53 protein-coding genes, 1 tRNA gene and 1 pseudogene (1 of these 55 running past the window's edge) are annotated in these 54,941 nt (G+C 49.7%); 28 read left to right on the top strand and 27 right to left on the bottom strand.

Annotation, left to right across the window (positions count from 1 at the left end; genetic code table 11):
• From QFX30_RS06375 to hacA, 3 genes are all read right to left on the bottom strand, one after another.
• The coding region (locus tag QFX30_RS06375; protein ID WP_300489756.1) for an isocitrate/isopropylmalate family dehydrogenase at positions 1-374 on the bottom strand (374 nt) is incomplete at its 3' end.
• Between the two features lie 5 nt (positions 375-379).
• Positions 380-868 (bottom strand): 3-isopropylmalate dehydratase small subunit, encoded by a 489-nt coding sequence (locus QFX30_RS06370; protein WP_300489753.1) that lies wholly within the window; start codon positions 866-868, stop codon positions 380-382.
• Between the two features lie 15 nt (positions 869-883).
• Entirely contained in the window at positions 884-2,140 is a 1,257-nt protein-coding gene (gene hacA, locus QFX30_RS06365) for a homoaconitase large subunit (RefSeq protein ID WP_300489752.1), read from the bottom strand.
• A gap of 328 nt (positions 2,141-2,468) precedes the next feature.
• On the opposite strand from hacA, the gene QFX30_RS06360 reads away from it, so the two are divergent.
• From QFX30_RS06360 to QFX30_RS06330, 7 genes are all read left to right on the top strand, one after another.
• Entirely contained in the window at positions 2,469-4,847 is a 2,379-nt protein-coding gene (locus QFX30_RS06360) for an OB-fold nucleic acid binding domain-containing protein (protein WP_300489749.1), read from the top strand.
• A gap of 23 nt (positions 4,848-4,870) precedes the next feature.
• Positions 4,871-5,806: a DNA repair and recombination protein RadA gene (gene radA, locus QFX30_RS06355; protein ID WP_300489746.1), complete on the top strand. Its 936-nt coding sequence runs from the start codon at positions 4,871-4,873 to the stop codon at positions 5,804-5,806.
• Between the two features lie 23 nt (positions 5,807-5,829).
• Positions 5,830-6,729 carry an AEC family transporter gene (locus QFX30_RS06350; RefSeq protein ID WP_300489743.1) on the top strand — a complete coding sequence of 300 codons (900 nt, stop codon included), beginning with the start codon at positions 5,830-5,832 and terminating at the stop codon, positions 6,727-6,729.
• Between the two features lie 183 nt (positions 6,730-6,912).
• Positions 6,913-8,892: a H(2):CoB-CoM heterodisulfide ferredoxin reductase subunit HdrA gene (gene hdrA, locus QFX30_RS06345; protein WP_300489741.1), complete on the top strand. Its 1,980-nt coding sequence runs from the start codon at positions 6,913-6,915 to the stop codon at positions 8,890-8,892.
• Positions 8,893-9,072: 180 nt separating this feature from the next.
• The gene (gene glyA, locus QFX30_RS06340; RefSeq protein ID WP_300489738.1) at positions 9,073-10,344 is read left to right on the top strand and encodes a serine hydroxymethyltransferase; all 1,272 of its coding nucleotides are present in this window, start codon (positions 9,073-9,075) and stop codon (positions 10,342-10,344) included.
• The gene (locus tag QFX30_RS06335; RefSeq protein WP_300489735.1) at positions 10,345-11,040 is read left to right on the top strand and encodes a dihydromethanopterin reductase (acceptor); all 696 of its coding nucleotides are present in this window, start codon (positions 10,345-10,347) and stop codon (positions 11,038-11,040) included. It abuts the gene before it with no gap.
• Positions 11,041-11,142: 102 nt separating this feature from the next.
• A complete protein-coding gene (locus QFX30_RS06330) occupies positions 11,143-11,535 on the top strand; it encodes a HEAT repeat domain-containing protein (RefSeq protein WP_300489732.1) in 393 nt (130 codons plus the stop codon).
• 43 nt (positions 11,536-11,578) lie between these two features.
• On the opposite strand, the gene QFX30_RS06325 is transcribed toward QFX30_RS06330, so the two are convergent.
• Positions 11,579-11,944 carry a DUF192 domain-containing protein gene (locus QFX30_RS06325; RefSeq protein WP_300489729.1) on the bottom strand — a complete coding sequence of 122 codons (366 nt, stop codon included), beginning with the start codon at positions 11,942-11,944 and terminating at the stop codon, positions 11,579-11,581.
• 93 nt (positions 11,945-12,037) lie between these two features.
• On the opposite strand from QFX30_RS06325, the gene QFX30_RS06320 reads away from it, so the two are divergent.
• From QFX30_RS06320 to QFX30_RS06305, 4 genes are read left to right on the top strand one after another with little or no spacing between them, the layout of a single operon-like run.
• The gene (locus tag QFX30_RS06320) at positions 12,038-13,243 is read left to right on the top strand and encodes a methionine adenosyltransferase (RefSeq protein ID WP_300489726.1); all 1,206 of its coding nucleotides are present in this window, start codon (positions 12,038-12,040) and stop codon (positions 13,241-13,243) included.
• Positions 13,244-13,265: 22 nt separating this feature from the next.
• Positions 13,266-16,403: an isoleucine--tRNA ligase gene (ileS, locus tag QFX30_RS06315; RefSeq protein WP_300489721.1), complete on the top strand. Its 3,138-nt coding sequence runs from the start codon at positions 13,266-13,268 to the stop codon at positions 16,401-16,403.
• 2 nt (positions 16,404-16,405) lie between these two features.
• Positions 16,406-18,550 (top strand): phosphoribosylformylglycinamidine synthase subunit PurL, encoded by a 2,145-nt coding sequence (purL, locus tag QFX30_RS06310; protein ID WP_300489718.1) that lies wholly within the window; start codon positions 16,406-16,408, stop codon positions 18,548-18,550.
• A gap of 8 nt (positions 18,551-18,558) precedes the next feature.
• Positions 18,559-19,119, top strand: coding sequence for a diacylglycerol/polyprenol kinase family protein (locus tag QFX30_RS06305; protein WP_300489716.1), 561 nt, complete (start codon positions 18,559-18,561; stop codon positions 19,117-19,119).
• 132 nt (positions 19,120-19,251) lie between these two features.
• Here QFX30_RS06305 and QFX30_RS06300 read toward each other — a convergent pair whose 3' ends face one another.
• The 3 genes from QFX30_RS06300 to QFX30_RS06290 are packed head-to-tail and all read right to left on the bottom strand — an operon-like array spanning position 19,252 to position 22,361.
• Positions 19,252-20,376 carry an ABC transporter permease gene (locus QFX30_RS06300; protein WP_300489714.1) on the bottom strand — a complete coding sequence of 375 codons (1,125 nt, stop codon included), beginning with the start codon at positions 20,374-20,376 and terminating at the stop codon, positions 19,252-19,254.
• The gene (locus QFX30_RS06295) at positions 20,373-21,455 is read right to left on the bottom strand and encodes an ABC transporter permease (RefSeq protein WP_300489711.1); all 1,083 of its coding nucleotides are present in this window, start codon (positions 21,453-21,455) and stop codon (positions 20,373-20,375) included. The genes QFX30_RS06300 and QFX30_RS06295 overlap by 4 nt, the downstream gene beginning before the upstream one ends.
• Entirely contained in the window at positions 21,456-22,361 is a 906-nt protein-coding gene (locus QFX30_RS06290; protein WP_300477612.1) for an ABC transporter ATP-binding protein, read from the bottom strand.
• Positions 22,362-22,454: 93 nt separating this feature from the next.
• Here QFX30_RS06290 and glp point away from each other — a divergent pair, with 93 nt between their 5' ends.
• On the top strand, positions 22,455-23,669 hold the full coding sequence (glp, locus tag QFX30_RS06285; RefSeq protein ID WP_300489708.1) for a gephyrin-like molybdotransferase Glp: 1,215 nt from the start codon (positions 22,455-22,457) through the stop codon (positions 23,667-23,669).
• Between the two features lie 74 nt (positions 23,670-23,743).
• Positions 23,744-24,901, top strand: coding sequence for a site-2 protease family protein (locus QFX30_RS06280; RefSeq protein ID WP_300489705.1), 1,158 nt, complete (start codon positions 23,744-23,746; stop codon positions 24,899-24,901).
• 34 nt (positions 24,902-24,935) lie between these two features.
• On the opposite strand, the gene QFX30_RS06275 is transcribed toward QFX30_RS06280, so the two are convergent.
• Entirely contained in the window at positions 24,936-25,085 is a 150-nt protein-coding gene (locus QFX30_RS06275; RefSeq protein WP_300477616.1) for a hypothetical protein, read from the bottom strand.
• A 132-nt stretch (positions 25,086-25,217) separates the two neighbouring features.
• A complete protein-coding gene (locus QFX30_RS06270; protein WP_300489702.1) occupies positions 25,218-25,529 on the bottom strand; it encodes a ferredoxin family protein in 312 nt (103 codons plus the stop codon).
• Between the two features lie 237 nt (positions 25,530-25,766).
• Between QFX30_RS06270 and QFX30_RS06265 the strand changes: the two genes are divergently transcribed.
• From QFX30_RS06265 to feoB, 3 genes are all read left to right on the top strand, one after another.
• Complete coding sequence (locus QFX30_RS06265; protein ID WP_300489699.1) at positions 25,767-29,774, top strand: cobaltochelatase subunit CobN; 4,008 nt, start codon at positions 25,767-25,769, stop codon at positions 29,772-29,774.
• 131 nt (positions 29,775-29,905) lie between these two features.
• Positions 29,906-30,136 carry a ferrous iron transport protein A gene (locus tag QFX30_RS06260; RefSeq protein ID WP_300489696.1) on the top strand — a complete coding sequence of 77 codons (231 nt, stop codon included), beginning with the start codon at positions 29,906-29,908 and terminating at the stop codon, positions 30,134-30,136.
• A gap of 1 nt (position 30,137) precedes the next feature.
• The gene (gene feoB, locus QFX30_RS06255) at positions 30,138-32,093 is read left to right on the top strand and encodes a ferrous iron transport protein B (protein ID WP_300489693.1); all 1,956 of its coding nucleotides are present in this window, start codon (positions 30,138-30,140) and stop codon (positions 32,091-32,093) included.
• Positions 32,094-32,167: 74 nt separating this feature from the next.
• Here the strand turns inward: feoB and tusB are convergent, their stop codons facing one another.
• From tusB to QFX30_RS06225, 6 genes are read right to left on the bottom strand one after another with little or no spacing between them, the layout of a single operon-like run.
• On the bottom strand, positions 32,168-32,491 hold the full coding sequence (gene tusB / locus QFX30_RS06250) for a sulfurtransferase complex subunit TusB (RefSeq protein ID WP_013296528.1): 324 nt from the start codon (positions 32,489-32,491) through the stop codon (positions 32,168-32,170).
• Positions 32,491-33,090: a (Fe-S)-binding protein gene (locus QFX30_RS06245; RefSeq protein WP_300489688.1), complete on the bottom strand. Its 600-nt coding sequence runs from the start codon at positions 33,088-33,090 to the stop codon at positions 32,491-32,493. Before QFX30_RS06245 ends, tusB begins: the two co-directional genes overlap by 1 nt.
• A 9-nt stretch (positions 33,091-33,099) precedes the next feature.
• Positions 33,100-33,456, bottom strand: coding sequence for a DsrE family protein (locus tag QFX30_RS06240; RefSeq protein WP_300489686.1), 357 nt, complete (start codon positions 33,454-33,456; stop codon positions 33,100-33,102).
• A gap of 1 nt (position 33,457) precedes the next feature.
• A complete protein-coding gene (locus QFX30_RS06235; RefSeq protein WP_300477627.1) occupies positions 33,458-33,823 on the bottom strand; it encodes a DsrE/DsrF/TusD sulfur relay family protein in 366 nt (121 codons plus the stop codon).
• Positions 33,824-33,880: 57 nt separating this feature from the next.
• Complete coding sequence (locus tag QFX30_RS06230) at positions 33,881-34,528, bottom strand: DUF166 domain-containing protein (protein WP_300477628.1); 648 nt, start codon at positions 34,526-34,528, stop codon at positions 33,881-33,883.
• Positions 34,529-34,921 carry an arsenate reductase ArsC gene (locus QFX30_RS06225; RefSeq protein ID WP_300477629.1) on the bottom strand — a complete coding sequence of 131 codons (393 nt, stop codon included), beginning with the start codon at positions 34,919-34,921 and terminating at the stop codon, positions 34,529-34,531.
• Positions 34,922-35,115: 194 nt separating this feature from the next.
• Here QFX30_RS06225 and QFX30_RS06220 point away from each other — a divergent pair, with 194 nt between their 5' ends.
• Both QFX30_RS06220 and QFX30_RS06215 read left to right on the top strand, forming a co-directional pair.
• Positions 35,116-36,468, top strand: a complete 1,353-nt coding sequence (locus tag QFX30_RS06220; RefSeq protein WP_300489683.1) for an FAD-dependent oxidoreductase — start codon at positions 35,116-35,118, stop codon at positions 36,466-36,468.
• A gap of 1 nt (position 36,469) precedes the next feature.
• Positions 36,470-37,240: a hypothetical protein gene (locus tag QFX30_RS06215; RefSeq protein ID WP_300489680.1), complete on the top strand. Its 771-nt coding sequence runs from the start codon at positions 36,470-36,472 to the stop codon at positions 37,238-37,240.
• Positions 37,241-37,345: 105 nt separating this feature from the next.
• Here the strand turns inward: QFX30_RS06215 and QFX30_RS06210 are convergent, their stop codons facing one another.
• Genes QFX30_RS06210 through QFX30_RS06200 form a run of 3 tightly spaced genes read right to left on the bottom strand, consistent with a single transcriptional unit; the run spans position 37,346 to position 39,515 of the window.
• The gene (locus QFX30_RS06210; protein WP_300489677.1) at positions 37,346-37,879 is read right to left on the bottom strand and encodes a rubredoxin; all 534 of its coding nucleotides are present in this window, start codon (positions 37,877-37,879) and stop codon (positions 37,346-37,348) included.
• Between the two features lie 2 nt (positions 37,880-37,881).
• The gene (locus tag QFX30_RS06205) at positions 37,882-38,295 is read right to left on the bottom strand and encodes a ferritin family protein (protein ID WP_300489674.1); all 414 of its coding nucleotides are present in this window, start codon (positions 38,293-38,295) and stop codon (positions 37,882-37,884) included.
• Positions 38,296-38,300: 5 nt separating this feature from the next.
• Positions 38,301-39,515 carry an FprA family A-type flavoprotein gene (locus tag QFX30_RS06200; protein ID WP_300489671.1) on the bottom strand — a complete coding sequence of 405 codons (1,215 nt, stop codon included), beginning with the start codon at positions 39,513-39,515 and terminating at the stop codon, positions 38,301-38,303.
• Between the two features lie 123 nt (positions 39,516-39,638).
• Between QFX30_RS06200 and QFX30_RS06195 the strand changes: the two genes are divergently transcribed.
• Positions 39,639-40,388, top strand: a complete 750-nt coding sequence (locus tag QFX30_RS06195) for a V4R domain-containing protein (protein ID WP_300489667.1) — start codon at positions 39,639-39,641, stop codon at positions 40,386-40,388.
• 51 nt (positions 40,389-40,439) lie between these two features.
• Here the strand turns inward: QFX30_RS06195 and cobI are convergent, their stop codons facing one another.
• Entirely contained in the window at positions 40,440-41,138 is a 699-nt protein-coding gene (gene cobI, locus QFX30_RS06190) for a precorrin-2 C(20)-methyltransferase (RefSeq protein WP_300489664.1), read from the bottom strand.
• A gap of 92 nt (positions 41,139-41,230) precedes the next feature.
• On the opposite strand from cobI, the gene QFX30_RS06185 reads away from it, so the two are divergent.
• Together QFX30_RS06185 and QFX30_RS06180 are read left to right on the top strand one after the other, a co-directional pair.
• Positions 41,231-42,985 carry an ATP-dependent DNA helicase gene (locus QFX30_RS06185; RefSeq protein WP_300489661.1) on the top strand — a complete coding sequence of 585 codons (1,755 nt, stop codon included), beginning with the start codon at positions 41,231-41,233 and terminating at the stop codon, positions 42,983-42,985.
• 30 nt (positions 42,986-43,015) lie between these two features.
• Positions 43,016-43,531, top strand: coding sequence for an FmdE family protein (locus tag QFX30_RS06180; RefSeq protein ID WP_300489659.1), 516 nt, complete (start codon positions 43,016-43,018; stop codon positions 43,529-43,531).
• Between the two features lie 1,205 nt (positions 43,532-44,736).
• On the opposite strand, the gene QFX30_RS06175 is transcribed toward QFX30_RS06180, so the two are convergent.
• From QFX30_RS06175 to QFX30_RS06160, 4 genes are all read right to left on the bottom strand, one after another.
• Entirely contained in the window at positions 44,737-45,168 is a 432-nt protein-coding gene (locus QFX30_RS06175) for a hypothetical protein (protein ID WP_300489656.1), read from the bottom strand.
• 38 nt (positions 45,169-45,206) lie between these two features.
• Entirely contained in the window at positions 45,207-46,088 is an 882-nt protein-coding gene (locus tag QFX30_RS06170; protein ID WP_300489652.1) for a cysteine peptidase family C39 domain-containing protein, read from the bottom strand.
• A gap of 233 nt (positions 46,089-46,321) precedes the next feature.
• Positions 46,322-46,711 (bottom strand): hypothetical protein, encoded by a 390-nt coding sequence (locus QFX30_RS06165; protein ID WP_300477652.1) that lies wholly within the window; start codon positions 46,709-46,711, stop codon positions 46,322-46,324.
• Between the two features lie 128 nt (positions 46,712-46,839).
• Positions 46,840-46,915 (bottom strand) — tRNA-Arg (locus tag QFX30_RS06160).
• Between the two features lie 132 nt (positions 46,916-47,047).
• On the opposite strand from QFX30_RS06160, the gene hisF reads away from it, so the two are divergent.
• From hisF to QFX30_RS06140, 4 genes are read left to right on the top strand one after another with little or no spacing between them, the layout of a single operon-like run.
• On the top strand, positions 47,048-47,887 hold the full coding sequence (gene hisF, locus QFX30_RS06155) for an imidazole glycerol phosphate synthase subunit HisF (RefSeq protein WP_300489789.1): 840 nt from the start codon (positions 47,048-47,050) through the stop codon (positions 47,885-47,887).
• 7 nt (positions 47,888-47,894) lie between these two features.
• Positions 47,895-48,824: a DNA glycosylase gene (locus QFX30_RS06150; protein ID WP_300489649.1), complete on the top strand. Its 930-nt coding sequence runs from the start codon at positions 47,895-47,897 to the stop codon at positions 48,822-48,824.
• Between the two features lie 34 nt (positions 48,825-48,858).
• The gene (locus QFX30_RS06145) at positions 48,859-49,362 is read left to right on the top strand and encodes a hypothetical protein (protein ID WP_300489646.1); all 504 of its coding nucleotides are present in this window, start codon (positions 48,859-48,861) and stop codon (positions 49,360-49,362) included.
• Positions 49,355-49,864: a GAF domain-containing protein gene (locus tag QFX30_RS06140; RefSeq protein WP_300489643.1), complete on the top strand. Its 510-nt coding sequence runs from the start codon at positions 49,355-49,357 to the stop codon at positions 49,862-49,864. Before QFX30_RS06145 ends, QFX30_RS06140 begins: the two co-directional genes overlap by 8 nt.
• Before the next feature lie 90 nt (positions 49,865-49,954).
• Here the strand turns inward: QFX30_RS06140 and QFX30_RS06135 are convergent.
• Positions 49,955-50,379 (bottom strand): annotated as a pseudogene (locus QFX30_RS06135) (peptidylprolyl isomerase).
• Positions 50,380-50,455: 76 nt separating this feature from the next.
• Here QFX30_RS06135 and QFX30_RS06130 point away from each other — a divergent pair.
• A complete protein-coding gene (locus QFX30_RS06130) occupies positions 50,456-51,631 on the top strand; it encodes an acetylornithine transaminase (protein ID WP_300489640.1) in 1,176 nt (391 codons plus the stop codon).
• Positions 51,632-51,652: 21 nt separating this feature from the next.
• Here QFX30_RS06130 and QFX30_RS06125 read toward each other — a convergent pair whose 3' ends face one another.
• Positions 51,653-52,060, bottom strand: coding sequence for an NUDIX domain-containing protein (locus QFX30_RS06125; protein WP_300489638.1), 408 nt, complete (start codon positions 52,058-52,060; stop codon positions 51,653-51,655).
• Between the two features lie 83 nt (positions 52,061-52,143).
• Here QFX30_RS06125 and lysA point away from each other — a divergent pair, with 83 nt between their 5' ends.
• Together lysA and dapF are read left to right on the top strand one after the other, a co-directional pair.
• On the top strand, positions 52,144-53,430 hold the full coding sequence (gene lysA / locus QFX30_RS06120; protein ID WP_300489636.1) for a diaminopimelate decarboxylase: 1,287 nt from the start codon (positions 52,144-52,146) through the stop codon (positions 53,428-53,430).
• A 5-nt stretch (positions 53,431-53,435) separates the two neighbouring features.
• Positions 53,436-54,308, top strand: a complete 873-nt coding sequence (gene dapF / locus QFX30_RS06115) for a diaminopimelate epimerase (protein WP_300489633.1) — start codon at positions 53,436-53,438, stop codon at positions 54,306-54,308.
• On the opposite strand, the gene QFX30_RS06110 is transcribed toward dapF, so the two are convergent.
• Both QFX30_RS06110 and QFX30_RS06105 read right to left on the bottom strand, forming a co-directional pair.
• Entirely contained in the window at positions 54,292-54,903 is a 612-nt protein-coding gene (locus tag QFX30_RS06110; protein WP_367186136.1) for a HemK2/MTQ2 family protein methyltransferase, read from the bottom strand. The two genes, dapF and QFX30_RS06110, sit on opposite strands and share 17 nt — an antisense overlap.
• Positions 54,896-54,941, bottom strand: the end of a protein-coding gene (locus tag QFX30_RS06105; RefSeq protein ID WP_300489630.1) for a helix-turn-helix transcriptional regulator. Its footprint extends 158 nt past the window's final position; 46 of the gene's 204 nt are visible here — the last part of the coding sequence; the start codon falls outside the window, past its right edge — the gene reads right to left on this strand; it ends in the stop codon at positions 54,896-54,898. Before QFX30_RS06105 ends, QFX30_RS06110 begins: the two co-directional genes overlap by 8 nt.

Raw genomic sequence — 54,941 nt, 5'->3', positions numbered from 1 at the left:
GTGAATTCTTCATCACCCACATAGAGGTCCTCTGTGTTCTCCCTCACTATGACAAAGTCAAGGTCAGGGTAGAGGCACGGGACACCCGGTAGGGACTTCACAGGCCTCAAATTCGCAAAAAGATCAAATTCACGCCTTAATTTAACTATAACATCTGCTGCACTTTCACCTGCGGCACCAAAGAGGGTGGCGTCTGCCTCACCGATGATTTCAATTGTTTCATCTGGAAGGGCCGTTCCTGTCCTCTCAAGGCACTCATCCCCTGCATCTGCATACACAAATTCCAATTCAAGTTCCAGTCCTTTGAGAACGTGGAGGGCGGCCTCCATGACCTCCTTACCGATACCATCCCCTGGTATAACGGCTATCTTCATGGTATTCACCCGTCAAATTTTCCCTTTTTCCTGAGGTAAGGTATGAGACCCCCGCTTTCAAGTATTTCCACCATGAAATCAGGGAGTCTATTGAAGGGGAATTCCTCATCTCCCCGTATTATAACGCCCCTTTCCAGGTCCACCTCTATCTCATCACCCTCATTGAGTTTATCTGTTATTCCTGGCGCCTCAAGGAGTGGTATACCCACATTTATGGCGTTCCTGTAGAATATCCTGGCAAAGGACTCTGCAATAACAGCGGCTATTCCAGCACCCTTGAGGGCGAGGGGGGCGTGTTCCCTTGATGATCCACATCCAAAGTTCTTCCCGGCAACTATGAAGTCCCCTGGTCTGACCTTTGAGGGGAATTCAGGGTCGAGGCCCTCCATGACGTGTTCCCTGAGTTTTTCAGGGTCCCGCATCACAAGGTACCTGCCGGGTATGATTATGTCGGTGTCCACGTTGTCAGGAAATTTCCAGACTCTTCCTTTCATATATAAGCACCTCCACTATTCAAGTTCAGCAGGGTGGGTGATTCTGCCTGTTACTGCAGAGGCAGCTGCAACCGCCGCGGATGATAGGTATACCTGTGCCTCAGGGCTTCCCTGCCGGCCCCTGAAGTTCCTGTTTGATGTTGAAAGGCTGACCTCTCCTGGACCCACAAGACCCACATGGCCACCGAGACATGGCCCGCAGCAGGGGTTGCACACCAGGGCGCCTGCGTCCACGAATATCTCAATGAGACCCTCTGAAAGGGCCCTGCGGTAGACCTCCCTCGAGGCGGGTATCACGAGCATCCTGACTCTGTCTGCAACCTCCCTGTTTTTCAGTATTGCAGCGGCATCCCGGAGGTCACTGAGGCGGCCGTTTGTACATGAGCCAAGGAAAACCTGGTCTATCTCAACATCCACCTCACTGACGGGCTTCACATTGTCAACGTTGTGGGGACATGCCACCTGGGGTTCAAGGTCGGAAACATCAACCTCCATGACACTGAGGGAGGGGGCATCGGGGTCCGTCCTGAAAACCCTGTAGGGTTTATCTGATCTCCTTTCCACGTACCTTATGGTTTTTTCATCCGGCTCCACTATCCCGGTTTTACCACCCATCTCTATTGCCATGTTGGAGAGCACCATACGGTCTGATACACTCATATCTGCGACGGTTTCACCTGCAAATTCACAGGCCATGTAGGTGGCACCGTCTGCCCCCACCTTTCCTATGATGTTCAGTATGACGTCCTTTGCATACACATGTTTTCTGAGTGAGCCGCTTATTTCGAAGCGTATCGTTTCAGGTACCCTGAACCACAGTTTTCCGGTGGCAAAGACCATTGCCATGTCAGTTGACCCTATACCTGTGGCGAAGGCCCCAAGGGCGCCGTGGGTGCAGGTGTGGGAGTCTGTCCCCACGATAACCTCTCCAGGCACCACGTGTCCCTTTTCAGGTAGCACCTGGTGGCATACACCCTCCCTGACATCATAGAAGTTCTTTATGCCCTGTTCCCTTACGAATTCCCTCATTATCATGTGGTTCTGGGCCGCATCCAGGGAATCTGCAGGTACCTGGTGGTCGAATATCACAACGATTTTTTCAGGGTCCCAGACCCTGTCTTTTCCTATCCTCTCAAAGGATTCAACCGACAGGGGCCCTGTGAGGTCATGGGTCATGGCTACATCTATACTGGCCATAACTATTTCACCGGCCTCCACACGATCTTTACCTGAAGCCCTGGCAAGTATTTTCTCAGAAACAGTCATAGACATCTTCTATCCTCCTTTAGCAGAATATGATGAAGGCATCATAAAATTTCCAGCAATGGATCCATGGGGCTGGCTGTGAAAATTAGAGCATCCTTAAAGTTCAAATGTCCCCATCTGTTCACTGGATATCTGCATTCCACCTTCATACTGAAAAACTCGACTGAATTTTACAGTTATATTTTCACCCACTATTAATAAATACTTTGATAATAAAATTTAAATATTATGTAATACCAACCAGTAGTAACAGTTCCAGGAATATTAGTTCCCAGGACCTCACCAAGTCTTTTATAGACGGTGCATAATATTATTAATCAAGTGAGGGACCCAAATGAAGGAAGAACTTAAGAGGGAATATGAGAGAATTAAGGACAGAATGTCCCTTGAGGAATTTCAGGAGCTAATAGAGAAAAGGAAAGAGGAATATGGGGACGTAGGATTCATGGATGATGTTGCAATTGCAACGACGGTGGTTGATGAGATCCTCAGAGATGAAAATACGATGCTATCGGAGAAGGAAGAGCACAGGATGGACACCATATCCAAACTTGAGGAGGGTGCAGAGGCCCCGGTGACAGGAAGGGTCATGAAGATATCAAGTCCCAGGACGTTCACAACAAGGAAGGGGAGAGAGGGAAAACTCGCCAATGTTATCATCGCAGATAATACAGGTGAACTTCGAACAGTTTTCTGGACAGAGAACATGAAACTCCTCAAGAAATTCAATGAAGGCGATGTAATCAGGATAAGGGATGTTAGAATAAGGGGCGGATTTGGGGGTAGAAAGGAAGCCCATTTGATGCCAAGGTCAAGGGTTGAGGTCCTTGACCCTGCGGATTTCCCGGACTTTCCAGAATACAGGGAGGAGATAACCCCCATCTCTGACCTTGCCGAGGATCAGCAGGTCAATGTCATCGCAAGAATAACAGGCATATCCCGGGTGAGGACCTTTGAGAGGGATGGTCGTGAGGGAAGGTTCATTTCCCTTAACATAATGGACGAAACCGGTTCAACCACATACACAATATGGAACAACGATGTCAGCCTTGTGGAGGAGCTTGGTCTTAAGGAGGGAGACGCGGTTAAAATACTGGGGGCCCAGACAAGGAGAAGGGATGATAGTGTAACACTCACACACACCAGCCTCACTAGGATTGTGCCAGGGGAATATGATGTCCCGGAGTACAGTGAGAAGGTGGTTAAGATAGGGGACCTCCATGAGATGGAGAGCGCAACTGTGATGGGCCTTGTAACAAGGGTTCATGACCCTGTGGAATTTGAAAGGAACGATGGAACAACGGGCTCTGTAAGATCCATTGAGATTACAGATGATACAGGCTCTGCAAGGGTGACACTCTGGGATGATGACACCCGCATGAGGATCAACAAGGGGGACATTGTAAGGATATCCGGTGCAAGGGTTGAATTTGATGAGTTCAACCAGTCATACCGCATAAACACAAACTTCAACACCCGCATCACCGTCAACCCTGAATCTGATGGTTCGCTCCTTAAGGTCCTTGAGGAGTACAGGGAGCATCTGAGACCCCTCAAGATAGCCGAGATACTTGAAATGGAGGATGAGGGTGAAGAGGTGGATGTTGTAGGTAGGATATTCAGCCTCAGCGACCCGAGGGAATTTGAGAGGCAGGACGGAACCGGGATTGTGAGGTCAATGGAACTTGCAGATGAGACAGGCAAGATAAGGGTCAGCCTCTGGGACGAGAAGGCAGAAAAACCCCTTAATGTTGGGGATGCAGTGAGAATAGAGAATGCACGCATAAGGCTAGGTCTTTACAGTGTGGAACTCAATACAGGAAGGACAACACGAATAGTGGAGCCCCTACCAGAGGATATTGAAAACCTGCCCTCCTTTGAGGAGCTTGAGGAGATGCTCTACACCACAAAGAAGATCGATGAACTTGAGGAGGATGACAGGAACATAAGGATAATTGCAAGGGTGGTTGATCTCTTTGATCCCAGGGAGTTCCAGAGGGAAGACGGGACACCTGGCCTTGTGAGAACTGTTGAATTTGCTGATGACACAGGATACATAAGGGCAAGCCTCTGGGATGATGCTGCCGAGAAACCACTGAGCATTGGAGATGCGGTGAGAATAGAAAACCCCCGTGTAATCTACAGGGATGATATGGGTGGAGAGAGACTTGAACTCAGCATAGGAAGAAATTCAAGGATTGAACCGGCAACTGAGAGGGATATAAGGGGTTTACCCTCATTCGAGGAGCTCCAGGAGATCCTCTACCCACATGTGAATATTGAGGACCTTCAGGAGGATTCAAGAAATGTCATGATAAAGGGTGAACTCACAGAAATGTCAGGGAGGAGAATTCTATCCATAAAGTGCCCATCATGCAATGAGAGGCTTGAACTCTCTGACGAGAACATCTGTAACTTCTGCGGCGCCCTTGTGGATGAGCCCCGATACCTCCTTATGATCCCAGGGAGGATCATGGATGATACCGGTGAGGTACTCATAACATTCTTTGGAAGGGAGGCCGAGAAACTCCTGGGGATGTCCACAAGGGAGGTTGTTGATATAATAAACCAGTCTGCAGATGAATCAGCCCTTGAGGAGAGGGTTGAGGACCTTAACGGCGTTACTGTGGAGGTTATTGGAAACGCGGATTTTGATGAATACAATGAGGAACCGAGATTTATACCCAGAAAGGTTGTGAATATTGAATTTTAGAATGAAATTTAAGGGAGATTAAAATGGTTGAACTGGAAGATCTACCAAACGTGGGGGCCAAAACGGCACAGAAATTAAGGGACGCAGGATTCGGGGACATGATGCGTCTTGCCACAGCCACCGCCAAGGAACTCTCTGTGAAGGCGGAAATTGGTGAGGGCGTGGCTGAGAAGGTGATAGAGGCTGCCAGAAGGGCTGAAAAAATAGACTTTGAAACCGCTTTTGATGTGATGGAACGCCGAAAGGAAGTGGGCCGAATAACAACAGGGAGCAAGGCTCTGGATGAACTCATAGGTGGCGGGATTGAAACACAGGCAATAACAGAGGTTTTCGGAGAGTTCGGGTCAGGTAAGAGCCAGCTATCCCATGAGCTAGCGGTGACTGTGCAACTACCAGAGGAAAGGGGCGGCCTGGATGCAGAGGCAGTTTTCATAGATACAGAGAACACCTTCCGCCCGGAAAGGATAGAGCAGATAGCCAACGCCTTTGAACTGGACCTTGAGGAGGTTCTCAACAGGATACACATTGCAAGGGCATTCAACTCAAGTCACCAGATACTCATGGCAGAGAAGGTGAATGAGCTCATACAGGAGGGCAAGAACATACGCCTCGTCATCGTAGATTCCCTCACAGCCCACTTCAGGGCGGAGTATGTTGGAAGGGAGGCCCTGGCAACAAGGCAGCAGAAGCTCAACCAGCACCTTCACACCCTCCAGAACATAGCAAACACCTACAATGCAGCTGTCTTCGTAACAAACCAGGTTCAGGCAAGACCCGACGCCTTCTTCGGAAGCCCCACAAAGGCGATAGGCGGACACGTCCTGGGCCATGCAGCGACCTACCGCCTGTGGCTCAAGAAGGGACTTGCAGGTAAGAGGATAGCGAGGCTTGTTGACAGCCCCCACCTCCCGGAGGGTGAGTGTGTCTTCAAGATAACAGAAGCAGGTATAGTCGATTAACCCCCATTAATTTATTGATTTTTATGGGCTCGTTTGAAACGGTTCTATCCATACTGATACTTGTACTCACAGGCCATGTATTTAAAGTGAAGGGCATACTGCGGGAGGAGGATGCATCACCCCTCAACAGGATTGTCATAAACCTTGCAATACCCTCACTGATATTCACGTCACTCTACAGGGCCGACTTGAGTGGAATAGCGGACCTCTTTCTGATACCACTGGTCTGTATAACCACCGGGGCATTATCTGGAGCCATAGCGTCCCTGTGGGCAGAAAGGAGGGGTCTGGATTCCAGGAAAACCTGGGGGATAATTGTTGCCGCGGCGATGATGAATTCAGGTTTCCTGGGTTACCCTGTAACTGAGGGAATATTCGGATCTCAGGGTCTTTTGAGGGCAATATTCTATGATACAGGTACAACAGTTATGTTCACATCCCTTGGACTCATACTGTCAGTTATTTCAGGGGCTGAGGGGACTGCAGTCGTTAAAAGGGCAGCCACCTTCCCACCCCTCTGGGCATTCATACTGGGGGTTACCTTCAACATGATGGGATTACCTGTGGGAATTGCAGGTACGGTTCTTGGCTATCTAGCCGGTGCAGCGGTTCCCCTCATAATGATTTCACTTGGTCTTTCACTGAACTTCAGGTTCCTGAAGGATTCGCTGGCTGAGGCTACATTTGTGAGTGCCCTGAGGCTCATAGTATCCCCTCTTATTGCCGCATTTATCGTTTACCTCTTATCATTTAAGGGTCTGGACTTCTCTGTAACGGTCCTTGAGGCATCAATGCCCTCGGCCATGCTTGCAGCGGTACTTGCAATTGAGAATGACCTTGACGTAGACCTTGTATCATCGTGCATATTCATGAGCACAATACTGTGTCTCGTGTCACTGCCATTATGGTCCATCATACTCTAAAAAAATTTATTTTGGATTCGGAATATAATGAAAATTTTTTTTAAATTTTAGCCCTTTTATAAAATAAATATAATACTATATAAATCTTACTTAAAGTTTTTGATAGAAATATTTATTTAGTACTGTGCTATACCTTACATCAAATAAATTTCATTGCTAGATATCTCTATGCAAGGTGATCTAATGGCAGAAGAAAAAAAAGAAACAATGGAAGAACCAAGAATCGGTGTTTACGTCTGCCACTGTGGTGTGAACATCGGCGGTGTGGTCGACGTTGAGGCTGTGAGGGACTACGCTGCGAAACTACCCAACGTTGTGGTTGCAAGGGACTACAAGTACTACTGCTCTGACCCAGGTCAGCTCGAGATACAGAAGGACATCAAGGAACTCGGTATAAACAGGGTAGTTGTGGCTGCATGTTCCCCAAGGCTCCACGAACCAACCTTCAGGAGATGTGTTGAGGAGGCAGGACTAAACCAGTTCCTCTTCGAATTCGCAAACATAAGGGAGCATGACTCATGGGTCCACATGGACAACCCTGAGGGCGCAACAGAAAAGGCCAAGGACCTTGTGAGGATGGCGGTTGCCAAGGCAAGGCTCCTGGAGCCACTCGAGGCATCAAAGGTTAGTGTGGGTGATAAAGCCCTGGTCATTGGTGGAGGGGTTGCAGGTATACAGGCTGCCCTTGACCTGGCCGACATGGGATTCAAGACCTACATGGTTGAAAAGAGGCCAAGCATCTCAGGAAGAATGGGTCAGCTGGACAAAACCTTCCCGACCCTCGACTGTTCGATGTGTATCCTTGCACCAAAAATGGTGGATGTGGGTAAACACGACAACATTGAACTCATAACCTACGCCGAGGTTAAGGAAGTTGATGGTTACATAGGTAACTTCAAGGTCAAAATCGAGAAGAAACCAAGGTACATAGACGAGGACCTCTGTACCGGATGCGGTTCCTGCGTAGAGGTATGCCCAATTGAAATGCCAAACTACTTCGACGAGGGAATCGGTATGACCAAGGCTGTCTACATACCATTCCCACAGGCTGTCCCCCTCTGCGCAACAATCGACAAGGACTACTGTATAGAGTGCATGCTATGTGATGAGGTCTGTGAAAGGGGAGCCGTTAAACACGACCAGGAACCAGAGGAAATCGAAATCGAAGTTGGTACAATAATCGTAGCAACAGGATACGACCCCTACGACCCCACAGAGAAACTCGAATATGGTTACGGCCGACACACCAACGTCATAACAGGTCTTGAACTCGAAAGGATGATCAACGCATCAGGTCCAACCGACGGTAAGGTCCTCAAACCATCAGACGGTGAAAAACCAAAGAGAGTTGCATTCATCCACTGCGTCGGTTCAAGGGACGAACAGATTGGAAAACCCTACTGTTCCCGTGTCTGCTGTATGTACATCATGAAGAACGCGCAGCTCATCAAGGACAAAATGCCTGACACAGAGGTCACACTATACTACATGGACATAAGGGCATTCGGTAAAGGATTCGAGGAATTCTACAAACGCTCACAGGAGAAATACGGAATCAAATTCATAAGGGGACGACCTGCTGAAATCATCGAAAACCCTGACCTCACACTCACAGTGAGATCTGAGGACACACTCCTCGGCAAGGTCACAGAGTACGACTACGACATGGTTGTCCTTGGTGTTGGTCTCGTGCCACCAGAGGGTGCAGAGACACTGAGGCAGACGATCGGTCTATCCAAATCTGCAGACGGCTTCCTCATGGAAGCACACCCAAAACTCAGGCCTGTTGACACACTGACAGACGGTGTGTACCTTGCAGGTGTGGCTCAGGGTCCAAAGGACATCCCTGATGCTGTTGCACAGGCTTCAGGTGCAGCTGCACGTGCAGCAATACCAATGGTTAAGGGTGAAGTGGAAATTGAGCCAATAATCGCAGTTGCAGATTCCGACGTCTGCGGTGCTTGTGAGGTCTGCATTGAGCTATGTCCATTCGGTGCCATAAGCATAGAGGAAGGGCACGCCAACGTCAACGTGGCCCTCTGTAAGGGTTGCGGTACCTGTGTGGCAGCCTGTCCATCAGGTGCAATGGACCAGCAGCACTTCAAAACAGAGCAGATCATGGCTCAGATCGAAGCTGCACTCAACGAACCCGCTTCAAAATAGATGGGCTAAACCCATCAAAACCTTTTCTTTTATCTCTCTGATTTGATTCTGTTTCAATGCTATTTCTGTAGCCGTCTGTTTCGCATCTTGCAGGATTCATTGGTCTCATGTGGCTGCAAGTATTAGCGGCACCAATTTTATATTGTAATTTTAACTATTTTCCTAATGGAGATGATTTTCATGGTCAGCAATCAGGATTATACCGAGAGGATAAGAGATCTCATGAAGGATCATAATAGCTGGATGGAGTCAAGCATCAACCTCATAGCAAGTGAAAATATAACCAGCTCAAGGGTCAAGGAGGCCCTCATCTCCGACCTTTCACACCGCTATGCAGAGGGCCTTCCAGGTGAGAGGCTATATGAGGGATGCAGGTACATAGATGAGATTGAAGAGATCACAATTGAACTCTCAAAGAAACTCTTCAGGGCAGAGCATGCCAATGTCCAGCCAACATCGGGGGTCGTGGCTAATCTCGCCTGCTTCTTTGCAACTGCAGATGTTGGCGACCCCATAATGGCCATGGAGGTCCCATACGGCGGCCACATATCACATGCCAAGGTCAGTGCAGCCGGTGTCAGGGGATTCAAAATATACACCCACCCCTTTGACTTTGAAAACATGAACATAGACGCCGATGCAATGAAGAAGAAGATCCTTGAGGTCAAACCAAGGATAATACTCTTTGGCGGAAGCCTCTTTCTCTTCCCCCACCCTGTGGAGGAGGCTGTTGAGGCCGCAGAGGAGGTGGGTGCGAGGATAATGTACGACGGCGCCCATGTTCTTGGCCTCATCGCGGGCGGTTACTTCCAGGATCCCCTCAGAGAGGGCGCCGATATGCTGGTGGGAAGCACACACAAGACTTTTCCCGGACCCCAGGGTGGCATAATCCTCTGCAGGGAGGAACTTGCAGATGACATAGACGAGGCTGTCTTCCCGGGACTTGTGAGTAACCATCACCTCCACCACGTTGCTGGACTTGGAATAGCAACCGCAGAGATGCTTGAGTTTGGAAGTCAATACGCGGCACAGACAATCAGAAACGCAAAGAAACTCGCAGAGAACCTCAATGAGCTTGGATTCAACGTACTCTGTGAGCATCTCGACTTCACAGAATCCCATCAGGTGGTGATGGATGTATCAGACATTGGCAGGGCCGCCGAAATATCCAAGAAACTCGAGGCTAACAACATAATACTCAACAAGAATCTTCTCCCATGGGACGATGTTAACAGCTCAGACGACCCATCAGGAATAAGGATAGGTACACAGGAGATAACAAGGCGTGGCATGAAGGAGCCAGAGATGTCAGAGGTTGCAGAATACATAAAGAAGGTTGTTATTGATGGTAGGGACGTTAAGGAAGAGGTCTCAGAGTTCATGTCCTCCTATACAAAGGTTCACTACGCCTTTGAGGAGTCAGAGGCCTACAAGTACATGGAGATCCTTTAGATGAGAATTGCCTGGGCATTCACAGGGGCCGGGCACCTCCTCCTTGAGAGTGTGGAGGCACTGGAGGAGATTGTTTCAGGGGGCCACGAGGTAACCATACTCCTATCAGGTGCCGCAGAGGAGGTTCTGAGGATGTACGGCCTCTTTGAGAGGGTCAGGAAACTTTCTGGCGGATACTACAGGGAACTTGTCCTTGAAAGTGACGAGGGCTACAGCTTCCCAATAACAGGCAGACTTTCCATGGGTAGATATGATCTTCTTGTGGTATCCCCTGTAACATCCAATACCGTGGCCAAGATAGTTCATGGTATAGCAGACACACTTGTGACAAACGCCGTGGCCCAGGCAGGTAAGGGGGGAGTGCCGGTATACTGCGTCCCGGTGGACCTTGAGGAGGGGGACGTTGAAACGGTCCTCCCATCAAAACTTGAACTTGAAATCTGCAGGAGATGCGAGCAGTGCCTTGCCGCAGCGGCATGTCCCGGGGACGCCATAGTGCCAGGGTTTGAGATAAGGCTCCTCAAGTGCAGGGGCTGCGGTCTGTGTCAGAGCTCATGTCCATATGGCGCCGTCTCAGGCGGGAGGATAATAACCATACACATGAGAGAGGTGGACATCAGAAACACAGAGAGGCTCTCCTCAATGGAGGGTATAACCGTGTTTGATGGGCCCGGAGAGATTCTAAAGACCCTCTGACCATTCCAAGCCCCCTAAAAGCACATTTTAAGTACAGTACCTTCTCCTTCATAAAATTTAATTATCATCTGCAACAGAAATAAAGGGGTAGGGGGTGTTTTAATGGAGGGTAAGAGAATAGATTTTCTCCTTGAGGAACTCAAGAACCCTGACTGGGTTGTGCGTGAGGACGCTGTTGAACTCCTTGCAGAGGTTGCAGATCCCCGGGCTGTGGAACCACTCATAGAGGCACTGGATGACGAGGACTACCATGTCCGGGAGGCGGCCGCACTCGCCCTTGCAACCTTTGATGATAAGAGGGCTGTCGGACCCCTCAGGGAACATCTTTCAGATGAGAAACCCGGTGTGAGGTACGCGTGTGCACTGGCCCTTGGAATACTCGGTGATGAGGATTCAGTCGAGGACCTTGAGGGCCTCCTTGAGGATGAGAGCCCAATGGTTCGGAGGGTTGCGGAGGTTGCAATCTCCGAGATAAAAAATAGGGGGGGATCCTAGCTCTTCCAGGATTTCACATTTTAGTGTTCCCTGAGGCAGAATCTCAGATATCCTTAAATTCCAGTACATCACCGATTTGGGTCCCGGTTTCCTCAATTTTTCCCTTTTTAAGTTCTATAACATACCTTGCAGGTTGCACTGGATTGTAGACCTGCCATGGTTTGAGTTCAGCCATATCCACCACCTTCATATTCTCATCAACGAATAGAACGTCAAGCGGGACCAGCATGAAAAACATGTGTATCCCTGAACCGTATCTTCCACGTCCCCCGGGTATTTCAAGTACAAGTCCCGTATCAACGTTCCTCCTGAGCATCAAACCCCTGAAACGTGAAAAGAATGTATCTGCAAACCTCACAGCACCAAGAGTAACGCCCCTTGTCTTATTGAACACCTCTTTCTCCATCATGGATTCTCCTGAAAACACTGTGTTATATTTATTTATATCATCAGCTCAAAACCATAAACCATTACTGTGCATATTCATCAGGAGGTTATCAGTGTGAGAAATATTATCGTTGAACCCCTTAACCAGACACCAATCGAGGACCAGAAGGTGGAGATAGTTGAAAGGAAGGGCATAGGACACCCTGACAGTATAAGTGACGGGATCGCTGAATCAGTTAGCAGGGCCCTCTGCAACGCCTACCTTGACAGATTCGGTGCCATAATGCACCATAACACCGACGAGGTACAGATAACAGCCGGAGAATCCGCACCACAGTTTGGAGGCGGTGAAGTCATAAAACCCATAGAGATACTCCTCACAGGAAGGGGCATCGCCGAGGTTGATGGGGAGAAGATAGGCCTTGACAGGATAGCCATATCAGCAGCCAAGGAGTACCTAAGGGACAGCATAATAAACCTTGATGTTGAAACCTGCACCGTGGTGGAGTGCAAGATCGGGCACGGTTCAGGGGACCTCCGGGACGTCTTTGCAAGGAAGGGAAGAGCACCCCTATCAAATGACACATCATTCGGGGTTGGATTCGCACCATTCTCAGAGACCGAGAGAATAGTGATGGAGACAGAGAACCTCCTCAACTCCCCTGAATTCAAGAAGAAATACCCCGCAGTGGGTGAGGACATAAAGGTCATGGGTCTCAGGGAAAACGACAATATAACCCTTACAGTTGCCTGTGCAATGGTGGACAGATACGTATCAGACCTCGAGGAATACCTTGAGATCAAGAATGTGGTGAAGGATGAGGTATTCAAGCTGGCCTCAGGGATCACAGAGAGAAACCTTGAGGTCTTTGTAAATACAGCCGACCGCTGCGAGGACGATGAGCCATCCGTTTACATAACAGTTACAGGGACCTCCGCTGAGATGGGTGATGACGGCTCCGTGGGAAGGGGTAACAGGGCCAACGGCCTCATAACACCCAACAGGCCAATGTCCATGGAGGCAACATCAGGTAAGAACCCCATAAACCATGTGGGTAAGATCTACAATCTGCTCTCAAACCAGATGGCCGCAGACATAGTTGAAAGCATCGAGGGCGTTAAACAGGTCCATATAATGATACTCAGCCAGATAGGAAAGCCAATTGACCACCCCAAGGCCGCCACAGCCCAGGTGATCCTTGAGGACGGCTACACCATGGATGATATCACAGGAAAGGTTTCGGAAGTAATGGACGCATGGCTCGAGGACATACCAAGCATAACCGAGATGCTGGTCAAGGGCCAGCTCAGGACATTTTAATATCCATCTGAGGGAGAAATTCATGCCAATCCAGGAAGCCGAAAAATCCTACAAGCCCCATGTGATAGAGGAAAAGGTTCAGAGTTTCTGGGAAGAAAGGGATATCTATGAACGCGTGAAGGAACTGAGGGAGAATGGTCCAAGGTATTCATTCCTGGACGGCCCACCCTACTGCAGCGGAAGAATCCACCTTGGAACAGCATGGAACAAGATAATGAAGGACTCGTACCTCCGCTTCAAATCAATGAAGGGTTTCAATGTCAGGAGGCAGCCTGGATGGGACACCCATGGTCTCCCAATAGAACACAAGGTTGAGGGGATCCTGGGTGTCAGGAGCAAAAAGGACATTGAGGATAAGATCGGTATAGAGGAATTTGTCAGGAAGTGCAGGGAATTTGCTTTGGAAAACAAGGCTGTTATGACATCCCAGTTCCAGCGCCTCGGGGTCTGGATGGACTGGGATGATCCCTACGTGACCTTTGACCCCGCCTACATGGAATCATGCTGGTGGACCCTGAAGAGGGCCCATGAGAAGGACCTCCTTTTAAGGGATCTCAGGGTGATAACGTGGTGTCCCCGCTGTGAAACAGCCCTGGCACTTGCAGAGATAGACTACCATGAGAAGGAGGACCCCTCCATCTACGTGAAGTTCCCAGTCTCAGGGGACACATATATACTGGTATGGACAACAACCCCCTGGACCCTCCCTGCGAACATGGCCGTCGCCGTCCACCCTGAGTTTGACTATGCCTACGCCCGTCTCCATGGGGAAACCTACATAATGGCAGAGGCACTCGTTGAGAAGGTCCTCGGGGAGGAGGCGGAGATTATAAAGACCGTCAGGGGATCTGAACTTGAGGGCCTCACCTACAGGCACCCCCTGGATGAGGAGGTGCCATGCCACAGGGACATGGAGCACAGGGTCATCCTGGGGGACCACGTGACACTCACAGAGGGTACAGGGTGCGTGCACACAGCCCCCGGTCACGGTCCAGAGGACTTCGAGATAGGTAAAGAATATGGCCTCCCCGTATTCTGCCCTGTGGACGAGGCAGGACTCTTCACTGAGGAAGCAGGGAAATATAATGGTAAATTTGTTAAGGACGCTGATTCTGACATAATAGATGACCTCAGATCAAAGAACCTCCTCCTGAGGGCAGAGACCATCAGTCACAGGTACGGGTTCTGCTGGAGATGCAAGACACCCATAATCTACCTTGCCACAGAGCAGTGGTTCCTCAAGATAACAGAGATAAAGGATAAAATGCTCAGTGAACTTGACAGGGTACAGTGGATCCCGTCATGGGCAGGGGAGAGCAGGTTCAGGAACTGGATAGAGAATGCGAGGGACTGGACCATCTCAAGGCAGCGTTACTGGGGGATACCCATCCCCATATGGATCTGCGAGGACTGTGAAAGCATACACGTTGTTGGATCAATAGAGGAGCTCAGGGAGCTGGCTGTTGAGGGTCAGCTTGAGGGGGACTTCATCCACAGGCCCCACGTGGACAGGATAATACTCGAGTGCGGCAGATGCGGGGGCAGGATGAGGAGAACACCCGACGTCCTGGACGTCTGGATAGACTCAGGGGTTGCAGGGTGGGCAGCCCTGCACTACCCCAGAGAGAAGGAACTCTTCAGTGAATGGTTCCCCTACGACTTCATAACCGAGGGACATGACCAGACAAGAGGCTGGTTCTACTCACAGCTTGGCTGTGGTGTGATAGCACTCGATGAGACGCCCTACCGGCGGGTGCTCATGCACGGTTTCACCCTTGATGAAGAGGGCAGGAAGATGAGCAAGTCCCTGGGGAACGTGGTTGAACCTGAGGATGTCATAGAGAAGTACGGGGCAGACGTCCTGAGGTTCTACCTTCTATGGGCCAACAAGCCATGGGAGGACCTTAAATTCGTATGGGACGAACTTAAGAATGTTAACAAGATGTTCAACATACTCTGGAATGTCTACGTCTTTGCAACAACCTACATGTCCCTTGACAGATTCCAGCCAGGTGACCATGAACTGGAGGACCTCCACTTCAGGGATGAGGATCGATGGATAATCTCAAGGGTTAACTCTGTGGCCCTGAAGGTGACAGAGGCCCTAGATAACCTCCACTTCCACAGGGCAACCCGTGAAATTCACGACTTCATAGTGGAGGACCTCAGCCGCTGGTACATAAGGCTCATAAGGAGCCGCACATGGATAGAGAGGGACGACCCAGACAAGCTGGCAGCCTACCACAGCCTCTACACAGCCCTCAAGACACTGATAGTGACACTCTCACCCATAGCACCCCACATATGCGAGGACATCTACCAGAACCTTGTGAGGGGGGCTGAACCCGACTCACCTGAGAGCATACACATGCTGGACTGGATGGTGAGTGAGGATGCGGTGGACGGCAAACTCGAGGCGGAGATGGACATCGTCCGCGAGATAATAGAGGCCTGTGCAAGGGCAAGGGACACTGCAAGGTACAAGCTGAGATGGCCTGTAAGGGAGATAGTTGTGGTATCAGAGGATGAGAAGGTTCTGGAGGCCGCTGAATCCCTCAAAGGGGTTATAGCGGAACAGGCCAACGCCAAGTCCATCAGGACTTCAACCGAATTCCCTGATATGAAGATAATAGCTAGACCAAACCCCGCAACCCTGGGTCCAAAGCTCAGGCAGGACATGCCACCTGTCATGAGAAAACTTGAGGAGGCGGATGGCGCTGAGGTTAAAGCCGCACTGGAATCAGAGGGAAGCTTCAGGGTTGAACTGGACGGTAGAATAATCGTCCTGGAACCCGATGATATAATATTTGAGACAGAGCTCCCTGAGAACATCGTGAATGCACAGTTCGAGGGCGGAAGTGTATTCGTTGACACGGAACTCACACCTGAGATAATGAGTGAGGCAATGGCCCGCGAACTTGTAAGGAGGATCCAGGATATGAGGAAGGACCTTGACCTGGACGTTGAGGCCAGGATAGAGGTTTCAGTGAAATGCAGCCCAGAATTCAGGGAACTGACCGAGCCCCAGAGGGAATTCGTTGAGAATGAGGTCAGGGCCAGCCATCTCTCCTTTGATTACACCGAACTCGAATACACCAAGGAATGGAAGATATCAGATGAAAACCTTATAATATCCATAAAACCTTCAGATAAGGTGTGAAAATGGTTTTAACAGATTCAGAGATTGAATTCATAAGAAAAGAACTTGGGAGGGATCCTAATCCCCTCGAATACGGGATGCTGGATGTGATGTTCTCTGAGCACTGCTCATACAAGAGCAGCCGCCCGGTCCTCGGCCTCTTCCCAACCGAGGGTGAGGGGGTAATCATAGGCCCCGGTGATGACGCCGGTGTGGTTGAGGTCACCGATGAGCTGGCCATGGCCATTGGAATTGAGAGCCACAACCACCCATCTGCGATAGAACCATATGGGGGTGCAGGTACCGGTATAGGCGGGATTCTGAGGGATATAATCTCAATGGGCGCCATGCCCATAGCCCTCCTTGACTCACTTCGATTCGGATACCTTGAGGACCAGAAATCAAGGTACCTCTTTGAACATGTGGTTAAGGGTATATCCGACTACGGGAACCGTGTGGGGGTTCCAACCGTCGCAGGCGAGGTTGAATTTGATGATAACTTCCAGCTGAACCCCCTGGTGAATGTTATGTGCGCAGGCCTTGTGCGCAAGGATGAGATAAAACGGGGGATAGCCCCGCGGCCAGGCGATGTATTTCTCCTCATGGGGGGTAGAACAGGCAGGGATGGAATTCATGGCGTAACCTTCGCATCTGAGGAACTCACAAGTTCATCTGAACTGGAGGACCGACCAGCGGTTCAGGTCGGCGACCCCTTCACCAAGAAGATGGTGATGGAGGCAAGCTTTGAGATAATGGAGAAAATAGAGGTTTCAGGCGTGAAGGACCTCGGGGGCGGAGGTTTAACGTGCTGCATCTCTGAACTCGTGGCCAAGTGTGATAACGGTGCAAGGGTCAACCTGGAGGCGATACCTCTCAGAGAGGAGGGAATGACACCCTATGAGATAATGCTCTCAGAGTCGCAGGAGCGCATGATCTTTGTTCTCAGCCCTGACAGGGTTGATGAGGCAATGGAGATCTGCAGGAAATATGAGCTCCCAGCCGCGGTCATAGGGGAGGTTACAGATACCGGGAGGATGATCGTTGAAAGCGAAGGGAAAGTTATAGCGGACCTGCCAGCAAAGCTCCTCGCGGATCCACCTGTAATTGAAAGGGAGGCAAAAAAACCAGATCTACCTGAGGGGCAAGTGGAGGTCAAGCACCCCCCTCTCAATGAAGCGCTCCTTAAACTCCTTTCATCACCTAACATTGCAAGCAAGAGGTGGGTTTACCGCCAGTACGACCATGAGGTTCAGATAAGGACCGTTGTGAAACCTGGTGATGATGCAGCGGTCCTCAGGATCGACGATGAGACTGGAGTTGCACTCACCGTTGACTGCAACAGCATCCACACAAAGCTGGACCCATACGGTGGCGGCGCAGCCTCTGTTGGGGAGGCAATAAGGAACGTTGTTTCAATGGGCGCCTGGCCACTCTGCATAGTGGACTGCCTCAACTTCGGAAACCCGGAGAAACCGGAGGTTTTCTGGCAGTTCAGGGAATGTGTGAGGGGAATGGCTGACATGGCAGAGACCTTCAGCACGCCGGTAATAAGCGGTAACGTGAGCTTCTACAATGAAACCGAGGGGGTCACAGTGAACCCATCCCCCGTGGTTGGAGTCGCAGGGAGGCTACCACTTGATAGCATAAAGACAATGGACTTCAAGGCCGAGGGCGAGAAGATACTCGTCATCGGGGATACAAAACCTGAACTGGGCGCCTCAGAGTACCTCAGGACAGTTCATGGCATTGTTGATGGTAAGCCACCCGAAACAGATCTCAGGGCAGAATTTGACGCTGCAAACTCAGTCAGGAAGATGATTGAAAGATTCGGGGATCAGGTAACGGCAGTCCATGACTGTTCAGCAGGTGGTATAGGGGTTGCAGTCGCTGAGATGACCATAAAGTCTGGTATCGGGGCAACCATAGACACAGGGAAGATCCCTGGAAGCTTCAGTAACATCCATGAGGCCCTATTCGCTGAATCAAATGGAAGGTACATCCTAACCCTGACGGGATCCGTGGAGGAGATAATCCAGGAAATTGAAGTGCCCTGTGCTGTCATAGGAACCACTGGTGGTAGCACCCTGAAATTTGATGATGTGGCACTGGATGTATCTGAAATTTATGATGCCTACCATGGGGTTATTGAGGCATACATGTCCACATAGGTGTTTTTTTGAGGTACCGAAGGGAGTTCTTCAGGCAGATCATACATGCAGCAGGCATAGTGTTCGTGATCCTTGCAGGCTACCTTGGCTCCCTCCCCATGGTGGCCCTCTCCCTTGTAGCAGCACTCATGGGTGAGTTGATATTTCAGCTTGACAGGAGGTTCACCCTCCCCTTCTTCTCCTATGTTCTCAGGAGCTGCCGGAGGGATGATACCGAGAGGGGCTTCATCTACTACTTTCTGGGAATGGCCCTCACATATACCCTCTTTGGTTTTAACATTTCAGTGGCCAGTGCCTCAGTTATAATACTCACCCTGGGTGACTCACTCTCCACAATCATCGGCAGGGAGTATGGTTCACATCCCCTCCCCTTTAACCCTGATAAGAGCATTGAGGGTTCAGCAGCCTTCCTTTTAGCAGGGTTCCTGGGGGCCCTCTTTTTCCTTGACCCCATAACCGCACTCACAGGGGCTATTGCAGGCATGCTGGTGGAGGCCTACACCCCGGTTGAGGATAACATAACCATTCCCATCGGTGCCGGGGCTATGATGCTGCTCCTCGTCCACTGAACAGATTTTTTGTGAGGATTCAGAGTCTTATCACTTGATGAAACAACTCAGTAAGGGCTTTGTGGCAGGTTGATGGTGACAGTCAGAGTTTTATCCACCTGATGAGACAAGAGAATATGGTTTTTGTGAAGCTCAGAGTCTTATGACTCCCTCCCTCCGGAATGAGACAACTGAAGCCACAAAGAGGATTACAGATAAAAATGCCGCCGGTAACATGTCATATATGAGACCTGGATTTAGATATGGGCTCGATGATAGTTTGACCATTATGATGCTGGGTATGAAGCGTATTATGGGGTTGAGGATCCCCATATCCATGAAGAGGGGCACGAAGAGCAGGAATGTCGCAAAGAAGAGCACCACAGTGATGGCAGAGTTGGCCTCCTTTGTGCTGTCTGCAAGGATGGATATGAAGAGGCCAGTCCCTGTGAACCCCAGTCCCGTGAGGAACATTATGATGGACATTAGGGGGATATTGTAAACCGGCACCCCAAGGAGTATCACTATCCCGAGCCACAGGAGGCTCTGAATGAATGAAAAAATGAGTGCAGGGGTTATCTTACCTAGAATGATGCTGGTCTCGGATAGAGGGACCATCAGGAGGACCTCGAAGGTTTTTCTTTCCTTCTCGCCAACCACGCTGTCGGTTACAATGTTACTACCAAGGAAGAATGGGAGGAAAACCACGAAGGGTATTATGAACCCGTACATTATCTCCACAAAGTAGGAGCTTTCAACTGCAAGGGGAGCATACCTTTCCCTGTTAATGGGGATAATTTTAAGTTTAACGGGATTCTCAAGGGCTTTGACTGTGGATGCTGGAATACCTGCCTCCCTGAACTGTTTCTGCTCTGCGTACCAGGAGGCGGCACGCTGAAGCCTTTCGCTCATGATGGTGTAGAATGCACTGCCGGTGTCTGCTTCGATACGGACATCCCCACCGCTGGTGTAGACAATGGCTACCACCCCTGAACCCAGACTTTTCCTGGCATCAGTGAGGTCCTGGAATCTCGTAACACCCAGACCCTCCCTTTCAAGGCCCTCAATGAGCAGACGTTCATCCCCCACAACACCCACCTTGAGGAACCTGGAACCACCCCACTTTCCAATGAGCTCTGGATCCGCTGCAACTGAACTTACAACTGCAAGTCCATAGGCACCCAGTATTATTATGACCTGCACGAGGACAAGCAGCATGTAGATCCTGTTTGAGAATATGTCCCGTGCTTCCTTAACTGTAAGGGCCTTCAGTTTCATGGTCTCACCATCAACCTTAAAATACCGGGTCTTGGACCAAAAACCACATCATCCCTGCTGAATAATCTGACTGCAAGGCCATAGAAGAGGATGTTGAGTATGAGGATTGAGAAGAGGGGCGGTATGAGGTCAGCTGCATTCAGGTTAACTCCTGATATCAACTTTATTGTGAGGGTCATGGGTGAGAGGGATCCTGAGGAACCCGCCATGTAGGCGAGGGCCGGCACAATCAGGTATGCTGCTGCGATTATGTAGGCAAAGGTTATACCTATCCCTGCCTCACGGTAGTTCTTTGCATAGACCGATATGAGTGCCGTGAGCCCTATGATGGGTGTTGATGAGAGCACAACGGTTAGATAGGCACCTGCCGGGTTGCTTATCTGGAAACCGGCCGCCATTATGAGGATCAACCATACACCCACCTGCAAAGCCACCGTCGCGGCAACAGAGAGGCACTTCCCGATGATTATCTCAGAACGCCTTATGGGCATTGCAATAAGGGCTTCACCTGTTTTCCTCTCCTTTTCACCCACGATACTGTCCACCACGAGGTTTCCGAACAGGAAAACCGGGAGAAAGAGGAGAATGGAAACCATGACCCGTCTCACAAGCTGAAGTGGAAGGGCCTCACCCCTTGTCTCCTCACGGACCTCAGGTCTCGGCTTCGGGGTTTCAATGAGTTCCCTGGTTATAATGGTGGAGGCCCTTTCAACCGCGGCTTCCACCTCGTCCCTCACAACGGTCCTTCTTGGATCAGAATAGTCAAGGTAGAGTGTTGCATTCAGGGGGATGCCGGTGAAGTTATCGACCACGAGCCTGGATTCTGCACCCCCATGTATATAGAGGACGTCGGGGTTCAGCTGCCCGGAGATGATACCTGCGGGGTCGGTGACACTGAGCTCTGCAAAACCCCTGAGGGAGGGGGTGAATGTGCTTCCCTCGCCAATCATCTCAATGAAGCCACTGAACATGAATATGGTGAGTGAAAGTACCAATATCTGGAATATGAATATGAAGAGGAATTTACGGCTTCTGAATGTTCCCCTGAGTTCCCATTTTGTAACTGTTAGGAGATTCATCTAGGACCCCTTCAGGCTCTGTATGAACACGTCGTTCAGTGTTGCCTCCCGGGTGTTCACACTGAAGACAGTTCCAGGAATATTCTCTATAACCTCTGTTATGGATTCACGGCTACCAAGGGATAACCTGATGATTTTACCATCGATTTCAATGGATTTAACACCACTTACCTTCATAAGAGATTCTCTGCTGACCAGTGAGGGCTCTGAGACCTTAACTTCAAGTATCAGGTCCCCCCGGACCCTGGATTTGAGTTCATCAGGTGTTCCAATGTCGAGTATATGACCCCTGTTTATTATGGCAACCCTGTCACAGAGGTAGTCGGCCTCCTCCATGTAGTGGGTGCAGAGTATCATGGTCCTTGAGCCCTTCAGCTCCCTTATGAATTCCCTTATTGAGAATGCTGTCGCCGGGTCAAGGCCCATGGTGGGCTCATCGAATATTATGATTGGAGGGTCATGTATGAGGGCCCTTGCTATCCCGATCCTCTGCCGCATGCCCTTGGAGAATGTGTTTATGGGGTCCTCTGCACGTTCACTCATACCCACAAGTTCAAGTAACTCGTATATCCTATCATCCAGCACATCGCCGGGGACACCATAGAGTTCACCGAAGTACCTCAGGAGATCCGCAGCCCTGAAACGCTCATAGAGGTTGGGTTCCTCTGGAAGATAACCTATCATTGCTTTAACCCTGAGGGGGTCCCTGGTAACATCATAGCCACCCACATGGACCGTTCCAGAGTCAGGGTGCAGTATCCCTGCTATTATCCGTATTGCGGTGGTCTTACCGGCACCGTTGTGGCCGATTATGCCCATGAGTTCCCCTTCCCTCACACTGAAGCTGAGGTTATCAAGGGCCCTTATTCTTCCAAAGCTTTTAGAGACAGAGTCCACCTCTATCATGAAACCTCCACGAATCAAAGATTCTTTTCCAGCGGGAATTTATATCCCTTTTATATATTATAGTATAAACAGTACTTAAGCGGTGATGGTCACATGTTTCTATCAGAACTCATACCAGTGAGGGATGCATTCAGGATTCTTGATGAGAATCAGAGATCAACTGATACTGAAACCCTGGATCTGCTATATGCCCATAAAAGGGTTCTTGCGGAGGATTTAAAAGCCAGATTTGACTCCCCACCCTTTGACAGGTCAGCGATGGATGGATACGCGGTTAGGGCCGAGGACACATTCGGTTCCTCCCCTGAGAATCCATCAAGATTCACTGTCATCGACTCCATAGGGGCGGGGGATGTATCTGATGTGGATGTGGGTAGGGGGGAGGCTGTTAAAATCGCAACAGGAGCCCCCATACCCAGCGGAGCGGACGCTGTTGTCATGGAGGAATACACTGTCAGTTCAGGACCTGAGATCAGTGTTGTAAGACCGGTATTTCCTGGAGAGAACGTGGCACCGGCAGGCGAGGATTTCAGGGCAGGGGATACAGTTCTGAGTAAAGGAACCCTCCTAAGACCTGCAGAAATTGCCATGGCGGCATCGGCCGGTTACAGCCAGCTGAGGGTGTATAAAAGGCCCTCGGTAAAGGTGATAATAACAGGTAATGAACTCATGGAACCTTCAGCGGACCTTGAACCAGGCAAGATACCCAACTCAAACCTCTACACCCTCAAGGCCCTTGTAGAGAGTGCAGGTGGAGAGGCAGAGGTTATCCACGCCCCCGACGACATGGATATCATAGTGGATGAAATCAGAGGGGCAGTGAAGGAACATGATATGATCATAACAACCGGCGGAACAGCGGTGAGCCGTGGGGATGTGGTTGTGGATGCTGTGGACAGCCTTGGCGACGTACTATTCCATGGGGTGGCAATTAGACCAGGAAAACCTGTGGCGTTTGGAATTGTTGAAGGTAAACCTGTTTTCATGCTTTCAGGGTATCCTGTCGCTGCCATGGTGCAGTTCGATGTCCTTGCAAGGTATTATCTTCTCAGGATGCAGCACCTGGATTACAGTCACAGGACAGTGAAGGGGCGGTGTCTTGGCAAGGTTGCATCTGGACCCGGCAGGACGGAATACGTACGGGCAAGTGCAGACAACGGAATAGTTAAACCTGTCCAGAGCAGAGGTTCGGGTATAATAAGGTCAATGGTGGAGTCAAATGCCTACATAGTAATAGATGAGAACCTTGAGGGTATAGCTGAAGGTGAGGAGTGTGAGGTCCTCCTCTTTGATTCAATGACACTCTGAAACCATCCCAGCACATATGAATGGTAGCTTTTATATGAGCGCTTCAACAACCATTAAAACAGGTGTTATGTAATATGAATGCACTGTGGTTTTACGTCATCGCATTTATCCTGATATGGACACTCGCTGTTCTTTTCAGGGACAGGTTCAAGATTGAGATACAGGGACCCCTCCTCCTGCGGAGAACAAAGAGGATGAGGGGATTCATCGACAGCATCGCGTCAGGCCACCCAGGACTCTGGAGGTGGATACTGAATGCAGGCATCCCTGTGGCGTTCTTCTTCATGTTTTACATGCTCTACCTTATGGTGATGTCCCTTCAGAACATATTTGTGACTCCACAGGCATCACTCATCGTGCCGGGTGTTGACATACCAGGGTCACCGGTTTATGTGCCTCTGGGTTACGGTATAGTGGGCCTTGCCACGGTAATAGTGGTGCATGAATTCGCCCATGGGATACTTGCAAGGGTTGAGGGGGTCCGCATAAAATCCATTGGCCTCCTTCTTCTGGCAATACTTCCGGGTGCTTTCGTTGAACCTGATGAGGATGACATCAAGAAGGTGAGCCCTATTTCAAAGTTGAGGATATATGCCGCCGGGTCAGTGGCCAATCTCATACTTGCGGGTATATGCTTTGCACTCTTCTTTGGTATTTCAGCATATGCCATGCCCGCGGCCTTTCAGGCCGATGGTGTTCAGATAGATAGTGTGGTCCCTGGAAGTCCTGCAAGTGAGGTCCTCAAACCGGGCCTCGTTATTGAGAGCATAAATGGAATGCCAACCACAAACCTCACCACATATGGAATGGCCCTTAAGAGGATACGGGTGGGCGAGGTTATCACAATAGACACTGATCAGGGGACATTCAGGCTTAAGACAGGCAGAAACCCCAACAACTCAAGCAGGGCCTACATGGGTATCCGGACCAGCAACCACCTGCAGGTGAGGGAGTCTGTGGCATCTGTCTTTGGAGGCACCCTGCCATTTGCACTCACATACCTGGAGGAGCTCTTCTTCTGGATATTCTTCCTGAACTTCGCAGTGGGTACTGTGAACCTTCTGCCTGCCAAGCCCCTTGATGGAGGCCTCATGTTTGAGGAGCTCCTGCGCTACAGGTTACCGGAGAGGATTGTTAAACCGGCGGTCAGCTATGTCTCCATATTTGTTATACTCATCATAGCGGTGAGTATAATCTGGGGTACAGGGCGTGGTATCCTGATGATGTTCTGATAGCTGAGCTATACGCTGCCGACCGATGTTCTGATCAGCGCCTCTGGCAGCTGAAGCAGACATCGTCTTCCTTATCGGTCCTGTAGACCTTACCACAGCGGGGACACATAACCGTCCTCATGCCGCTCTCCCTGGCAGGGGGCTCATGGCACTGGCACCTTACCCCGACCATCTTTTTTGTCATGGATAAGGATATGTTGGTTCATCAGTGTATTTTTTTGGGTCAATGACCTGAGAAGGGTTTATGCACAATCTCACTGCCTTAAGACAGTAAGCCCATTAGATTTTTCAGTGACCCAGCTTTAAAAGAAATCCATCACTCTTCAGGGTTTAGTTTACCTTCTTTGAGCAGTTCTTTTTTAACCTTGGCCCAGATACCTTCTTTTCTGTAGAGATCCCTCAATTTTTCCCTATCAGGGAATGTTATTGCGTTTCCCTGGCAGAGGGTTGCGCAGGTGCTGCAACCGACAACGCACTTGTAGGGATGTGCAACCACAGGTCCTTCTTCTGTCCATCTGTAGACCTTCTGTCCACAGTTCATGCACATACCACATTTTACGCATTTTTCAAGGTCTATTGTGGGGTACCATTCTATTTTTTCACGTGGATATCCAGCAAACCATGGCATTTCCATCACCCAGATGTTTGATGAGTTCATTGAAACTCCCTATAAATCCACAACATTCCGGTCAGCTGTGTCTGACCTCTCAATGGATTTGGGGGTATCATAAGACTATATGTTATTCAATATATTTGAATTCATGGATGTATATTAAAATATACTTTATTATTATTAAAGCAAATTTTATATAAATCTTAATTCAACAATATTTGATTTAAAATAAAATTAAATGGAGGTGAAAAGATGAGAAGATCAGTGATTCCATTAATTCTGATCATTGCACTCATGTTTACAGGAGGTGTTTCAGCATCGGATAACAGCAGCAACACCACTGGGGACGTTATTGCAGAGAACTCATCCCACTACAACCTTCTGATACTGACCGGGTCAACATCCAGTACAAAGGCGATAGTGGAGGGGTATAAACTGGCAGGCCAGAACGGCTACAGATTCAACCTCTCAATGTTCACCAATGATGAACTCCTGAGAAACGACCCGCAGATCGATGCAGCAGCCATTGAGGCTGGCAGAAGGGCCGACGTGATACTTATACAGATGATAAGCAGTCCAAACACGGTTGCAAAGGTCAACCAGATCCTCAACGTCACATCAGCAAGAAGGATCATAGCCATAGGAACAGGGAACACCTTCAAGAGCTATCCCCAGATAGGCGAGGACAATGCAACTGTTAAGAATATATGGGACCAGGGGGGCCCTGAAAATTTCAGGAGGATGATGCTTCTCCTTCTGAGGGATGTGGGGATGAAGCTCAGAACAGGGGAGAACCTCACAGCAATTCCAGCCATAAAGTCCTTTGTCTACCATCCTGACTCAGCACAGCAGTTCACCAGCTGGGACCAGTACTATTCCTGGTATGTGCAGAGCGGACACTACAAGCCGGGAAAACCATGGATAGGTATCCTGACCTTTGACACCTACTACCGTGGAAGCGACATGAGGATGCACACGGCGATAGTTGATAGCCTCGAGCGCAAGGGCTACAATGTGATACTCGGGTTTGCAGCGGACACACCAACAAAGAGGAATGTCATAGAGAAGTTCTTCCTGGATGGCAACAGGACACCGAGAATAAGCGGCCTCATAACATGTATGGGTTTCAACCTCTACAACGGGGATCCGGTGAACTCCACCAGCATACTGAGGGAACTTGATGTGCCCGCACTTTCAGCGGTATATGCGTCAAACCTCAAAACATGGAACGAGAGCATATCAGGACTCTCATCCGAGGTCTACTGGCAGATAGCCCTGCCAGAGATTGATGGGAGAATAGAGCCAATCATGATCGGTGGCGGCGTAGAGATGGTTGACCCTCAGACAGGCCTGAGATACACATACTACGTACCCATACCCGACAGGATAGAGAGGCTCACAGAGAGAATGATCAACTGGGTGAAACTGAGGGAACTTTCAAACTCAGAGAAGAAGATAGCCCTCATCTACTACAACATAGGCGGTGGTAAGGATGGCATAAGTGCCAGCTACCTCAACGTACCAGAGAGCATAAGCACGATACTGAGGGCCATGAAGGCAGCGGGCTACACGGTGGATGAAAAGTCAACTGCAGAGGTAATCAGCATACTCCTTGGACCGGGCCTCAATGTGGGGTCATGGGCCCCAGGGGAACTTGCAAAGGTTGTGAAGGCAGGTGCAGTGACCATACCAGTATCAGAATACCTGGCATGGTTCAGCCTCCTTCCTGAAGCCCTCAGGAACAACATAACAGCAACCTGGGGGCCAGCACCAGGGAACGTGATGGTATACAATGGCAGCATCGTGATACCCGGCGTGATGCTTGGAAACGTATTCCTTGGACCACAGCCAATGCGCGGTTTTGGAGAGGACGCAGCTGACCTCATACACTCAACCACGCTCCCACCCCACCACCAGTACCTGGCATTCTACCTCTGGCTTCAGAAGAACTTCAATGCAGTTATACACCTCGGAACACACGGAACCCTTGAGTGGCTGCCAGGAAAATCCGTTGGACTCTCCTCACTTGACTGGCCAGACGTCATGATAGGTGATCTTCCCCACATCTATCCCTACATCGTCAACAACCCCGGTGAAGGAACACAGGCCAAGAGGCGGGGATATGCGGTGCTCATCAACCACAACATTCCACCCATGGTTGTGGGTGAACTCTACGGTGACCTGGCTGAACTCCAGCACAAGATCAACAGCTACCACTCATCAGAGGATCCCCAGCGTAAACTGATAATTGCAGAGGAGATAAAGAACCTCACGGTGAAACTGGACCTTCACAGGGAACTGAACCTTGACCTCAACGCATCCTTTGAGGAGGCCCTTGACAGGATTGAACACAGACTCGATGAACTTTCAGCAACACTGATACCCTACGGTCTGCATGTATTCGGAGAACCACTGAGCGGTCAGCTACTTGATGCAATGGTTGAGGCCATTGTGAGCTTTGACCCGGCGACACGTAACACCACAGAGTTCAGGAACGCCATAAGGGAGAAGCTGGCCAGTGACTGTGAGATCAGCAATCTCCTGAGGGCCCTTGAGGGCAGATTCGTTGAGCCGGGAAGAGGCGCCGACCCCATCAGGATACCTGATCTACTGCCGACAGGTAAGAACTCCTACTCCTTTGACCCCAGACTGGCACCGGATAGGGCTGCATGGGAGATCGGTAAGAAGATGGCCGATGATCTCATAGCAGACTACCTTGCAAAGAATGGCAGGTACCCTGAAACCGTTGGGGTTGTTCTCTGGGCCATTGAAACCATGAGGACCAATGGACAGACAATAGCCATGGTGCTGAGACTGATAGGTGCTGAGCCGGTATGGGATAAGTCAGGAAGGTTCACAGGGATCAACGTGACCCCCCTTGCAACCCTGGGAAGGCCAAGGATCGATGTCATTGTAACCATCAGCGGGCTCTTTAGGGATACCTTTGCCTACAGTATAGACAGGATGGACGAGGCAATAAGGCTTGTGATGAAACTGGATGAACCGGTGAACCAGAACTATCTCAGAAAACACTACCTTCAGGATCTCACAAATTACACCGCCAGGGGCCTGCCAATGGCAGATACACTTGCAGGGGCAAGGATATTCGGCAGCGCACCTGGAAGTTACGGTACAGGGATACCTGCTGTTGTGGAGTCCACTGCCAAGTGGAACAACCAGTCACAGCTCGTTGAAACCTACCTTAACCACATGGGATTCATCTATGGAAAGGACTTATACGCCATTGATGCAAAGGATGTCTTCATGAAGCAGCTATCAAATCTAGATGCAACCGTGCAGGTGAGGGACAGTGTTTACGGGGTCCTGGACAACGATGATGTCTACCAGTACCTTGGAGGGCTCACAATGGCTGCAAGGGCAATGTCAGGTAAGAATGTTGCATCCTACATTGCCAACACAAGGTTCACCCCGAGGATTGAGACACTCTCAGATTTTCTTGCAGCTGAACTGAGGACAAGGACCTACAACCCCAAATGGATTGAGGGAATGCTCAGCCAGGGATTCTCAGGGGGGCATCAGATCTCAAAGGAGATAGGACACCTCTTCGGGTGGAGCGCAGTTACACCTGAACTTGTACAGGACTGGATGTGGCAGAGGGTCGCTGAGACCTATGTCCTTGATTCCTCTGTGAGGGACAGGTTCAGGAGTGTTCAGCCCTACTCGTATGCTTCCACCGTGGCATGGCTTCTTGAGGCCAGCAGGAGGGGCCTGTGGAGGGCTGATTCAGCAACGCTTCAGAGGCTTGCAGATGAGTATATCTCGGCGGTCAATGAGTATGGTGTTGTCTGCTGTCACCATACCTGTGCCAACATCGTCTTCAATGAGTGGGTTGTGAAGCTCTCCTCCCTTAACCAGGCTGCCCTGAGGAAGTTTGCAAGTGCAATGGCCGCAGCCACAGGCAAATCCATTGATGTGCCTGGATCTGATACGGGGTCTGATATCTCCACAGGAACAGATAGCGATGGCAATGGCGCCGGAGAGACCGGTGCACCGTCATCAGGTTCAGTAGGTGGAAGATCAGGTTCCGCACCCAGTGTGACTGCCAGTTCTGGTGAGTCATCTGAGGCCAGTGAGGTTTCACAGTCAGAACCTGCCGGTGAGTCAGGTAAGGCCTATGAGGTTGCTGCTTCAAGTCAGAGCGGTTCAGCAAGCACCCAGACACCGCTCTATGCTCTTGCTGGTATCATAGGAATTGTATGCCTCCTTGGAGCAGGATACTTCTATCAGGGAAGAAATTAAATCCCTAATTTTTATTTTTTTATTGTCCTATTTTCACCCCCATGGAACCCATTTTAGGAAAACCTAAAAATTTATATATGATGGGGGTTTAGGTATAACTAAATTTTAGGAATACCTAAAAAGGTGGTGTCATGGAAACTACACTCGATAGAATATCCGAATCAGAGATGGTAACGGTCACCTCAGTTGATATTGCCGGTAAGATAAAGCACAGGTTCACGGTAATGGGGATCGTCAGGGGCTCCAGGGTAACCATTGAAAAGGTTGCACCCCTCGGCGACCCACTCAAGGTGAGGGTCAGGGGCCACCCCTTATCCATCCGCAGGAAGGAGGCCTCAAGGATAAGGGTGAGGAGAGATTAGCTTGTCACTGAAAATAGCCCTTGCAGGAAACCCCAATGTTGGTAAAAGCACCCTCTTCAACAGCCTCACCGGTCTAAACCAGCACGTAGGCAACTGGCCAGGCAAAACCATTGAAAAGAAGGAGGGCCACCTCCAGTTCAGGGGATGTGACCTTGAGGTTATAGATCTCCCCGGAACCTACAGCCTCACAGCCGGTTCTCCAGAGGAGGGGGTGGTTATAGATTACCTCCTTGAGGAGCCTCCTGATCTTGTGATAAACGTTGTTGACGCATCCAATCTCGAAAGAAACCTTTACCTTGCCCTCCAGATAATGGAGTTTGGCCTTAACACCATCATCGCAGTGAACCTCAACCGCGAGGCCGAGAGGAGGGGTTACATTCTGGACTATGGGAAGCTTGAGGAACTCCTTGGTGTGCCTGTTGTGAGGATCGAGGCAACTGAAGGCGAGCAGGATGATCTCCTTGAACGGGTAATCGAATGGAGTAAAGACGAACCCAGGACCCCAGGATATGAATTCCTGAGACATGAATCTCTGAGCAGACTATATGAACTCATCAGGGGCAGTGAAATCAAATTTCCACCACAATGGATCATCATAAAGCTCCTTGAGGGCGATGAGAGGGTGGCCTCAATGGTCGGGGAGGAAGTTCATGATGAATTCAGGAGGATTCGCAGGATCCTTGAGGATGAATACTCTGTGAAGGCCGACGTAATTGTATCCGATGCCAGGTATGGGCTTATAGAGGCCCTCCTTGAGAGTACACTCAGAAAGCCCCCAGTGGATCGGGTTACAGGCTCAGAGATTATTGACAGAATTGCGCTCAACCGGTACCTTGGCCTTCCGGTACTCCTTGGGGTGATGTGGCTGATTTTTCAGCTGACATTCACTGCAGGGGCCCCACTGACAGACCTGCTGGATTCCGCCTTTTCATACCTTGCAGCTACGGTTCATGGTATTATGGGTGATTCCCTGCTTGCATCTCTCCTATCTGATGGGGTGATAGGTGGTGTAGGGTCGGTCCTGGTCTTCATACCAAACATATTCATCCTCTTCTTCCTCCTGTCATTCCTTGAGGATTCAGGTTACCTTGCCAGGGCGGCATTTGTCATGGATCGTGTGATGAACACCCTGGCGGGTCTCAGTGGAAGGTCATTCATCCCCATGGTGCTGGGTTTTGGATGCTGCGTACCTGGCGTCATGGCCACAAGGACGATAGACTCTGAGAGGGAGAGGATAATAACGGCACTAATACTGCCCTTCATGTCATGCAGCGCAAGGCTCCCTGTCTATGTGCTATTCACAGCAGCCCTCTTCCCGGTTATCTACCAGGGCTGGGTGATATTCTCACTTTACATTCTTGGAATAGTGGTGGCCATACTGACCGCCCGCTTACTTGGTGATAGAATCGTGGGGGGTGAAAGGTCACTGTTCCTCATGGAGCTTCCACCCTACAGGGTGCCGAGAATTAAGGCACTGCTCATACACACCTACCTGAGGGGTGTTCAGTTTATAAAGAGGGCAGGGACCATCATACTGGCAGGTTCTCTGGTGATATGGTTCCTATCAAACTTCCCGGCAGGCGACGTTTCATCATCAATCCTGGGGATTACAGGGTCAGTGATCGCACCCATTTTCCAGCCACTGGGCTTTGGGGACTGGCAGTCTGCGGTTGCAATCATATTCGGTTTTGCCGCAAAGGAGCTTGTAATAAGTACCTTCGGGACGGTATACGGCACCGGTGATGTTGCAGCAACCATTCAGCGGATTTTCACGCCACTGGAGGCCTTCTCCTTCATGGTATTCATACTGCTCTACACCCCCTGCCTTGCAACACTTGCCGTAATAAAACAGGAGGCCGGTACAAAATGGGCCCTCTTTTCCCCCGCATATTCCCTGCTGGTTGCCTGGGTTGCTTCCTTCCTTGTCTACACGGCAGGTACTCTGACTGGTTTATGATCACAGAATGGAGGTGAAATCATGGTCTCCCGTGGAGGTATAAAGGGCGCAAGAAAACCTGTAAAACCAAAAGATTAGATGGTGAAGACCATCCGGTGTTTCTCCATGATATCCACAACTATCCTGTCAAAACCCTCAAGTATTTCCACACCATCGATGAGCATGTCACGGGTTATGCCCCTTGCCATTAGATCTTCCTTCCTTGCAAAAACAGCCTCGGTCTCTGACAGTTCTCTGATGGTGTGGGAATACCTGTTTTTTTTCATTGCAGCATACACACCACTGGATATGAGGTATACGGTGAGTTCATCCTCCCTCCATATCCCCACAAGGTCAAGGAATGTCCTGAAACCCAGTTCAGATGGACTTTTAGTTACAAGGAACCCAACAGAACCCATCAGTAACCGCTCCACCCAAGTGTCTCCATGAGCTGCTCACCAAGAAGTTTCTCAAGGCAATGGACATTCTCCTGCATCCATGGCTCCTTGAGGGGGTGGCAGTTATCGAGTTTCTGCTCACCGTTCAGGAGCTTCATTGCAAAGGCCATGCATGTTGATTCACCGCATTCTCCACAGTTGCTGCCAGGGAGGCACCTCTGTATATCGAGGGGCCCAATGCTTTCCACGTCCTTTCCACGCACACCCCTCATGTAGGCCTCGTGTGCCTGGTTTATCCTTTCCATGATCCTCCTTATGATATCAAAGGCCTCATCCACGTCATGGGTTTTGTTCATGCTGACCTTCCCTGAGGGGTAGAGGCTTATGAGCCTGTCGTAGATGGTGAGGGTGAGAATGTTTTTCTTCTTAACATAATTCACAGCACCCGGCGGATACATATTTGCCAGGAGGGGGATGATGTCTCCGATTTCAGAGTCAAGCTCCATAAGGACCCTTATCTTCCCCTCACTTGCAATGCATGGTTTAACCTGTTTAAGTGTAACCTCCCTTACAAGGGGCCCATCAGGGATGAGCTCCCTTTTAACATCATCCATTTCCATAATGGCACCTCATATCCTGATAACTGCGGTTTCACCCTTTGCAGAGATTATCTCATGGAGCTCCTCATCGTTTATTATCTCTGCAGCCTCAACAAGGTCCTCCTCCACAAGCCCCCTCTCCCTGAGGGATCCCTCGTGTACCAGTATGCTCCCCTCTGGAAATATGAGGTATGTGAGCTCCTCCACATTGGGGTAGTATATGCTCTCTGATTTCTGATCTGCAACTGCAGCGTAGACACCGTCCTCCATTAGGAGAACATCAGAGTCAAGGCCACTGTTCAGACATGCTATGACAACGTAGAAACCACTGAATGCATCTTCAGATCCGTAGGGGGCCCTGTCTATTATTATGAGTGAGGATTTCATTTTAACAACCCAGACTTATCACACGGTGGCTTTTCTTTATCCATTCTGCCAGTTCATAAACACTTTTTATCTCCACGCCCTTTATGTAGGGCTTCTCTGAACAGGTGTAGCCCCTTGCGGTGGAGCACCTTATGCAGGATATCACATTAACACCGGACCGTACAAGGGCCCGGAATTTTTCTGCAACATTGGGGAATGACTGGGGGGCCTGGTCCCTTTTCGGTACATGTGTTCCATCCATGTAAAGGAATATGTTAACATCGTACCCGTTTTTAATGGCGCTTTCTGCCAGTTCTGATGCTATGTCAGCATACTGGTGACGGTAGGGCCCCTCCAGGAGGACTATTGTGAGCAGTTTTTTCTCCATGGATCTATCTTCGTATCCATAAAATAAATAATTTATTATGAATAATAATGATAGTTTTCACTGATTTTCAAGTGCCCTCTCAAAGGCCTCACAGTGGATTCTGGCCGCCAGCTCCTTCTTGCACTCATCATCTGCAAATAACCTCATCTTGGCGGCTCTGCAGGGGTAATGCTGTATCTTAAGACCTGCACGGACAGGCAGATCCTTCACCTCAGTCCCAACAAGTTCCTCTGCAACAAACCGTGTTGCACCGCAGGGTGAACACCTGAGGACCCTTATGTTCTTTACTCTGTCTTCTTCAACATCAACCTCAACCACTGGCTTTCCAAATTTTGATACGAATTCATCAAAGGACGGATTCCCGTTCTCCTCAAGGTCGCACATGTTCTCTGGTGCTGTGACATTCCCGTAGCCCAGTAGCTGATTCCTGAAGCCCTCACCCCTCCAGGCACCCACTATTATCCAGTCAACATTATTGTGGATGCGGTCCACAAGTTCAAGTGTGAGGTCAGGGTGGAGGATGTAGGTTATAACGATATCCGCTGATACTATCTGCTCAATCTTTTCCTCTGGTATTTCAACTTCATCTGCGAATATGCCTGAGGGAGCCTTGAGTTCAATGAAATCTGTTTCAAACTCCTCACCTATGTTCTCATGGGCCCTTTCACCGTAGGGGCCGTCTGTCACTATTGCAACCCTTACCATTCAATCATCCTCCGGCTTGAATTCAGTCCTTATCCACTCTGCAATCTCATCACGTATCCTTCTGAATCTGGCTATATCCCCACCTGCAGGGTCTGGAAACTCCGCATGCATGTACCTCTTACCCCCCAGGAATACAGGGCATGCCTCATCACAGAGACTCACAACCAAATCAAACTCCTCACCCTCGAGTTCCCTGAGGTCGGTGGGCTTATGGGAGCTCATATCGATTCCAATCTCCTCCATGACCCTCACTGTCAGGGGGTTGATTTCCCTTGGCTGGCTTCCAGCACTCTGGACATGGTAGTGCTCCCCATACATGTTCCTGAGAAGAGCCTCAGCCATCTGGGATCTTCCTGAGTTGTTTCTGCATATGAAAAGAACCCTCTTCTTCATGGTGATCCTCTTTACAGTTTCTGGGACATAAATCGGTGCACTGAATGCATCGAAGTGGTTCCCTTTACAGTTTCTGGGACATAAATCAGTGCACTGAAAATCTATTCATAAATTCAAATTTATAAATATATCTGAGTTATTTATGAGATAAAAAATAAAACCATAAGTGATAACTCTGAGGGAGAAAGGAATAAATGAGAGTTGTTATAGTTGGAGGAGGGGCCGGGGGACTTTCAACGGCCTCAAACATAAGAAAATATGATAAGGATGCAGAGATAACTGTTATAACCCGTGACAAGCACGTGGCATATTCACCCTGCGCCATACCCTACGTTATGTGCGGGGAGGTTGAGTGCTTTGATGATATAGTGATGCACCAGCCAGAGGACTACAGGGAACGCAACATAGATATCCTCACAGAAACCGAGGTGGAAGAGGTTGACTCCCATGAAAAAACCGTGACCTATGTGAAGGATGGTAAACGCCAGGAAATACCCTACGACGTCCTTGTCCTTGCAACAGGGGGCTCTCCATTCATACCACCGGTGGAGGGGGTTGACCTTGAGGGGGTGTTCACCATAAGGACACTCACAGATGGTGAGAGGATAAGTGAATGGGCCTCCAAAAGTAAAAAAGCCGTGGTGGTGGGCGCAGGGCTCATAGGTCTTGAGATAGCATATGGGCTCCTGAAAATGGGGCTTGAGGTCACCGTGACAGAGATGCTGCCACAGATCGTCCCACGTTCCCTGGACCCGGACATGGCAGCCATAGTACAGGAGTACCTTGAGGAGAAGGGGATAAGGGTTGTCCTTGGAAAGGCACTTGAGAGGATAACCGGAGACGAAAGGGTCGAGGCGGTTGCTGTGGGAGATGAGTGCATTGAGGCCGACCTGGTGGTCCTCGCAACAGGGGTGAGGCCAGAGACAAAACTTGCGCGGATGGCGGGATGCGAACTGGGACAGTGGGCAGTGAAGGTCAATGAGAGAATGCAAACAAGTGTACCTGACATTTATGCCGTCGGTGACTGCGTTGAGGTCTACGATGCCGTGACAGGCTTCAGGACCCAGTCACCACTGGGATCAACTGCCGTGAGACAGGCCAGGGTGGCTGCAAGGAACATAGTGGGTATTGATGCAACCTTCAGGCCGGTCCTCAACGCCATGGTATCAAAGATAGGTGAACTCGAGTTCGGTGCTGTTGGACTCACAGAGGTCATGGCACTCCAGAGCGGGATAAAGGTGGTCTCAGGAAAGAAGAGGGCCCTTACAAAGGCCAGATACTATCCCGGCGCCGAGAGAATTGATGTGAAAATGATATGTGACCTCAAGGGAAGGATAATCGGGTGCCAGATGGTTGCAAAGGAGAGGGTGGCTGAAAGGGTTGACACCATGTCACTTGCAATATCACAGGGACTCACATGTTCAGACCTTGCCTGGACCGAGTTTTCGTATGCACCCCCTGTTTCAATGGTCATCGACCCCATAATCCTCGCAGCGGAGGCTGCCTGTGAAAAACTCAAAAGGGTGAACAGCAAGCAGGATGATTGAAATGAGGCAGTTTCTCATTACCCCTGCGGCGGGTAAACGCCTGATTGCCAGGGGAATGCTTCAGCACCCAGAGGTGGAGAGGGTTCTTGAGGATGGAACCCTCGTTATAATTGCAGGGACAACCAATGGCTACATAGCAGAGGAGATCCTGGCAGGAATCGGTGAGGATGGATTTGATCGAAGGGGCTTTCACAGGGGTATAACAGTCCCCGAAAATATCAGCAGGGATGATATGGGTCGGATGGGCACAGATTTTCCAGGCGACGTCGTGATCAGAGACGGCAGATGGGAACGTGGTCTTGAAATATTTGATGTTGCAGACGAACTTGGAAGGGGGGACCTCATACTCAAGGGTGCCAACGCCCTCGACTATCAATCAGGAAGGGCCGCTGTCTACATAGGCCACCCAATGGGGGGCACGGTAATTGCTGCACTCCAGGCAGCTGTGGGCAGAAAAACAGGGCTTATAGTACCCGTGGGCCTTGAGAAGATAATACCCGGGGACCTTGATTCTACTGCACTCAAACTCAACTCAGCAGCTGCCGAGGGGCCCGGGATGCTTCCAATACCCGGCAGGGTATTCACCGAGGTTGATGCCCTGGAACTTCTAACAGGCGGATCTGCAGAGCCTGTTGCAGCTGGAGGAGTCTGCGGTGCCGAGGGGGCATTTTACATACTGGTTGATGGCAGTGAAAGATCACTTGAACTTGCAGAGAGGATAGTGGGGGAAATAGCGTCTGAACCATCCTACGCCAACCTTTATAATAAATAGTACAGGGCTCTGATTTTATTCAATTCATAAAAATTCTGTTTTACCCGGCAGGCGGGATAAGAAAAAAATTCAATTAAGAGGATAGGTGTTTGAATCTGGCAGCCCCTATTTTTTTGATACCCCTGAAAGTTCGATGATGTGGCCGTATTCCCCTGGAAACCTCCTTATCCTGTACCTGTATCCTGTGGAGGCCTCAAGGGCCGCTGCAGCGGTGTTTGCATAGGGGCAGGTGGACACTGTGACCCCATCGTCCTCAAGGGAGCGGCAGAAACCATAGAACCTGCAGTTTTTCACATCCATCACATGCTTCTCTCCTTCAGAGCACTCGATGGATGCTGCGAATCCATGGCTGAGGAAGTATTCTGCTGTTGATTTTACGGGATCCTCAGGGTCAATGATCTCTGCCAGGACGAAGCCCATCTCCCTTGTGACTCCCTGGGAACCATTGCCGAGGACCTTCCAGAGGCTCTCTGTGATGGCCCTGAACATGAGCATGAATGGCTGCTCAGGGGATGATGAATCGGTGGAGTGCTCAAACTGGTCTCTTCCCACACCACACTGGGGGCAGACCCAGCCATCCCCAAGTTCGCTGAACTCCCTGTCAGGGACCTGGTACTGGCATATCCTGCAGACGTACATCTCTACCCCTTGAAGTACCTCTCAAGAATGCCCCTGAGCATACGGGCATGCCTTCCCTCATCCCTTGAGCTCTCATGGAAGAAATCACGGGCCTCATCAACACCACACTCCGCGGCCCTGAGGGCCGCTTCACCCTTTTCCCTGCTGGCAGCCTCTTCACCCTCAAGCATCATCTCGATGTTCTCCTTGAGATTGTCTCTGATCACGCCATTGAGCTCTGCAAACCTGGCGGCATGCTCAGCCTCCTCGAGGGCTATTGTTCTGAGGGCCTCTGCCACCTCAGGGAGGCCCTCCCTCTGGGCCTGCCTCGCCATTGCAAGATACATGCCAACCTCGGCGCATTCACCCCTGAAATTGGCATCAACCACCTTTTCAATTTCAGTATCCCTGCATATGCCTGTCCTGTTTTCGTTCATGTTACTCACCTCTTTATTTCAGCTGCAAGTTTTCTCCCTGCCTCAAAGCAGGCGTCGAGTTCCTCACCTGAGGGCACGTAGTACACTTCATCCTCGTCAATGACATCAAATCCTGCCCCTGCAAGGAGCTCATTCATGGTGCCTGTGGCACCACCCTTTCCACCCATTGACCCGAATACAAGGGCCTTCCTGGTGAGGGTTCTGTTGAATTTGAGGCCCCTGAGGTACATGAGGAGGTCTCCGACGCTTGGGTAGGGCTCGTCGTATATGGTGGGGGCTCCAAGTGCTATGGCGCCACTTTCAAGTATATCCTTCACGATCTCGCTCCTGTCATCCTCATGGAGGCAGTAGACCCTAACATCGACCCCCTCGCTCATGGCTCCCTCTGCTATGGCATGTGCCATCTTCCTGGTTGAGCCGTGCATGGTGTCGTAGATCACCGTGACCTTCTCATCCACCATGCCGGTGGCCCAGCCTGTGTAGGCCTCTATGATCTTCATGGGGTCTGTCCAGATCTGCCCATGGGATGGGGCGATCATATGGATCCTTTCGAGAAGCCCAAGCTCCTTAACTTCATCGAATTTTTTGAGTACCAGCTTTGAGAGCGGGGTTATGAGGTTTGCATAGAACTTCCTGGCGGCATCCATGAGGACGTATTCTGATATCTCCCTGTCAAGGCGCTGGGGGTAGCAGAGGTGCTGCCCGAAGGCGTCGTTTGAGAAGAGTATCCCATCCTCATCAAGGAGTGTGAACATGCTGTCTGGCCAGTGGAGCAGCGGGGCCTCCAGGAATGTCAGTGTCTTCCCGCCAAGATCAAGCACATCCCCTGTTTTCACGGTCCTGAACTCTGCTCCCCTGAGGGAGGGGTAGTGTTTCAGGAGCCCCTTAACAGCCACCTCTGTGCAGTAGATGGGGGCTTCAGGAAACCTCCTGTGGAGTTCCAGAAGGACCCCGCTGTGGTCCTTTTCAACGTGGTTCTGGACTATGTGGTCAATCCCGTCCATTCCCTCCTGTTGCAGGGCGTCCTCAACCCTTGCAATGAGCTCATCAAAGGTGCCGGGGTAGGAGTTGTCTATCAGTGCAACCCCTTCATCTCCACAGACAAGGTAGGCGTTGTATGTGGTGCCCTGCAGGGTGTATCCATGGTAGTTTCTAAGATCCCAGTCCAGGACTCCAGTCCAGTATACTCCATCGGATATTCTTTTTGCTGCGGCCTTCATCTTATCACCAGATATTTAGTTCGTATGTCATCGAATGTACTATAACCTACGAACTAATATATAATTTTTTCTGTTCTATGGTAGTGAAACAATTTTATGGGTGGTGAAACATAACTCTGCTCGATGAGGGAAAGACAGCAGTTCACAATATTCGCAACAGATAATGGAATAGAGGTAATCGAGAGTCCCGTTAAATCACTCATACTATCGGAACTCATGAAGAGGGAACTCAGATTTCAGGATATAGTCAGAATAACCGGTAAATCCAAGTCCACGGTATCAAAGCACCTCTCGGATCTCAGAATGGCTGGCCTTATAGTTGAAAGGCCGGACCCGGCAGATAGGAGAATAAAGGTCTTCTCAATAAACTCAAGGTATCTGGGTAAACTCAGAAGAAAAAAGCGCCGGGAACTGGATGAGGAAAAAACAGAGTTTCTTGCAGAGCACCTGACCTCAGTTGGGGATCCATTTGAGTTCTTCAGGCTGATGTTCCATCTACTCCGGGTTGAACTCATAAAGGAGGGTATAAACATAGACCCCATTCTCCACGAGGTGGGATTGAAGATAGGGGAGGTCATATACCCCAGTTTAAGCGCGGAGAACCTTGAGGACCTCCTTGAAAACCTGGGAAGATTCTGGAGGATAAACCGGCTGGGGACCCTCAAGGTGGAAAGCACGGATCCACTTATAATCAGGGCCTACGAATGCTTTGAATGCGGGCTGCTCCCTGACATCGGGGAATCTGCCTGTGCCTTGGACTCAGGGATACTCGAGGCCGTTTTTGGCAGATACTTCCATTCTGATGTTGAAATACAGGAGACAGAATGCTATGCAAGGGGGGATGAGAGGTGCTCATTCATCATAAACCCATGAGGGTTAGTTCCTTGGTCAGACTATCCAGGAATCCCAGCAGGGCTTTCACCATTAGATGCTGCCCCTGAACCTCACTATGGTCGTTGCAAGGTACCTCCCCTTTGACGGGAAGCCCCTCTCAACCACCTCATCGTCCATGCTGCAGTTCTCCACAGATACAACATACCTATCCCGGGGGTCAGACTCCACAACCTCCCTGGCACGCCTCCCGTGACGTGAGGTTTTCATTATAACGCAGGAATCAACGTTTTCAATTATGCTCCTGAAGCGCTCATCAACCCTTGGCACCACAACAAGAATCTCATTACCCTCCACGATAGCCGTACCTGCACTTGCAGCACACGCTGTGAATGATGTCACACCAGGAACCATCTCTGTCTCGAAGCCCATATCCTCAATCCGCCTCTTAAGATAACTGAAGGTGCTGTAGATGGAGGGGTCACCCAGGGTTATAAATGCAACGTCCCTCCCTGAGGCAAGTTCCCCTGAAACCAGGCGGGCAGCCTCATCCCAGTGCCTTTCAAGTTCATCCCTATCATCTGTCATGGGGAATACAGGGTCAATCACCCTGTAATCATCGTCACGTTCACTTAAAACATCTTCCACAATTGAAAGGGCTATGCTGTCTCTTTCAGATGACGAACGGGGAGCGCATATAACTGGAACTGATCTTAAAACCTTCAGGGCCCTTATGGTTAAAAGTTCACTGTCACCTGGCCCAACACCCACACCTATGAGTTTTCCATTCATTAGAAACACCTGATGATCATTCTGCAGATAATGAATTTGTTTTCAGTGGCACTCTCTAAACTTATATAGTTCCTCACCCTTAAATAGACCCCATGGAAAACCCACTTTTCTGTCCCGACTGTGGAATGATGAGGGATAACTGCACATGCAGGGGCAGGGGGCGCCTTTCATTCTTCAGGAACCTCATAAAATCCCATGAGAAATCAGATTCCATCAACGAGGACCTCCAGAAGAGGTATCCCCACATACCCGGCGAAATCATAGAGAACTTTCCCTTTCCCCAGCCAAGACCAGGACAGCTTGATATCATAAACGACATCTACCAGGCACTTGAGGACGGCTACCGCTACGTTATACTCGAGGCAGGTACAGGCACCGGGAAGTCGGCAATAGCATGTACCCTAGCAGGGATCTACCAGCCGGCATACATACTCACAATGACAAAACAGCTCCAGGACCAGTATGCCACTGAATTCGGGTTTCCGGTTGTGAAGGGGAGGGGCAACTTCCTCTGCCGCAATGACGACCTGGAGTCAACCTGTGACATGGGCACCTGCCAGACAACCCCATCATCAGAGAACTTCCACTGCCCCTACGGTGTTGTGAGGGGCGAAACACTCCTGGGTGAGGAGGCATTCCAGGACTCATATGGCAACAGGGTATTCTTCAGGACAGATGAGCACTGCCACTACTGGGAACAGAAGGCAGAGGCCATAAACAGCCCCATAACCCTCATGAACTATGACTATGCATTCCTTGAACTGAACTACGTGGGCCACTTTGACAGGAGGAACCTCATGATACTGGACGAGGCCCACAACATCGAGGATAAACTCATGAAGCGACTGGAGGTCACCATATCCAACAGGCGACTCAGGAAGGACATTAAGAGGACGATACCCTCCAGCATGATGCAGGAGGATGACCCCGCCGAGTGGATCCTCCAGGTTGAAGCCATAGCAGACCACTACAGCGACCTTGAACTGGAATCACTGCCCAGGAAGAGGAGGGACAGGATAAAGAGGACCATCAAGAGGCTCTCGGAACTTAAAATGAGCCTTGAGGATGAACCAAAAAACTGGATTATTGATTCCGACGGTGAATCGGTTTCATTCAAACCCCTCAGGGTCCACCACTATGCACATGACCGCCTCTTCTCCTACTCTGAATCATGCCTTTTCATGAGCGCCACAATACTGAATGAGAGGCTCTTCTGCCAGTGGCTGGGCATAAAACCCGATGAGGCCTACATAGTAAGGGTCGACAGCCCATTCCCGGCATCAAGAAGACCCATAGAACTGAAGATCGCCGGGAAAATGTCAAGGAACCGGATAAAGCAGACGGCCCCGGAGACCATCCCCATACTGAACAGAATCCTTGAGAGGCACAGAAACGATAAGGGACTCATACATACACACAACTACCGCTGCCAGAGGTTCATAATGGAGAACATACCAAACAGGAGACTCATCGACCACAAGGCATCCAACAGGGAGGCCGTTCTAAGATACTTTGAGAACTCCACTGAACCACTGGTCCTTGTGAGCCCATCAATGAGTGAGGGTGTTGATCTACCCTATGATAAGTGCAGGTTCCAGGTGATCTACAAGATACCCTTCCCATACCTTGGGGATAAGCAGGTGAACAGGAGGCAGAGAATGGACCAGCGGTGGTACGCCTACAAGACCATAATGACACTGATGCAGGCATATGGGCGTGGGATGAGGGCCCATGACGACTCATGCTACACCTACATACTGGACGGTAACATAGAGATGCTCTTCAGAAGCCCCCTCTACAGGTCGCTCCTCCCTGAGTTCTTCAAGGAGGCCATAGTCAATGAATAATTCATATGATAGACTCTAAAAGGTGGTTTAATGGATTATAGTGACATAGTCAAATTTCACGGTCATTCCTGTGCAGGAACAGCCCTTGGATACATGGTTGGAAAGATCGTGGCAGAGAAGTTTGGAAGATCAGAGGATGAGGAGATAGTCGCTGTTGTTGAGAACGACAGCTGCAGCATAGACTCCATCCAGTTCGTGACAGGGTGCACATTCGGCAAGGGGAACCTGGTATTCAGGGACCATGGAAAACATGTCTACACGTTCCTGAACAGAAAAACAGGTGAGGGAATAAGGATATCCCTTAAAAAGACCATTGATGAACTCATGGATGAAAAGGGGGTTGCTGACAGGGCTGAGATGACAGAAAGGATACTTGAAATGGACCCCCATGAACTCTTTGATGTCACCGATGTGGTGGAGGAGATTCCAGAGAAGGCGAGGATCTATGGATCGGTGAGATGTGCTGAATGTGGAGAACCGGTTTCAGAGCACAGGGCAAGAATAAAGAATGGTGAAATAGTCTGCATCCCATGTTTCAGGGGTTAAAATTTTATTTTTTATCATCAAGTTATATTCACTTCAACCAGATGATCATCCAGATATAAAAAAACGTTAAATGGATTACCTGTAGGTTGGCTTCCCAGAAATTAAATGTTTACTGGGGGAGGGCGCTGTTTAGAATGCTTCCTCTTTGCATGAGGATCAGTGAGAGGAAAAATGACCCTGCTGTGAACAGCAATGTCCACGAATTTAATGGAAAACCTCTAAGAGCCTGCAGCATGACAAGGATTGTGTAACAGGACTGCTGATATTATCATGTTGCTCTTTTCTTCAGCAGGCTTACTGAAGCGTGCGATAACGAGTCCCGTGAAGATGGCGAATGCCAGGTCCAGAAGGAAACCTGAATTTCTGCTCACCATCCAGGAAAAAGGAGCAATATAACCCCAGCCATGAGTACATATGCACTTCGCACTAAATCACCACCTATCAATGAATATGGAGGCCCCATCATGATGCATATCCATAACCCTCGTGACGGTACCAGCCCATGTAGCTTTCACTGTAATCCTGGAACCCATCGAAAATCTACTTTCCCAATATCTCCACAATGAAGCCACCCTTCTACCTCAACATTGATATAAATAGGGTCTTAGCATCCCAAAAAGGTACCCTATGTCTTTTTGTTTTTACTGCTGGTTCTTAGGAGGGTTTTCAGTTGGGGTGTGTTGATCAGGAGGAGTGTTGTCAGTAATATGATGGCAACATACCAGTTTAAGGTGTTTAGCGTTGGTTGAAGTACCAGTATGATGTAGAGGAGGAGTGCTGTTAGGACCGTCTCAACAAAAATTTTAAGATGCCCTCTATTGTGCTGGTTTGAAGTTCTATAACCTAGAGGGAGAGCATGGTAAGCATCAAGAGAAAAACATGAACTCTGATGCTCCATGGACATCAAACACATAGAGGAATGAAATTACCATCAAAACCGTGAATAGGCCTAAAAACCTTCTTTCATCAAATGACATTTATAAAACCTCCTGAATAAGGAGGAATGGCGGTACTTTAATACCACCACCCACAATGTGCACGATAATAACGCCCTTCTGCAGGTTCAAAGAGGATATGGGAGCATCCTTTACCAGGATCCCCCTACAATGTCCCGGCAAACCATGTAATAAACATTCCACCAGTTAAACTCCTCACCATGCCATTTTTTATTTTTTTGCTTACTGTATTTTAATAATGCTTTTTTCTCAATCTTTTGAATCAGTTACTGGCTTGATTATGGTTAACACTGTAAAGGCGATATATGCGGTGGCGGTTACTGTAATAGCGACGCATGTGGCCCCCACAACATTTTTGTTGATGGGTGTTTCAGTGAGGATGGCGTTTGTCAAACCTATGAGGTTGAATCCCAGTGTGAAAAGGGCGCTGATCAGCAGTGTCCCGGTAAAGCCATGGTCATAGCATCCACCAGTGTCTCTGATAACCCCCTTCAAACCAGTCATGAACAGTATAGCAATGACATCTAAAATGAGAATATAGGCTGCTGAATCAACAGGGTCCCCTGAGACAGCATAGAAGAATGGGGCCAGCTCATCCCCCTGCAGCCACCCTGATAGAACTATAGCCGCAGTTATGGCAAAAACCGCCAGCAGCGTTAATATAAACCTTTTATATTTCATAGCTTTCCTCCTCTTTTAAAAAATAATTGGTTTGGTGGTTAGTATTCTACATAATGTATGCAGTGATCACGCCCCACGTATGCTTTCACCTTCTTGTTTGGCGGATGATAAGCACAATATTTCCAGTATCTTTGAGGAACATATTTATCTCTGATTGTGATGATTAGATTACCCAGCCCATATAAAGTCACTGGAAGCCACCATAACCGCCCTTTAATCCTCTGCATTTCCTCGGTGCTTAGGATTTTTCCTGTGTTTATATGGGGCTCTGTTTCTGTTTGGTTTTCTGGGTTTGTCTGGTTTTCTGGTTCTGTTGTGTTTTCAGTTGTTTCTGTTTGGTTGGTGGTTGTGAGGGTGTAGCCGGTGTAGATTTTCTGGAATTCTTCCAGTGGTATTTCTATGTTTCCCTGTGTGGGGTCTGCGAGTTTAACGGTGTTGCTGGTGACTTCCCTGATGAGGGTGTAGTGTCCCTCGCCGTCACTCACTGTATAGGCGATCATGTTCCCGCGGAGTTCAGTGATGTTGAGTTTCACTCCAATGAGGTTCACGCCTTTGGCCTTTGCTGCTTTGATGAGTCCCTGCATTGTTGTTCCGTCTTCTGTGGTTTCGGCGAGGTCTGCGAGCTCATCTTCGGTTGTGTTTATTCCGAGGTTCTGGAGTAGTGTGGCGAGTGCTGCCGGCCCGCAGGTGTAGTTCCTGGTCTGCATAACCACTCCTGTGGTGTCGACTGTGATGTTATCGTCTATGGTGAACTCTGCTGGATCCGTGAAGTTCACTTCAGGGTTATCTGCTGTGGATAGTTCCATGGGATCGGTGGGGTTGCTGCTGTTATCCTGTGGGGTTTCTGCGGCCGCAGCAGCGTTAAAGGATACTGCGAGTGTGAAGAGGATCAGCAAACCCCAAAGACACAACTTTCTCATCCATCATCACCACCATAAATTGATAATAAATCTATAAGAAAAACTCATATATATATTACGGTTCACTTCTAATGTATTATTCACGTTGATGGGAAAGGATTCTTCTGCGGGTTGCTTTCCTGTCAGCTGGTGATCATCAGGGTTATTGGGCGCATGGTTTGTCTTCGAGAACTCTTTATATCCCTTTTTTGTTATAGCTTTGGGGATACTGTTAATTGGTGGATATTATTTTTTCATCCCCTCTTTTTTTGGGTTCTTTTGTGTTTGAGGGGTTCTGGGATGATGTTGATTATTCCGGCTGGGAGAATGGCTGACCATAGGCTCTCTATTGTGCCTTTGGTTAAACTGATATCCATGAGTGTTGAATAGGTGATACCTGTGATGTTGATGATGGCAAGGGATAGGAGACATGGTTGCCAGTTCTCCCCCCACCATGCCTTCAGGAGACTTAGGAGGAGCAGATTGAGCAGAATGTAAAACAGGGCTGTGTTCAATCGGTGGTAGATGAGTTGAAAGAGTCCGCTTGCCGGGATGCCCCCTGAGGATAGGATGAGAAGTAGTGTTGATATGAGAACAATCACCATTCCAGCCATACTTACAAAATAACTCTTCTCTGACTTCATTAAAACCACCATCATATTACCCATCGCAATGATACTTGTGAACTAGGTAATTACTTGATAGCTATGAATGGGCTGTAGAATAAATGATTTTAGGCTTTTATTTAATAAATTCAAAACAAAATGAAATACGGACCCGGGGGGATTTGAACCCCCGACCTTGGGATCCGAAGTCCCACGTCATATTCCAGGCTAGACTACGGGCCCTACAGACACTTCTCTATTTAAACTTAACCATTTAAATATTTTCTCATAGCCGTACACCACCACAGATTTATAGAGGGTACCCTTTAGATATACATAAAGTTTCAGGAATATTATGGGCCAGTGGCGATTGAAATGCTTGCAAAGAGGATAATACCATGTCTTGACTGCGACCTCCAGGTGCCTCATGGCAGGGTCGTGAAGGGCGTTGAATTCAAGAGGATAAGATATGCGGGGGACCCTGTGGAACTTGCAACCCGCTACTACGAGGATGGTGCAGATGAGATAGTCTTCCTTGACATAACAGCCTCCCATGAGAGAAGGGAGACCATGACCCATGTGATAGAGGCAACCACCGAGAACGTCTTCGTGCCCATATGTGTGGGTGGAGGTATAAGGAGACCAGAGGACTACGTTAAGATGCTGAAGGCCGGCGCAGATAAGTGCTCAACAAACACGGCGGCAATAAAAAACCCTGAACTCATCAGTGAGGCATCAAAACTCGTGGGGTCCCAGGCATGTGTCGTGGCAATAGATGCCAAGAGGAGATACATTGAAAACCCCCGGGAATCCGATGAGAGATTCATAATAGAAGTTGACGACGGCTACTGCTGGTACGAGTGCAGCATATACGGTGGAAGGGAATTCACAGGGATAGACGCCATAAACTGGGCAATGGAGTGCCAGGAGAGGGGGGCAGGGGAGATACTCCTCACATCCATGGACCGGGACGGCACAAAGGAGGGTTATGACATTCCACTCACAAGGACCATGAGCGAAAACCTGGACATACCTGTCATAGCATCAGGGGGGGTGGGAAACCCCCAGCACATATACGAGGCCTTCACAGATGGAAAGGCAGACGCGGCCCTCGCTGCAAGCATATTCCACTTCAACGAGTATCCGGTCCCCGCTGTGAAGGAGTACCTTCATTCAAGGGGTATCCCGGTCAGGCTACAGGAAAAACGGGGTTAAAATATACATGGATATACCTGTAAGGGAATTCGACCTTGAACTGACCCAGGAGAGTGGCCAGACCTCTCAGCCACCATGGAGAAGGACTGAAGGCGCCTTCAGGGAGCTCCTCATAATAGGGGGAGTGCCCTGCCCTGTGGAGGTGAGGGTTGAGGATGAAGTCCTCAGGGTGAACCCCTACATTGATGTCCCCAGAAAACCTTTAAAGAAGAAGATAGAGTACATATTCGACCTTAAATTTGAAATTGAAGATTTATACAGTTTTCTTGAGGATAAGGGTCTCTCAGACACCATTCAATCATCAAGGGGTCTGAGACTATTCCTTGCAAAGGATCCATTTGAGTGCATAATCTCATCCATAGCCTCCGCCAACTGCTCCATTAAAAGATGGACGAGGGCAGTGGCTGATATCAAAAGGGGTTGGGGTGACTGCCACTTATTCAGGGGGGAGAGGTTCTACACCTTCCCCTCACCCGCCACCCTTGCAGGGGTTGAGGAGGAATCACTTGAGGACCTTCAGAGGCGCGAGGATAAACTACCCGATGATTTCAGGTTCACTGACCTCAGATCATGCGGGGTGGGCTACAGGGCCCCCTACATAAGGGAGACCTCAAGGATACTCTCTGAGGAACTTGATATCAGCAAAATCCACAGGATGGACTACCAGGATGCCAGGGAGGTCCTCCTTGAACTGCCAGGGGTCGGACCGAAGGTGGCTGACTGCATACTCCTCTATGGGTTCAGGAAGACCGAGGCCTTCCCGGTTGATGTTTGGGTGAGAAGGATAATGAACCACCTGTACCCTGATAGAAACTTCAGTGCCAGGGAAATTGCTGAATTTGCAGCCCGAGAGTACGGTGAAATGGCTGGTTACGTCCAGCTCTACCTCTTCAACCATGCAAGGAGGTCAGGGCTACTTGAAAAACTCAGGGGTTAATGATGAAGGGCAACCTGTGCCCGGGACCTTTAAGATGAAGGATGTTATTGATGAATTCAGGAGGGCTGCAGGAAAATCTTTCAGGGAACTCAGGAGGGTCCTGGATGAAAAATACTGCTGGAAGTGCCCCCAGCGGTCAACAAGGGACAGGATAGGCTGCAGGGAGGTTGAGGCATGGATGCGTCTCAGATCGGCCCTTGAGGAGGAACTCATAGAACAGGTGAAGGGACTCGGCGAGACTTATCATGAAGGTGTACTCTTAAGGATCAGGGAGAAAACTGAGAAGCCCACCATTAAGATAATCAGGGATAAGGGTGGATACATAATTATCAGGGATAGCACCTCTGGCCTCAGGGTGGGCCATGAGGTTATGGTTGACTCCAGGATCCTCAGGGTTGAGGGGCTGGATGGTGCCGCTGTCATAACCGATGGGGGAAGGTACCCCCTTTATGAGGTTCGGGGCAGGGTCCTTGACAGGGTTCGACCAGGGCACCCACTCTACAGTTATATAAGGTCACTGGAGGGCCAGAATGAATGATCTGAGGGAAAAACTTGAATCTGTTTCGTCTGTTAAGGAAGCCTCTGATATTGTCTTTGATGAAATAAAAATGAGAACAGGAAGCAGGTACTGCTATGTTGCCTACGTTGACCCTGAAAATGGTGACAGTGTCGGTATAAGGTTCTCCCACCTGACCGATTACTGCAGTTACTATGAGGAGCTGGGCGAGGCAAGGTTCAGGCTCCCCAAAAGCGGGAGGTACGGGGGCCTCCTAGGGTACTCCCTTGATACAGGGGAGTCATTCTTCACCAACAACCCGGCAGGACACCCTGCAGCCCATGGGATACCTGAGGGACACATAAAGGTTTCAAAATTCCTATCCGTGGCGGTGAAGGATGATGAGGGGATCCTAGGGCAGATAGTGGCAGCGGATCCCCCTGAAAATTACAATGAGGGTCACCTCAGGGTGGCTGAGGAGATCGCAGAGGCCTATGCAGGGGTCCTTAGAAGGTTCTACCGTGGCGAGATACCCCTCAGATAGAATTTCACACCACCGGGAAAACATCACTCCTCGTAGACCCTGACCTGGATGTCCTTATCCTGATCCTCAATGAAATCGAAGAGGGAATTCTCATTCGTCGTAGACCCTGACCTTCAGCATCCGGTCGCCCCTCTCTATTGATTCAACAACATCCATGCCCTTCACAACCCGTCCCAAGACGGTGTGAACCCCATCAAGGTGAGGCTGGGGGGAGAGTGTTATGAAGAACTGACTACCACCGGTGTCCCTCCCTGCATGGGCCATTGAAAGGGCCCCCTTCACGTGTTTATTGGGGTTTATCTCACACTTTATGGTGTAACCTGGACCACCGGTACCATCACCCACCGGGCAGCCACCTGAATCACAAAGTCAGGTATTACCCGGTGGAATGTGAGTCCATCATAGAAGCCGGTATTTGCAAGTTTCTCAAAATTGGCAACTGTATTCGGGGCATCCTCGGGGAAGAGGATGAGCTCTATTTCTCCCTTAACGGTTTCAATAACAGCCCTTTTCATTTAACCACCATAACATACATATTTATTATCCTTTTAGTTCAAGATTAATATAAGTCCACCACATGTCGGTGATATCATGGATTCAGAGGAAGTAATTGAACTTGAAAAAAAATTTATCATGCAGACCTACACGCGACAGCCCATTGTACTATCACATGGAAAGGGCGCCACTGTATGGGATATTGATGGTAACTCCTACATTGACTGCTTTGCTGGTGTTGCTGTTAACAGCATTGGACATGCCCACCCCAAGGTTGCCCTTGCAATCTGTCACCAGGCCCAGAGGCTCATCCACTCATCCAACATATACTATACCAGGGAGCAGGCGGAACTTGCAAAGCTCCTCACAGGGATATCCCCCCATGACAGGGTTTTCTTTGCAAACAGCGGTGCTGAGGCAAATGAGGGGGCCATAAAACTTGCAAGAAAATTCACAGGAAAATCCGAGATAATAGCGGCGGAGAACTCCTTCCATGGAAGGACCCTTGCAACTGTAACCGCCACAGGACAGAAAAAGTACAGCGAGCCATTCAGGCCACTACCGGAGGGATTCAAACATGTTCCCTATGGTGACCTGGGGGCAATGGCAGATGCCATAGGCGATGACACGGCAGCCATAATACTTGAACCCGTGCAGGGTGAGGGCGGCGTTATCGTTCCCCCTGAGGGCTACCTGCGGGACGTGGGGGAACTTGCAAGGCAGAACGATGTTCTCCTCATACTCGATGAGGTGCAGACAGGGTTTGGAAGGACCGGTGCCATGTTTGCATCGGAGCTGTTTGATGTGCGACCTGACATCACCACAGTTGCAAAGGCCATGGGAGGAGGATACCCAATAGGCGCCGTACTTGCAGATGAAAGGGTTGCATCAGCATTCAAGCCAGGAGACCATGGATCAACATTCGGGGGGAACCCGCTGGGGTGTGCAGCTGCCATAGCAACCATTGAGGTTTTACTGGATGAGAAGCTACCTGAGAGGGCAGCCAGGATGGGCGCCTATTTCATGGCAAGGCTCAGGCAGGTCCTGCATGGCTGTGATTCGGTGAGGGATATCCGTGGTGTGGGCCTCATGATCGGGATAGAAATTGATGGTGACTGCAGCAGGGTCGTTGACGAGGCAAGGAAGATGGGTGTGCTGATAAACTGCACCGCTGGTAATGTAATAAGGATAACACCTCCACTTGTCATAAAGAAGGAGGAGATAGACGCAGCAGTTGATGTCCTAGGGCATGTCATCTCTGATTTTCAGTAGGTAATTTTTAACTTGGTCTCCTCATCGAGATTTGGTTTGCCCAAAAAGCCATGGATTTTTATTTTTAAATTCACGGAGCCAGGGTGAAAATTCCATTTCACCACCCCTGAACCAGCACCAGTCTTCATGTTCACTGCTGATTTTCGGAACACCCCCTTTAAATTCAGTAGAGAAGATAATGTTGACTGATACCTTCTCCGGGAAAACCTGCTCAAATGCACCCAGAACATGCACAGGCCTGATTTTAAGGCCGGTCTCCTCATGGACCTCCCGTGATAGCGCTTCATCCAGTGTTTCACCACTATCAGGTTTCCCACCGGGAAGCTCCCATAGTGAGGGGTTTGTTGCCGAATCACCGGCTCTTTTCAGAATGAGAACACCATCATCACCCCTTATAAGGGCCCTAACGACAGGTATGAATGGTTTCATATCTTCACATCCCACGAACTTTTATTAGTCAGTTGAATGAAAGATTTGATTGATTCATTAATTAATCTGGGAGGATCATCCATATGTTTTCTGATATCGAGGTTAACGAGAATGGACACCTTGTGATTGGGGGTGCCGATGCAGTTGAACTGGCAGAAGAATACGGCACCCCACTCTATGTCATCGATGAGATGAGAATAAGGGACAATTACAGGAGGCTCCACAGTGCATTCTCCAGGAACTATTCAGATTTCCAGGTATTCTACGCCTGCAAGGCCAACACCAACCTCGCGGTCATGAGGATACTGGAGGAGGAGGGCAGTGGAATCGATGCTGTGTCCCCTGGGGAGATCTACATGGCCCTCATGGCAGGCTTCGACCCTGAAAGGATCCTCTACACCGGCAACAATGTAAGGGATGATGAACTGCAGTTTGCACTCGAAGCTGGTGTGAGGATCAATATTGATTCAAGGTCACAGCTTCTGAGGCTGGCGGAGATGGCCCCTGAGGGACTTGAGGTATCATTCAGGGTCAACCCCCTTGTGGGTGCAGGCCACCATGAGCACTGCATCACCGGAGGGGAGATGAGCAAGTTCGGTATCATGGAAAGCGAGGCCCCGGAGGTCTACAGTCTCGCACTTGACCTTGGTCTTAAACCGGTGGGTATACATGCCCATATAGGGTCAGGGATACTTGACCCGGAGCCCTTCATGCTGGCAGTTGAGTCCCTGATGGATATTGCAGGGAGGGTCCATGGGGAGACAGGGGTCGAATTTGAATTTATAGACTTCGGCGGAGGTCTGGGTATACCATACACTCCAGATGAGGAGCCACTGGACATCGATGAATTCGCATCAAGAATAACTGGCCTCTTTAAGGATAAACTATCTGATTATGGACTTGGAAAGCCTGTGATGTGCCTTGAGCCTGGAAGGTACATAGTTGGGGATGCATCATATCTCCTAACACGCGTTAACACAATAAAGGAGAGCTACAGGAAATTCGCAGGGGTTGACGCGGGCTTCAACACACTGCTGAGGCCTGCCATGTATGGATCCTACCACCACATCCTGGTTGCAGACAGGCCCCTTGCCGGGCCCTCAGAAAAGATAGACATAGCAGGGAATGTCTGTGAATCAGGGGACCTCTTTGCAAGGGACAGGCCCATGCCTGAGGTCAGTGAGGGTGACATCCTTGCCATCATGAATGCAGGTGCCTACTCCTTCTCAATGGCCTCCCAGTACAACTCCCGCCCACGACCGGCCGAGGTGCTTGTAAGGGATGGTAACGCTGAGGTTGTAAGGAGGAGGGAGACATTCGCTGATCTACTGGCAGGGCAGATTGTACCTGCAAGACTCCTTAAGAGGTAGATAGAATGACGAGGATGATAATGTTCTCCAAGATGCATGGACTTGGAAATGACTATGTGGTTATAGATGAGAGCACACAGGAATGCATACCCGAGGATAAAAAGCCTGAATTCGTCAGGGAAGTCTGCACCAGGGGATTCTCTGTTGGGGCCGATGGCGTCATATTTGTCCAGCCAGCAGCTGGTGAGGGGGATATAAGGTTCAGGATATTCAACGCCGATGGAAGCGAGGCAGAGATGTGCGGTAACGGGATAAGGTGCTTCTCAAAGTTTGTATATGAGAATGCAATCGTGAGAAAGAGAAAACTTGACGTTGAAACCCTTGCAGGCATCAAAACTGTGGAGCTTGAGATCGGGGATGATGGTTCAGTGGTCTCCTCAAGGGTTGATATGGGCACAGCAACATTCAAGACAGACCAGATACCCATGGATGTGGGGGAATGCGAGTTCATAGACCGTTTCCTCCCAGTTGAGGGTGAAGATATCAAACTCACAGCCCTGAGCGTCGGAAACCCCCATGCGGTGATATTCGTGGATGATGCCGAATCGGTGGACCTGGAGCGGCTTGGCCCCGCAATAGAAAACCACCCCCTCTTCCCTGAGAGGATCAACGTGCACTTTGTTGAGGTGGTTGATCCATCTGAGATCATCATGGTAACCTGGGAGAGGGGCGCCGGGCCAACCATGGCCTGTGGAACAGGGGCCACAGCCAGTGTTATTGCTGGAGTTAAACTTGAAAAACTGGATGACAGCGTCCTGGTGCATCTACCTGGAGGTGAACTAAAAATAGACGTCTACCAGGAGGGTACAGATCTGGGGGCCTACATGGAGGGCGATGCGGTCCTAGTGTTCGATGGGATACTCATAAGGGATCCCTAGCTTTCATAATGGCCCTTATGAGTACTATCTCCTCAAAGAAGTACCTTTCACTCGCGGTAACCTCTGCATCAAAACCAAGACTCCTGAGCCTTTCAAGTGTCCTCCGGGTGTCTGAGAGTGAGGATTGAACGAGCTGGACTCTTCCACCGGGCTTGAGGTGTTCAGCCACATCATCAAGGAAGCGGTCTATAACCCTCCTCCCGTCGGGTCCCCCATTCCAGGCAAGGTCTATGGGGTCCTCTGTGAGATCCTCCTCTCCCATCGGGAGGTAGGGGGTGTTGAAGAGTATAACATCGAATTTATCACCCCTCACAGGATCAAAGAGGTCCCCCTGGAGTACCCTTAACCTGGAGCAATTCAGGGTAGCGTTTTTCCTGGCACATTCAACTGCAGCGGGATTTATATCTGTTGCAGTCACATCGGCCTTCTCTGAGGCCTTTATGGCAACCAGCCCAGTACCGGTGCCTATTTCAAGGACCCTTTCGCCCTCTCTAACATCAAGGTTATCTGCAAGGAGGAAGGTGTCCTCTGCAGGTTCATATACGTCCCTGCATGTTTCGATTTTCAGATCACCGTACCTTATCATTTCAACCATCCTCATCAAGGAGGAATATGTCCTCGATGTGCTCCCCC

The sequence above is a fragment of the Methanothermobacter sp. genome (genome assembly GCF_030055435.1).
Classification (GTDB): domain Archaea; phylum Methanobacteriota; class Methanobacteria; order Methanobacteriales; family Methanothermobacteraceae; genus Methanothermobacter.
This window is presented reverse-complemented; position numbering and strand designations above follow the sequence as displayed.

Coding starts and splice junctions, on each gene's coding strand:
- QFX30_RS06370 (WP_300489753.1), bottom strand. CDS start 868: ATGAAAGGAAGAGTCTGGAAATTTCCTGACAACGTGGACACCGACATA.
- QFX30_RS06350 (WP_300489743.1), top strand. CDS start 5,830: ATGGGCTCGTTTGAAACGGTTCTATCCATACTGATACTTGTACTCACA.
- QFX30_RS06215 (WP_300489680.1), top strand. CDS start 36,470: ATGAGGCAGTTTCTCATTACCCCTGCGGCGGGTAAACGCCTGATTGCC.
- QFX30_RS06125 (WP_300489638.1), bottom strand. CDS start 52,060: ATGAAACCATTCATACCTGTCGTTAGGGCCCTTATAAGGGGTGATGAT.
- ileS (WP_300489721.1), top strand. CDS start 13,266: ATGCCAATCCAGGAAGCCGAAAAATCCTACAAGCCCCATGTGATAGAG.
- QFX30_RS06220 (WP_300489683.1), top strand. CDS start 35,116: ATGAGAGTTGTTATAGTTGGAGGAGGGGCCGGGGGACTTTCAACGGCC.
- purL (WP_300489718.1), top strand. CDS start 16,406: ATGGTTTTAACAGATTCAGAGATTGAATTCATAAGAAAAGAACTTGGG.
- QFX30_RS06170 (WP_300489652.1), bottom strand. CDS start 46,088: ATGAGAAAGTTGTGTCTTTGGGGTTTGCTGATCCTCTTCACACTCGCA.
- QFX30_RS06110 (WP_367186136.1), bottom strand. CDS start 54,903: ATGGTTGAAATGATAAGGTACGGTGATCTGAAAATCGAAACATGCAGG.
- hdrA (WP_300489741.1), top strand. CDS start 6,913: ATGGCAGAAGAAAAAAAAGAAACAATGGAAGAACCAAGAATCGGTGTT.
- glp (WP_300489708.1), top strand. CDS start 22,455: ATGTTTCTATCAGAACTCATACCAGTGAGGGATGCATTCAGGATTCTT.
- hacA (WP_300489752.1), bottom strand. CDS start 2,140: ATGTCTATGACTGTTTCTGAGAAAATACTTGCCAGGGCTTCAGGTAAA.
- QFX30_RS06175 (WP_300489656.1), bottom strand. CDS start 45,168: ATGAAATATAAAAGGTTTATATTAACGCTGCTGGCGGTTTTTGCCATA.
- QFX30_RS06180 (WP_300489659.1), top strand. CDS start 43,016: ATGGATTATAGTGACATAGTCAAATTTCACGGTCATTCCTGTGCAGGA.
- QFX30_RS06230 (WP_300477628.1), bottom strand. CDS start 34,528: ATGGTAAGGGTTGCAATAGTGACAGACGGCCCCTACGGTGAAAGGGCC.
- QFX30_RS06245 (WP_300489688.1), bottom strand. CDS start 33,090: ATGGAAATGGATGATGTTAAAAGGGAGCTCATCCCTGATGGGCCCCTT.
- QFX30_RS06270 (WP_300489702.1), bottom strand. CDS start 25,529: ATGCCATGGTTTGCTGGATATCCACGTGAAAAAATAGAATGGTACCCC.
- QFX30_RS06140 (WP_300489643.1), top strand. CDS start 49,355: ATGAATGATCTGAGGGAAAAACTTGAATCTGTTTCGTCTGTTAAGGAA.
- QFX30_RS06330 (WP_300489732.1), top strand. CDS start 11,143: ATGGAGGGTAAGAGAATAGATTTTCTCCTTGAGGAACTCAAGAACCCT.
- QFX30_RS06335 (WP_300489735.1), top strand. CDS start 10,345: ATGAGAATTGCCTGGGCATTCACAGGGGCCGGGCACCTCCTCCTTGAG.
- hisF (WP_300489789.1), top strand. CDS start 47,048: ATGCTTGCAAAGAGGATAATACCATGTCTTGACTGCGACCTCCAGGTG.
- QFX30_RS06210 (WP_300489677.1), bottom strand. CDS start 37,879: ATGTACGTCTGCAGGATATGCCAGTACCAGGTCCCTGACAGGGAGTTC.
- QFX30_RS06280 (WP_300489705.1), top strand. CDS start 23,744: ATGAATGCACTGTGGTTTTACGTCATCGCATTTATCCTGATATGGACA.
- QFX30_RS06225 (WP_300477629.1), bottom strand. CDS start 34,921: ATGAAGAAGAGGGTTCTTTTCATATGCAGAAACAACTCAGGAAGATCC.
- QFX30_RS06325 (WP_300489729.1), bottom strand. CDS start 11,944: ATGATGGAGAAAGAGGTGTTCAATAAGACAAGGGGCGTTACTCTTGGT.
- radA (WP_300489746.1), top strand. CDS start 4,871: ATGGTTGAACTGGAAGATCTACCAAACGTGGGGGCCAAAACGGCACAG.
- QFX30_RS06265 (WP_300489699.1), top strand. CDS start 25,767: ATGAGAAGATCAGTGATTCCATTAATTCTGATCATTGCACTCATGTTT.
- QFX30_RS06150 (WP_300489649.1), top strand. CDS start 47,895: ATGGATATACCTGTAAGGGAATTCGACCTTGAACTGACCCAGGAGAGT.
- QFX30_RS06145 (WP_300489646.1), top strand. CDS start 48,859: ATGAAGGATGTTATTGATGAATTCAGGAGGGCTGCAGGAAAATCTTTC.
- QFX30_RS06195 (WP_300489667.1), top strand. CDS start 39,639: ATGAGGGAAAGACAGCAGTTCACAATATTCGCAACAGATAATGGAATA.
- QFX30_RS06240 (WP_300489686.1), bottom strand. CDS start 33,456: ATGAAATCCTCACTCATAATAATAGACAGGGCCCCCTACGGATCTGAA.
- cobI (WP_300489664.1), bottom strand. CDS start 41,138: ATGAATGGAAAACTCATAGGTGTGGGTGTTGGGCCAGGTGACAGTGAA.
- lysA (WP_300489636.1), top strand. CDS start 52,144: ATGTTTTCTGATATCGAGGTTAACGAGAATGGACACCTTGTGATTGGG.
- QFX30_RS06275 (WP_300477616.1), bottom strand. CDS start 25,085: ATGACAAAAAAGATGGTCGGGGTAAGGTGCCAGTGCCATGAGCCCCCT.
- QFX30_RS06205 (WP_300489674.1), bottom strand. CDS start 38,295: ATGAACGAAAACAGGACAGGCATATGCAGGGATACTGAAATTGAAAAG.
- QFX30_RS06360 (WP_300489749.1), top strand. CDS start 2,469: ATGAAGGAAGAACTTAAGAGGGAATATGAGAGAATTAAGGACAGAATG.
- tusB (WP_013296528.1), bottom strand. CDS start 32,491: ATGGGTTCTGTTGGGTTCCTTGTAACTAAAAGTCCATCTGAACTGGGT.
- QFX30_RS06200 (WP_300489671.1), bottom strand. CDS start 39,515: ATGAAGGCCGCAGCAAAAAGAATATCCGATGGAGTATACTGGACTGGA.
- QFX30_RS06300 (WP_300489714.1), bottom strand. CDS start 20,376: ATGAAACTGAAGGCCCTTACAGTTAAGGAAGCACGGGACATATTCTCA.
- QFX30_RS06295 (WP_300489711.1), bottom strand. CDS start 21,455: ATGAATCTCCTAACAGTTACAAAATGGGAACTCAGGGGAACATTCAGA.
- QFX30_RS06165 (WP_300477652.1), bottom strand. CDS start 46,711: ATGAAGTCAGAGAAGAGTTATTTTGTAAGTATGGCTGGAATGGTGATT.
- QFX30_RS06185 (WP_300489661.1), top strand. CDS start 41,231: ATGGAAAACCCACTTTTCTGTCCCGACTGTGGAATGATGAGGGATAAC.
- glyA (WP_300489738.1), top strand. CDS start 9,073: ATGGTCAGCAATCAGGATTATACCGAGAGGATAAGAGATCTCATGAAG.
- QFX30_RS06290 (WP_300477612.1), bottom strand. CDS start 22,361: ATGATAGAGGTGGACTCTGTCTCTAAAAGCTTTGGAAGAATAAGGGCC.
- QFX30_RS06235 (WP_300477627.1), bottom strand. CDS start 33,823: ATGGAGAAAAAACTGCTCACAATAGTCCTCCTGGAGGGGCCCTACCGT.
- QFX30_RS06260 (WP_300489696.1), top strand. CDS start 29,906: ATGGAAACTACACTCGATAGAATATCCGAATCAGAGATGGTAACGGTC.
- dapF (WP_300489633.1), top strand. CDS start 53,436: ATGACGAGGATGATAATGTTCTCCAAGATGCATGGACTTGGAAATGAC.
- QFX30_RS06130 (WP_300489640.1), top strand. CDS start 50,456: ATGGATTCAGAGGAAGTAATTGAACTTGAAAAAAAATTTATCATGCAG.